The sequence below is a fragment of the Micromonospora sp. NPDC005979 genome, assembly GCF_040614415.1.
Classification (GTDB): Bacteria; Actinomycetota; Actinomycetes; order Mycobacteriales; family Micromonosporaceae; genus Micromonospora.
In genome coordinates this window covers 655,790-712,927 of the sequence record NZ_JBEXUR010000001.1, presented here as the reverse complement: position 1 = coordinate 712,927, position 57,138 = coordinate 655,790, and the positions used below count along the sequence as shown (strand labels likewise).

Sequence of the window (57,138 nt, the reverse complement as noted above, 5' to 3'; positions counted from 1 at the left end):
GCTCGACCCCCACTCCCCCATCGGCGACGACTCGGCGGGGCACATCTGGTTGAAGTCGGTGACCGTCGCCGGCTTTCGCGGCGTCGGCCCGGAGCGGACCCTCCAGGTCGACCCCGGTCCCGGGCTCACGCTGGTCGTCGGCCGCAACGGCTCCGGCAAGTCCAGCTTCGCCGAGGCCGTCGAGCTCGCCCTCACCGGGGACAGCGCGCGGTGGGCCGACAAGACGAGCGTCTGGCGTACGGGGTGGCGCAACCTGCACCACCCGGACCCGTGCTGGGTCGACGTGGAGCTGCGGGTCGACGGGGTGGCGACGCCGACCCGGGTGCACCGCGCCTGGCCGGTCGACGCGGGGCTGACCGACGCCGAGGTGACGGTGACCAGCGCGCGGGGCCGGCACCGGGGCCTCGCCGAGCTGGGTCTGGCCCGTCCGCTGGAGCTGTACCGGCCGTTCCTCACCGCGGCCGAACTGGGCAAGCTCGCGTCGGGCACGCAGAGCCAGCTCTTCGACGCGCTCTTCGCGATCCTCGGGCTCGACGCGCTCACCGACGCCGATCAGCGTCTGCTCCGCGCCGCCCGGCCGCACGACACCACCATCAAGGGGGTACGCGCACAGCGCACCGCCCTGGTCGACGCGCTCGCCGACATCACCGACGAGCGGGCCCAGCGGGTCGCCCTACTGCTGCGCGGCCGGGGAGCGGTCGACCTCGGCGCGGTCACGGCGGTCCTCGACGAGCCGGACGAGGCGACCACCGACCGGGAGGTGCTGCTCTGCCGTGAGCTCGCCGACCTCGACCCGCCGCCGGTCGACGAGGTGGCCCGGCTCGCCGGTCAGCTGCGGGAGGCGGCGGATGAGGCGGTGCGGTACGACGGTGGCCGGTCCCGGGCCGCGTTGCGCAGCGCCGAACTGCTCCGCCTCGCCCTCGAACAGCACGAGGACGACGGCGATGGGGCGTGCCCGGTCTGCGCGACCGGCACCTTGGACGACGGGTGGCGTGCCGCCGCCGAACGGTCGCTGACCGAGCTGCGGCGGCGCAGCGTCGCCGCTCAGACGGCGACGACCCGCCTGACGGCGGTGCTGCGGAAGGCGCACCACCTGATCGACGACCTGGCGGTGCCCGAGCGCCTCGGGTCGGAGGCATCGGTCGGCGTGTTGCGCGATGCCGTGGCCGCTCTTGCACGCGTACCCGGGGAGCCTGCCGCACTGGCCGACCACCTGGCCGCGCGGTACCCGGCTGTGGTGGCGGCGGCGGACGCGGCCCGCGCGTACGCCGAAGGGTTCCTGCGACAGCGCGACACCGGCTGGCGGGCCGCGGCGGCCGACGTGCGCGAGTGGGTGGCCACTGCCGGCGGCCTCGCGGCGCGGGAGGCGACCCTGGCCCGGTTGAAGGCCGCGCGCGCGTGGCTGAAGGGGGCGGCGATGGAGATCCGCAACGAGCGGATCGCGCCGTTCGCCGGGCATTCGCAGCGGATCTGGGCTCAACTCCGGCAGGAGAGCAACGTCGAGTTGGGTGCGATGACGCTGGAGGGGATCAACAACCGGCGGCGGGTGGTCTTCCCGGTCAGCGTGGACGGCGCCGACAACGGCACCGCCCTGGGCGTGATGAGTCAGGGTGAGATGCAGGCGCTCGGGTTGGCCACGTTCCTGCCGCGCAGCTGCGCCCCGGAGAGCCCGTTCCGGTTCATCGTGGTCGACGACCCGGTGCAGAGCATGGATCCGTCGAAGGTGGATGGCCTGGCGCGGGTGCTCGCGGAGTTGGCCGAGCAGCGGCAGGTGGTCGTGTTCACGCACGACAGCCGTCTGCCGGATGCGGTGAGCCGGCTCGACCTGGGCCGGGCGCGGATCGTCGAGGTGACCCGGGCGGAGAAGTCGGTGGTGACCCTGCGGGCCGGCTCCGATCCGGTGACCCGCTATCTGACCGATGCCCACGCCCTGTCGCGCAACGACGAGATCCCCGCCGAGGTGCGCGGCCCGGTGGTGGCCGAGCTGTGCCGCTCCGCGGTGGAGGCGGCCTGCCACCGGACGGTCTGGCGGTCCCGAGTCGCGCGCGGGGTCCCGCACGCCGACATCGAGGCGGCCATCGAGGATGCGTCGCGTCGACTGGCGACCGTCGTCGCCCTGGCCGCGTTCGACGACGCCGAGAAGGGCGGTGACGTGCTCGGCTGGCTCCACCGCCGACACGGGCGGCGGGTCGTCGACGCATACCGGGCGTGCCGGGAAGGGGTGCACGGCGCGTACCTGGCGGACCTGCCCGGCCTGGTCGCGGACGCCCGTCTCCTCGCCGGGGCGCTGTCGTGACCACCCCGACGCCGCAGCGCTGCCTGGCGGCGGCCGACGAACTGCTGCGTGGGTCCGGTCTGCTCGGAGCTACGGCCCTGAGCGCCGGTTGGTGGCCGCGGGCCTGCGCCTGCCTGATCCGGCTCGCCCTCGAAGGCGGCATCGACGCCTACTGGCAGCGGGTGAAGCCGACCGTGGCGGCCTGCCGCCAGGGCCGCGCGAAGCAGTTGATGCTGCGCGGCCGGCTCGGTCCAGGCGCGGAGGTCGCCCGCCGGGTGGCGTTCGCGTGGACGACCCTCTCCGCCGCCACGCACCACCACTGCTACGAGCTGGCCCCTACGGCGGCGGAGTTGCGTCGCCTACACAGCGAGGTGAGCACCCTGCTCGCCCGACTCGAACCGACCCGCTAGACCTGTTCAGTCAGATGCGTGTGGACGGTACGCCGCTCGAAGTGCCGCTCCAGTCGAGCCGACGTGACCGCGTTGACACCTACTGTGATGCTCCGATGTCGATCATGGAGGACGTGGCATGGCAGAACTTGAGGAAGTCGATAGCGAACTGGCCATTCCCGTTGACTTCGTGCCCGGTGCGCGCGGTCACGCTGTTCTCGCCGTGGGGCCCGACGGCGACGGCACCGAGGCCGTGGCCGTGTGGCGACTCAGCCCGACCGGACGTGCCGGCGGCGCCTGGGTGGTACGCCTCGATGAAGTCGAGCAGGACGACCAATTTGTTCGCATCATGTGGATGTTGCAGGGGCGATGCCTGGTGGGGTGGGACCGGGAGACTCCGGCCGCGATCCTAGACAGGATCGCTCACTTACTACCCGAGGAACTGGTCAGCACGTTGCAGGGGAACGTGCTGACCATCCCTGAGCTCCTAGCGGAGATCACAGAGCGTCGGTCCGTCTACAGCGAGGCGGTCGACAGTCAGCGTGCGGTGTCGAAGTCGAAGCTCGCTCCGCTCGCCTGGCCCACCGAGGTACCCGATCACGAGGATCTTGCGATCCGGCTCGCGGTGCAGCCTCGCGCGGCCTCGCCGGCAGCGGGGGTGGCGCTGGCCCTGACGTCGGCTGTCGCCATGACCGCTCAGCTGTGGCAGGACACCGAACAGGCGCGGTATCGCCGAAAGTATCTACGCGCTATGGGCGAGCCGCAGCCATTGCCCCCGCGGTGGCTGGCCTGCCTGCGTGCCGCCGCCGGCAACTCCGCTCAGGTCACGATCTAAGGAGTCGACGTGTACGCAGTTATCGACCTCGAGACGACGGGCCTACGCACCAGCTGGCACGACCGGGTGGTCGAGGTCGCCGTCATCCACCTCGACGGCGCCGGGCAGGTGACGCATGAATGGTGCAGCCTGGTCAACCCCGACCGGGATCTCGGTCCACAACTCATCCATGGCATCTCGGCCGCCGAGGCGCGGCGCGCACCGGAGTTCAAGCGAATGGCAGGTCACCTAGCCAGCCTTCTGCGCGGGCGGGTGCTTGTCGCTCACAATCTGCACTTCGACGCCACGTTCCTCCTCGCGGAGTACCGCAGGCTGGGGATCGAACTGCCGATCAGCCTGGCAGAGGGATTGTGCACCATGCGGCTGGCCGGACACTTCCTTCCGTCAGCCGGCCGCAGCCTGCAGGACTGCTGTCGCGCGGCGGGATTGCCGCCCCACCAGGCTCACTCCGCTCTTCACGACGCGAGGGCGGCCGCGAAGCTTCTGGCCCGCTACCTGCGGGACGCGGGAACGCCACCGCCGTGGACGTCGGTCATTGATGTCGCTGCGGCTGCACCCTGGCCACCCTTGGCGACCGAAGCAGTGGTGCCGGTGCCGCGTCGAGGCCCGGGGCACCGCGAGGAGCACTTCCTTGCCCGTCTGGTGGACCGGCTCCCGCGGCTGCGCGATCCGCAGGGTGACGCGTATCTGGACCTGCTCGACAAGGCACTGCTCGACCGGCATATCTCCGCCAGTGAGGCGGACGCGCTCGTCGCCACGGCAGAAGAACTGGGCCTCGCCCGAGTCGACGTCGACCACCTGCATCGCGCATATCTGGCCGGTCTGGCCGCTGCAGCGTTAGAGGACGGCGTCCTTACGTCGGCCGAACGCAACGACCTGGACCAGGTTGGCTCGTTGCTCGGGCTAGAGGTAACCGACGTCGACCATGCCCTCAAGGTCGCTCGTGACGTCGGCGCGGCCCGGCCTCAGACCAAGGGCTGGCGACTGCAACCCGGTGACGTGGTGGTCTTCACCGGTGCGATGGATCCACCTCGGTGGTCCTGGGAAGAGGACGCTCAGGCAGCAGGGCTCCAGGTCGCTGACAACGTCACCAAGAAGACTCGACTTCTGGTGGCTGCCGACCCCGACTCGATGTCCGGCAAGGCCAAGAAGGCCCGCGCGTACGGCGTTCCGGTAGTTCACCCCGTCGCTTATCAGCGCATGCTCGCCAGTTCGGCGTCTAGCTAAGGAGTCGAAGGCATGGCAGACGATGTCCCCGATGGACCAGGCCCGGAGACGGCCGGACGTGGGCAGCGGGTCCTCGACGTGCTGGACAAGGCGATCGCACTGCAGAGCCCACTGGTGCAGAAGAACATCGCCCGGGCACGCCAGCGGAACCCAGAGGCGACACCGGCCGAGGTGGTCCGCAACCTGGAGCGCATGTACATCAGCGCGTTGACCGGGACGGGAGCTGCCGTCGGCGGAACCGCGGCGGCACCGGGCGTCGGCACGGGCGTGGCACTGGCGCTGTCGGCGGGCGAAGCTCTGTCGTCGCTTCAGCTGAGCGCCCTCTTCGCGCTCTCGATCGCCGAAGTCCACGGAGTCCGCATCGACGAGGTCGAACGCCGCCGAACGATCGTCATGGGGATCATGCTCGGCGGATCAGGGTCGGCCACCATCACCAAGGTAGCCGAGCGCACCGGGCAACACTGGGGACGTCAGGTTGTCGCAAAGGTGCCCGTTGAGACGTTACGACAGATCAACAAGGTCCTGGGAAAGCACTTCATCACCAAGTTCGGGACCAAGCAGGGGATCATTGTGCTCGGCCGAGTGGCACCGTTCGGCATCGGCGCGGTGATTGGCGGTGGCGCCAACGCTGCTCTCGCCGCTCTGGCCGTGCGGGCAAGTCGTCGCGCATTCGGCCCACCTCCGCCGTCCTGGCCGTGACTGACGCGCAGCGAACGAGCCCTGATCGTTGAGGCAGGTCTGGGCGAGCAGGTCAGCACGACTGGTTCGGTGGCTTATGGTGATAAACCGGGCGCCCGGGTGGGTGGGCGTCTGGGCCGTGGACTGCGCGCTGTTCAGCCGGAGGATGACCGATGACCGAGCACGCCCGCGGCGTCGCCGACTGCTGAGATGGACTGGGCCGGATGGGCGTTGTTCGGGTTGGTCGCCACCGCGGTCCTCACCGCGGCGATGATCACCGCTCAGTTGGCCGGCCTCACCCGGCTCGACCTTCCTCTGGTGCTGGGGACCTTCGTCACCGCCGATCCCGACCGGGCCCGGGTCGTCGGGTTCTTCCTGCACCTGTGCGCCGGTCAGGGTTTCGCCCTCGGGTACGCGGGCACGTTCGCGCTGTTGTACCGCGCCACCTGGTGGATCGGAGCGCTGCTCGGGATCGTGCACGTCGGCATCGCCCTGACGGTGCTGCTGCCGCTGCTTCCCGGTGTCCACCCCCGCATGGCGTCGCAGCGGGCGGGACCGGCCAGCACGGCGGTGTTGGAGCCGCCCGGGCTGTTCGCCCTCAACTACGGCGTCCAGACGCCCCTGGTCACGGCTGTCGTCCACGTCGTCTACGGGGTCGCTCTCGGGATACTCCTGCAGGCCCGGTAACCCGGCGCTCGGCGAGGAGCGACCGCCGTGACCGGTGAGCGACCGATCAGCGACTACGGGCTGCTCGGCGACACGCGTACCGCCGCCCTGGTCGCCAGTGACGGCGCGATGGACTGGCTCTGCGTGCCACGCTTCGACGGCGAGCCCCTGTTCGGGAGGCTGGTCGGGGGCGCGGACGCCGGGACGTTCCGGGTCGGCCCGGCCCGGCCGGCCGCTGCCGTCGAGCGGCGGTACCGGCAGCACACCGCCACGCTGGAGACCACCTGGGCGGTGGGCGGCGGCCGGCTCCGCCTCACCGAGGCGATGGTCGCCGAGGTCACCGGTCGCCTGCTGCCCACGACGCTGATCGTGCGGCGGCTGGAGGCCGAGCGGGCACCGGTCGACGCGGTGGTGGAGTTCGATCCCCGCCTGGGCGTGCGGCACCGCCGGCCCCGGGTGCAGCACCGGCGGCACTCCCTGGTGTGTGAGTGGGGGGCGCTGGCTGTCGCGCTGGACAGCACGCCCACGTTCGGGATCGAACCGGGCCGGCCCACTCCGGTCACGGTGCGGCCGGGTCGTCCGGTCACCCTCGTCCTGGCCGTGGCCTACCGCGAACCGGTGATCCACGTCGAGCCGACGGCCGCCTGGGACCTGCTCGTCGCGGACGAGGCCCGCTGGCGTGCCTGGGCCGCGGAGATCGACGAGCGGGTGCCCTTCCGGGAGCACGTCGTACGAAGCCTGCTCACGATGCGGCTGCTCACCTACTCGCCCTCGGGAGCGCCGGTGGCCGCGCCCACCACGTCCCTGCCCGAGGATCCCGGCGGGGAACGCAACTGGGACTACCGCTACGTATGGCCCCGGGACGCCAGCATCGGCGTCAGCGCCTTCCTCAGCGTCGGCAAGGCCGACGAGGCCCAGGGCTTCCTCGCCTGGCTGTTGCACGCCAGCCGGCTGCAACGGCCACGCCTGCCCGCGCTGCTCACCCTGCATGGCCGACACGTACCGGCGGAACGGGACCTCTCCGGGTGGCCCGGCTACCTCGACAGCCGTCCGGTACGCGTGGGCAACGCCGCCGCCGGTCAGCACCAGCTCGACGGCTACGGCTGGGTGATCGACGCGGCCTGGGCGTTCGCTCAGGCCGGACACCGCCTCTATGCCGAGACGTGGCGGGCGGTACGCGGTTTCGCCGACGTGGTCAGCCAATGGTGGCCGGAGCCCGATGCCGGTATCTGGGAGGTACGCGAGCCCGCCCAACACGTCCATTCCAAGCTCATGGGCTGGCTCGCGTTGGATCGTGCCCTGGCGATCGCCGACACGCACGCCCTGTCGGACCGGCAACGTCGACGCTGGCAGCGGTCCCGGGACGCCATCGCCGCCGAGGTCCGGACGCGTGGCGTCGACCCGAGCACGAACAGCTACGTTCGCACGTACGGCTCCCGGGACCTCGACGCGGCTCTGCTCGTCCTGCCACTGCTCGGCATGGACCGGACCGGGTCACCCCGGGTACGGGGCACCATCGACGCCATCCGGGACCGGTTGTCCGCCGGCGGTCCACTGCTCTACCGCTACCCGCCCGGGCGGGACGGCCTCCCCGGCACCGAGGGCGCGTTCCTGCCCTGCTCGTTCTGGCTCGTTCAGGCCCTGGCCCGCACCGGGCGTCGCCGCGAGGCCGTCGAGCTGTTCGAGGCCATGGTCGACCACGCGAGTCCCCTCGGCCTCTACGCCGAAGAGGTGGACCCGGCGACGGGCGCCCACCTCGGCAACTACCCCCAGACGCTGACCCACGCCGCGCTCGTCCAGGCCGCGCTCGCCATCCGCGACGCCCCCGTCGGCGATTCCGGGCCGGTCTGAGGGGAGTCGCACGGCCAGCGCCCCCGCACCCCGTGATAATGGGCCGGTGGAGAGTGCCCGCCCCCGCCTGCTGCTGGTCGAGGACGACCGTGCGCTGACCGCGCTGCTCGCCGACCTGCTCACCGACGAGGGGTACGAGGTCGACCTGGCCGCTGACGGGCAGAGCGGCCTGCACCAGGCGTTGGCCCGCGACTACCAGCTCATGGTCATCGACCGGGGGTTGCCGGTGCTGGATGGCCTGGGCCTGGTCACCGCGCTGCGCGGACGCGGTGTGACCGCCCCGGTGCTGATGCTCACCGCCCGCGGCGCCCTCGACGACCGGGTGGAAGGGCTCGACGCCGGCGCGGAGGACTACCTGGTCAAACCCTTCGAGGTACCGGAGCTGCTGGCCCGGCTGCGCGCGCTGCGCCGCCGTCATCAGGACGTGGCGAGCCGACTGCCCCTGGGTCCACGGCGCTGGTTGGACGTGGGTAACCGGCGGGTGTTCGACGACGGTCAGGAGATTCCGTTGTCCGCCCGCGAGTTCGCCGTGCTGCGGGCACTCGCCGGCCGACCCCTGAAGGTCTTCACCCGGGCGGAGCTGCTGAGCACGGCCTTCACCCATGCCGACGCCCCCGGCAGCGTCGACGCCTGCGTCCATCACCTGCGCCGCAAGCTCGGTCGGGGCGCGATCCGTACGGTGCACGGGCTCGGCTACCGCATTGGTACGGGCTGACAGCGTGAACGAGGCCCGGCTGACTCGTGCGCGTCGACGCAGCGTGGCCCAGACCGCGGGGGCGATCGGCGTCGTGCTGCTGCTGGTCGGCGCGTTGATGTTCGTCCTCACCAGCCGTCAGGAGTCCCGGGTACTGAATTCCGAGCTGGGTCAGGTACTCGCCATGGCCGAGGACGTGGACGACCCACCGCCCGGCCAGGTGCTCGCCCAACGGACAGCCGGGACCGACGCCGTCGAGGTGACCCCGAGCGCGTCGCCGGAACTGGTGCGCGTTCTCGACGACGCGCTGCGGCGGCAGCCGGGGCAGTTCGACACCGACGCGGGCGACGACCACCCGGTCCGTGTACTGGTCGCTCATCGGCCCGACGGCAGCCGCTGGGCGGTCGCCGCCGACCTCGCGCCCCTGCGCGAGCGGCAGGGGCAGCTCGGCGTCGCGCTGCTCGTCGCCGAGCTGGCCGGTCTGGCGGGAGCGTTGGCGGCTGCCGCTCTGCTCGCCCGCCGAGCCGTCGCTCCCCTGGCCACCGCGCTGACTCTGCAACGCCGCTTCGTCGCCGACGCCTCACACGAGCTGCGCACCCCGCTCACGGTGCTGCACACCCGGGCGCAGATGATCGCCCGCCGGGCCCGGGCCCAACCGGTGGAGCTGCTCGCCGACCAGCTCGACCAGCTTGTCGCGGACACCCGGGCGCTCGGTGAGGTCGTCGACGATCTGCTGGTGTCGGCTGCCGCCGAGCAGAAACCGCCCCCGGACACCGTCGTCGACATGGCCGAGGTGGCCCGCGAGGTGGTGGCGAGCATGTCGGCGTACGCGCGGGAGCAGGACGTCGAGCTGCGCGTCGAGGTCGAGGCGACGGCGCAGGTGCGGGGCGCCCACGTGGCCCTGCGGCGGGCGCTGACCGCTCTGGTGGACAACGCTCTGGGACACGTGAGCGCGGGTGGGCACGTGCGGGTGCGGGTGCGTCGCCGTCGAGGTCGCCGACGACGGGGTCGGCCTCGACCCGGCCGAGGCGGATCGACTCTTCGAACGCTTCGCGCATGGCACAGCCGGGACGGGTCGCCGGTTCGGGTTGGGCCTCGCGCTGGCGCAGCAGGTGGCGCAGGCGCACCGGGGCTCGCTCGAGGTGACCGGCGCCCACGGCCGGGGCGCCACGTTCACGCTGCTGCTACCCATGGCCTGACCCGTCGGGTGGGAACTCGACGCCGCAAGGACTTCGCAAGAATTCGGCAATAACGTCGCGCGCAGTGACATCCCGAGCGCCGAGGAGATCCTGTGCCTGACACCGTCAATGGCCTGCCGCTGCACCCACTGGTGGTGCACGTCGTGGTGGTCCTGCTGCCGCTGGCCGCGATCGGCGTCGCCGCGCTGGCCGTCAAACCGTCGTGGCGCGGCCGCTACGGCGCGCTCGTCGTCGTGATCGCCGCGCTGGCCACGCTCGCTGTGCCGCTCGCCTCCTCCACCGGTGAGGACCTGGAGCACCGGGTCGGTGACCCGGGGGTGCACGCCCAGCTCGGAGACACGTTGATCTGGTTCGCGATACCGCTGCTCGTCGCCGCCGTGGCGCTGGTCTGGCTGCACCGCCGCACGTCGCGGCCGGCGGGGAACCCGAGCGGCAGCACGGGGAAGGTTACCGTGGTGGTCGCCGCGCTGGCCGTGGTCGTGGCGGCCGCGAACCTGGTGCAGGTCTACCGGGTGGGTGACTCCGGGGCGAAGGCGGTCTGGGGCAACACCCCGGCCGCGTCCGCCGGGCACGGCGACGACGACTGATATTCTGGACGACCGGCTCGGACAAGGAGCACACCGTGATGGTTGGCCTTCGCGCCGGGCTGGTGGCGACGACGCTCGTCGTCGCTCTCGCCGGATGCTCCGACAACGCCCGCAACGACGATCCGCCAGATCGGACCGCCAGCGTGAGCCCGACACCGGTCCAGACCGACAGGGAACCGATCGCGAAACGGTTCCCGCGCCTCGGCGACTTCGTCGAAGCCCACTGGAAGGCAGCAACCGCCGGGGGTGAAAGCCGCCTCACCGTGCCGGGCCCGACCGACACGCAGATCGAGGCACTCGTCGTCCTGCGGCCCGACACCATCGCCACGATCCTCAAGGGGTACGAGTGGCAGCCCGCGCCGCCCGGCTGGGAAGCGTCGTTGAGCGCCGAACTGCGTCCGTTCCTGCCCACCGGCGGTACCTGGCAGGTCAGTGCGAAGTACGCCGAGTATGTGCAGATGGCACAGTACAACGGCATCGTCTACCTCGATGCCGGCAGCGGCACGGTCTTCCTACGGGTGATCGACGGTTGACCCAGCCGAGGATGACGCGCCACTCGTGCGAGTAGGGTCCCGATCATGACGATTCCGCACCTGAGCGCCGCCGATGGCACGACCCTGCCCGCGATCGGGCTCGGCACGTACCAGCTCAACGGCTCGGCGGGCGTCGACGCGATCGGGCACGCGATCCGGGCGGGCTATCGGCTGCTCGACTCGGCGGTGAACTACGAGAACGAGGGCGCGGTCGGTCGGGCCGTGCGGGACGCGGGCGACGGCGTACGCGACGAGCTGATCGTCACCTCGAAGCTGCCGGGGCGGCACCACGACCACGACGCGGCGCTGACCACGATCGAGGAGAGCGTGTTCCGCACCGGCCTCGACCGGATCGACCTGTACCTGATCCACTGGCCGAACCCCAAGGTCGACAGGTACGTGCAGGCGTGGCGGGCGCTGATCGAGGCGCGCGAGCGGGGTCTGGTGCGACACATCGGGCTCTCCAACTTCCTGCCGGAGCACATCGACCGGCTGGTGGCCGAGACCGGCGTCGCGCCCGTGGTCAACCAGATCGAGGTGCATCCGTACTTTCCGCAGCAGGAGGCGCTGGACTACCACCGGGAGCACGGCATCCTGGTGCAGGGGTGGAGCCCGCTGGGCCATGGCAACGACCTGCGACAGCACCCGGTGATCGCCGAGATCGCGGCCGCGCACGGCGTCAGCACCGCGCAGACGATCCTGGCCTGGCACGTGGCCCGCCAGGTGATCCCGCTGCCCAAGGCCGCGTCGCCGCAGCGGCAGGTCGAGAACCTGGACGTCTTCGACGTCACGCTCACCGACGACCAGGTCGAGGCCATCACCGCGCTGGGCCGCCCGGATGGGCGGCTGTCGGATCAGGACCCCGCGGTGTACGAGGAGTTCTGACCGACCCGCCACACCGGACTGGCATGGCGCCGGGAGAGCATGGGTCGTGCTCGACGGACTTGACGACATCGACTGGGCGCGGCTGGGCCACGCCTATGGGGCGGCCGACGACGTGCCCGGCCAACTGCGCGCTCTGCTCTCCGCCGATGCGACCACCCGGGACGAGGCCCTGGGTGAGCTCTACGGCAACGTGTTCCACCAGGGAAACCGGTTCGAGGCGAGCGCCTACGCGGTGCCGTTCCTGCTGGAGATGCTCACCGATCCGGCCACCCCGGACCCGGCGTCGGTGCTCGGGCTGTTGAGCGCCCTGGCCGTCGGGTACGACGAGGGTGTCCTACCGGACGGCTTCCCGGTGGCCGAGTATCGCCGGGCCGCCGAGGGCGGGCGCGCGCTGCTCGCGGCCAAGCCGCCGCCGTGGACCGGCACCGACGAGACCCAGAAGGAGTACGTCGAGTACCTCTACGTCGAGTCACTGTCGACGACGGATCAGGGCCGACTGTGGGCGTACGTCGCGCTGGCGACCTACGACGCGGTGCGCGCCGGGGTCCCCGTGTTCCGCGCCCTGCTGGGTCACTCCGATCCGGATGTGCGCCTGGTCGCGGCGTACCTCCTCGCCTGGTTTCCCGAGGAGGCCGAGGGCAGCGTGTCCGCGCTGGCCCGCGCGCTCGACGCCGCCTCGGGGGTCGCGGCGACGCCCGGCGAGGTGGCCACCATGCTGGTGTCCTCGGGGCTGCTCGGCGCCGCGCCGGACGTCGGGTGGCTGACCGACGCGCGCCCGCTGGTCCGCTGGGCCGCCGCGATCGGTCGGGCCCGGGTCCTGGGCGCGGCGGCCGACCCGGCGACCGTCGCGGAGTTGTTGGGTTGGGCGTCGGCGGCTTCCGGCGACGCCCCCGCCGAGCCGCCCGAGGGTGAGTGGGTGCCGTTCCTCGGTGGCGATCTCGGCGGCTACGCGGCGCTCGCCCTGCGCCAGCTCGGTCCGCGGCACGCCGACCGCGCGTTCGACGCGTTGCTCGACCGGTTGCCGACCGTCAGCGGCGAACGGTCGTTGACGGCGTTGGGTGTGGCGCTGCCGCTCGCCTTCCCGGACGGCCCGGCGACGGCAGGAACGGCCGCGGATGCCCTCACGCCCCGCCAACGTCGGCTCGCGGAGACGCTGAGTCGGTCGGCCGAGCCATGGCTGATCGACGGTCAGAATTTCGGCAACGTCACCGAGCTGGTCTGCGGCTACGGCCTCCCAGGAACGCGGGAGGAGATGCGCGCCTACCTCGCCCGCACCCCGTAGCAGGGCGTCAAGGTCACCCGATTGATCGCCACCGTGGGTGACCTCGGTGAGGGCGGGCGCCCGGCCGAGCGTGATGACTGTGTGGCATCAAGATGCCGCTGAGGCATCACGCTCGCCGGGGCATCCGGCCGCACAACCGGGGCATCCGGGCCCCACCGCCCTGGCATCCGGGCCCAACGCGGGCATCCGCGCCTAACGCGGGCATCCGCGCCTCACCGCCGGGCACTAGCCGCCCACCGCGCCGACGCTGTCGGCCACCGCGCCCAGGTCGCCCACCGCCGGCTGCGGCGTGCGCGCCACCCGGGCCGAGAACGACCCGGGTGGACGCCGGCACCAGCTAGACGAGCCCGCCGAGGGCCGGGTCGCTGATGCTGTCCTTGCCGTTCTCGACGTGGCCCGCGCAGCGGTACGCGAAGTCGGGGTCGCCCGCGACGGCGACCGTCAGGTCGTACCAGCCGTGGGTGCGGGCCAGCGGCCAGGTGGCGCGCTCGGTGTGACCGGGGCGCAGTGACAGCGTGACCGGCCGGGAGTGGTAGCCGTCCCGGACGGTCACCTCGACCCGCTTCGGCCCCCGGTTGGTGAGCGTCAGCTCGATCTTGTCGCCCCGCCCGTCGAAGGCGGGCGTGATGTCGAGATCCGAGCGGCCGGCGGCGAATCGGCGGAAGAAGCCGTTCGGTCCGTGCACCGACAGGTCGTACCCGGAGGAGACCTGCCAGGTGTCGGCCAGGCGCTTGCCCGGCTCGACCGTGTAGGCGCGCGGCGCGGCCGTGCTGCCGGCCTGACGGACCTGGAAGACCGCTCCCGCGCCGCCGGTGTTGCGGAACTCGATCCGGAAGTCGCCGTCGCCCCGACGTCCGTCGGCGTGCAGGGCGTACGGGATCGCCCGCGCCGGGCGCACACCGCGCTCCTGCTTGGGCAGCCGCCCCTCGGCCGGCGGCACCGGCACCTCGTCGGGGTGCCGGACCAGGTCGTCGGGCTTGAAGTCGTCGGTGTCCGGCAGCGTCACGTCGCGCGAGCGGTTCGGGTGCCGGAAGTCGAAGGCCGTGGTCAGGTCACCGACGACGGCACGCCGCCACGGGGTGATGTTCTTCTCGACCAGGTCCGGCCGGCCGTGCCCGAACCGCGTCTCCAGGAACTTGATCAGCGAGGTGTGGTCGAAGACCTGGGAGTTGACGTAGCCACCGCGCGTCCACGGCGACACGATGATCATGGGTACGCGGATGCCGAGGCCGTACGGGCCCGCCGGGTGGTCGGCGTCGCCGGGGAAGATCTCGTTGGTGGTCGGCACGGTCGACTGTCCGTGCTCGCGCGTCTGCGGGGGCGTCGGCGGGACCACGTGGTCGAAGAAGCCGCCCTCCTCGTCGTACGTGATGAAGAGCGCCATCTTGCTCCACACCTCGGGGTGCGAGGCGAGGATGTCGATGACCTGCGAGACGTACCAGGAGCCGTAGGCCGGTTCCCAGTTCGGGTGCTCGGTGTACGCCTCGGGCGCGGTGATCCAGGAGACCTGCGGCAGGCGTCCCGCCTCGACGTCGGCCCGGAAGTCGGCCAGCAGCGCCTCGGGGTCGCGGCCCTGGGTACGGATCTCGGTGCCGGTCTTCGCGCGGTCCGCCAGCGCCGTGCCGGGCTGCGCGTTCTGGTACTGGTGGAAGTAGAGCAGCGAGTTGTCGCCGTAGTTGCCGATGTACGGGTCGTTCGTCCAACCCCAGGAGCCGGCGGCGTTGAGCCCGGTGCCGACGTCCTGGTAGATCTTCCAGGAGATGCCGTTGCGCTCCAGCCGCTCCGGGTAGGTCGACCAGTCGTAGCCGGCCTCGGCGTTGGTGATGACCGGGCCGCCGCCCTTGCCGTCGTTGCCGACCCAGCCGCTCCACATGTGGTAGCGGTTCGGGTCGGTCGGCCCCATCAGCGAGCAGTGGTAGCTGTCGCAGACGGTGAACGCGTCCGCGAGCGCGTAGTGGTAGGGCAGGTCCTGCCGGGTGTGGTACGTCATCGACGTGACACCCTTGTTCGGCACCCACCCGTCGAACCGGCCGTCGTTCCAGGCGGCGTGCCCGTCGTTCCAGCCGTGCGGCGGGTCCGGCAGGAAGGTCTGGCCGAGGTTCTTCACCTCGGGGCGGAACGGCAGCAGCTCGTCGGCGCCGTCGGGCTGGTGCCACACGTCCTTGCCCGACGGCAGGGTCACCGGATGCGGGTCGGCGAAGCCGCGTACGCCGCGCATGGTGCCGAAGTAGTGGTCGAAGGACCGGTTCTCCTGCATCAGGATGATCACGTGCTCGACGTCCTCGATCGAGCCGGTCCGGTCGTTCGCCGGGATGGCGAGCGCCTTGCTGAGATCCAGCGGGAGGGCCGCGCCGATCGCGGGAACTCCCATCGCCTTGAGGAACGTACGCCGATCCACCGTGCCCATAACTCCGCCTTTGTGTGCTCTGGTCGAGAAACTGGCGAGCGGACGCTATCGGGGGTGGGTTGACGGCAGATGACCATAATTGGGCCGGACGGGAGCCCTCGGACGTACCGTGAGATCGTGCCGACGAGAGACGTACTCACCAAGGCTGACCTCGCCGAACTGCGCCGCTCGGCGCTCGGTGCGGCCGACCCGCTCGGTGTCGCGGCCGACATCGCCGAGGCGGTCGAGCAGGGCCGGTTGGAAAATCCGGATGATGCCGGGGACGCCCTGACGCTCGCCGCCGAGATCGCCCGGATCCGGGCCCGGACCGACGCGGCCCTGCGGTACGCGGATCAGGCGCTGGCGGCGTACCCCTCGGTGGACGACCCCCGGGCGGGCGTGGCCCGCGCGCTGCGGGCCCGGGTGATGTTCCAGGCCGGCGGCCGGGACGACGAGGCGATGGCCGAGCTGACCGCGCTGCGTCCGTTGCTGCTCACGCAGCCCGACGTGCCGGCCTACCTAAGCGCGGCGCTGGACGCGGCCGGGCGGTCGTCGACCGCCGAGACGTGGCTGAGCGAGGCGGTCGGCACGCTGCTCGCCGAGCACGACACGACGGCAGACCCGCAGGTCGGTCCGCCGGACGCCCCCAGTGTGCTGTTCCTGCTGCTGCAACAGCGCCACCGGGTACGCCGCAACCTCAACCTGCCGCACGACCGGCAGGACGACCTGGCCGACCGGCTGGAGAACCAACTCGTCCGCCAGGTCTCGGAGCGTCAGGGCGGCGCGTCGGATCTGCTGCTCTGGCCCCGCGACGAGTTCGACAAGCTGCTCGCCGCACACCCCGAGCTCACCGACGTGTACGGGCCGGACTGGGACGCGCACCGGGCGCGGCTGGAGAAGGAGCTGGTACGGCTGACCGGCGCCGGCCGGACCGGGCTGGGCGTGTACCGGGCGACGGTGGCCGGCCTGGACGCGTTCGCCCGTGGACGCGACGGCGACCCGACCGACGCGGCGATCCGGGCCGGCTACGCGGCCGAGGTGTCGGCCCGGCCCGCCGCCCGGGTGCCCTGGCCGCCCGAGCGCAACGACGCGTGCTGGTGCGGATCGGGCCTGAAGTACAAGAAGGACTGCCTGCCGCGCTCACGGAGCTGAGCGGTCGCTCCGCGTACGCGACTCTGGGCACGCCCGATCGGTACCGATAACCTCCATGCCGCGGATCATCGAGATCCGCCATGGCCGGAGGAGTCGCCGAATGTTCGAAGAGTTCCAGGGCATCCCCGCCCATCCGCTCGTGCTGCACGCCGCGGTCGTGTTCGTGCCGCTGCTGGCGCTCCTGGCGATCGCCTACGCGCTCGTCGCGCCGATCCGGCCGCACACGCGCTGGGTGCTGGCGCTGCTCGCGGTGGGCGCGCCCATCTGCGCGCTGCTGGCGAAGCTCACCGGGGACGCCTTCTTCGAGCGGTTGCGCTCGGCGAACCGGGTGACGCCGGAGTTCGTCCCGAAGCTGGAGGCGCACCAGGATTTCGGCGACCTGACCCTGTACGCCTCGATCGCGCTGGGAATCGTGGCGCTGGCCCTGGTCCGCTTCGTCCCGCCGCGCGCCGCCGAGGGCGTACCCGCCAATCGGGCGGTGACCCTGGCGTTGCAGGTGTTGTCGGTGGTGGCCGCCGCCGTCGCCGTGTACTACGTGGTCCGTACCGGGGATTCCGGCGCGAAGGCGGTCTGGGAGGGTCAGTGACGGCGGTGGTGTCGGCCCGGCGGTAGCCGAGCCGACACCACGTCACCCGTCAGCCGGCGTGGTACGCCCGGATGACGGTCTGCTCGATGCCGCTACCGCCGTTGCCGGCGGCCTTCACCCGCAGCGAGACGGCCTGCCCGGAGGCGACCTTCGGCAGGTCGAACCGGTAGTTGTCACCGCTTCCGGTGACCCGGGCCGACTTCCAGGTGACGCCGTCGTCGGTCGACGTCCAGACCTGCATCGACGTCACCTTCTGCGCCTTGACGCCGTGCGCCTGCCGGACGGTCAGTTCCGCCGGACCGCCGACGGGGTGGTTGTCGTGGTCCATCGGCAGCGCGTAGTCGACCGCGAGCAGCGGCAACGGCACGCGGCCGGTCCCGTCCGGCCCGGCGGACCGGAACGTCCAGGACGTGCTGACCTTGGTGGAGATCGGCAGGATGAGGCTGGTGTCGACGTCGAAGGTCAGCCGGTAGTCGGCCATCGCCTGCGGCACCGTGAAGTCGGCGATCGGCCGGTCGCTCTGCTCGACCAGCTTGCCGTTGCGGTACAGCGACAGCGTGCGCTTCACGCCGATCGCCTCACCCTGGAGGCAGTCGGCGCGCTGGTGCTGGTCGGTCAGCGTCACCATGTCCAGGTGCAGGTTGCCGCGCGTCCGCGCCGGCGGGCTGGCACAACTCCAGCCGTCACCGGCCGGGTCGTCGTACCAGTCGGAGTGCAGCGGCTGCCGCGCCCAGACCTTGGACTGCTGGCTGCCCGGCCGGTACTGGCGCGGCGCCTCCATGGCCCCGAGTCCGCCGTAGACACCCTGATCGGCCCACACGATGTCCGGCGAGAGGTACGACGTCCGGTTCGGCGGCATGACGCCCTCGAAGGTCTGGGTCACCGGCACCCCGTCGGCAGTCTCGCCGAGGCGGACCAGCATGGTGTACATCTCCGGCGAGTCGGTCTGGTGGAACCGCTCGTCGATGCGGGCCAGCCGGGCCTGCTCCGCCCTGGTCACCCGGAACGACGGGTCGGCCGGCACGCCGGCGGTGTACTCGTGCACGATGTTGTAGCGGTACGGCTTCGCGGTACCGGCCGGCGAGTCCATGTTGACGGCCGCCCAGGTGCGCCGCGATCCGATGGTGGGCTTCGGGACCGCCGTGCTGCGGATCGCCGTCGCCACCCCGAACCCGCTGATCTGGTGCCACCACGGCAGGCCGTTCACCGCGGTCTGGAAGGTGGTGAGGTCGGTCCGGGTGGTCTTGGTGGCCGCCCCGTCGACGGTCGCCGTGACCGGCCGGGCCTGCGCCGGGTCGAGGGTGACGGTCCGTGGCCCGCGCACGTCCAGGTCACCCGCCGCGGTGAGGGTGCTCTCCTGCACGTCGCTGTCGACGTAGTAGGCGATCGACGCGCCGAGCACCGAGTACCGTCCGGCCGGCACCCGCAGGGTGAAGGTCTCCCCGGGCACGCCGCCGCCCCCGCCCCAGAACAGCAGCGGGTCGGTGAGGTTGGCGACCATGAGGTTGACCCAGGCGTCCGCGCCGTCGCGCAGGCCGGGTATCGGCTTGGTGTGGATCGTCAGGTCGTAGCTGGGCTGCTCGACGTAGAAGCTCACCGGAGTGGAGGCGACCACGGTGTGGCCGGTGCGGGCGGTGACGGTGGCGATGTAGAGGCCCGGCCGGTTGCCCAGCGCCGCGCGGTTGATCCGCAGCGTCGCCGCCGCCGTCGCGCCCCGCTTGAGGGTCACCCGGCTCGTCGACAGCGACGCCGCGCCACGCGGCACGCTCTGGCCGTCGTGGTTGACGACCGACACGTCGAGGTCGAGGACCGTCGTGGCCGGGGTGGACCCGCCGGTCCAGCTCAGCTTCGTCTCGCTGGTCCCGGACTGCGGGTACGCGAACGTGCCGAGGTTGACCACCGGCTGGTCGCTGGTCGGGCCGCCGAGGGCACGGGCCGCGTTGAGGCGGCCGGCTCCCATGGCGTACGGGTCGATGCCGGTCAACGGGTCGGCCGCGCCGACGAGGGCCGCCTTGACCTTCTCGCCGGTCCACTCGGGGTGCCGCTGGACGAGCAGCGCGGCGGCGCCCGCCACGTGCGGCGTGGCCATCGAGGTGCCGCTGAGCGACTCGTAGTACCTGTCGATCGGGTCCTGGAGGTTGGTGCCGGCGGCACGGGCGGCGACGATGTCGACGCCGGGCGCGACCAGCTCCGGCTTGGCCACGTGGTTGTTGATCAGCGGGCCCCGGCTGGAGAAGTCGGCAAGCTTGTCGTCGCGGTCGACGGCCCCGACGGTGAGCGCGGTGGCGGCTGAGCCGGGCGAGGAGATCTGCGCGCCGTTGTTGCCGGCCGCGATGACGAACAGCGTGCCGGTCTGCCGGCTGAGGGCGTCGACGGCGAGCGAGAGCGGGTCGCTGCCGTCGTCGGCCTGGCTGCCGCCGAGGCTCATGTTGATGACGTCGGCCCGGGTGGCCGCCCACTCCATGCCGAGGATGATGCCCGAGTCCTCGCCGGAGCCGTGGTCGTCGAGCACCTTGCCGATCACCAGTTTGGCGTCCGGCGCGACGCCACGACGCTGGCCGTCGGAGGCCGCGCCGGTGCCGGCGATGGTCGAGGCGACGTGCGTACCGTGGCCGTTGTGGTCGACGGCGTCACCGCCCTCGGCGGTGAAGTCGGCCCGCTCGGCGACCCGCCCGGCGAGGTCCGGGTGGCTGAAGTCGGCGCCCGTGTCGAGCACCGCGACCCGGGCGCCCTTGCCGGTGTAGCCGGCCTTCCAGGCGTCGGGCGCGTCGATCTGGGTCAGGTTACGGTCCAGGCCGGCGGGCTTCGCGGCGGTGGGCAGGGCGGTGGCACGGACCTTGCGGTCCAACCAGACCTTCTTCGCCCCGGCCAGCAGTGAGTTGGTCGCGAGCTTCGCGGTGGCCGGGCTCTTCTTGGGTACGTGGCCGGCCACCGCGCCGATGCTGGACAGCGTCTGCACGTCGGCGAGCGCGGCCACCCGGGCGGAGGCGGTGGCGGGCTGCACGATGACCGGCAGCTGGCTGGTGCTCTCGTCGTCGTACCCGTCGGCGATCAGCGCGGTGACGTCGAACAGGTCGGGGTCGAGGACCGAGCCGACCTGGGACGCGACACGGGCGGGGACGACGTGCAGGTGACCGTCGGGGCCGCAGCTCTGGTCGATCACCGCGTTCTCGTCGACCGGCCGGATCGTGACCTGCGGGCAGCCCGAGCCGGTGCTGCGGACGGTCACCACGTCGCCGGTCAGCAGGGTGACGGTGTGCGTCTTGCCGTCCGGGGAGGTGCGGGGTGTGTCGGTGCCGGCGATACCGCCGGGGCCGGCCGTGGCGGTGCCGCCGGGCACGGCGGTCAGCGCCGTGGCCGTCACGGCGACGGCCAGCAGCCAGCGTGTTCTCCTGAGCATGTCGCTCCTGTCTCATGTGGACAAATGGCGCCTCTTGGGCGACATTTGCAAGATCATAGGTCGGCGCGACGGATCTTCGGGAGGTCGCGAAGACGGTTTTTTCGTCCACCGAGACAACGTTGCCTGTCATGTGTCGACGACCTACCTGGTTCGATGTCGATTCGGTTACCGCCGCAATCCCGATCGGTAGAACGGGCGGCGGCGGCCACCCGAAGGGATCGACGCCGACGTCCACCCGCACCTAGCATGGCGACGAATGGATCTTCGCGACTGGCCCCTGCCGAGACCCGGCAACCAGCCCGACCGAAGGGAGACGCGCGTGCGTCGACCCCGTCATCTGGCACTTCTGAGCGTCGGCGTCTCCGGCGCACTGGTCCTGAGCGCGACACCGACACCCGCAGCCGCCCGCCCCACGGCGTCCGCGCCCACCGGCATCGTGGTGGCCGACGGCATGACCCAACCGGTGTTCTCGCTCGCCGACGCCATCGAGGAGCGGGTGTACGTCCAGACCCCGGTGGACACCGATCACGACGGTCGTCCCGACCGGGTGGCGATCGACATCTCCCGGCCCCGGGAAACCGCCACCGAGGGCTTCAAGGTGCCGGTCATCTTCGAGCACAGCCCGTACCGCAAGGGCACCTGGGGCGACGTGCCGTACCCGAGCGTGCTGGTCGACGACCTGCCGCAGAACGGACTGACCGACCACTCCGGCCGGCGTGCGCTCGACGCCGGCGCGCAGCGCGCCCAGGCCAAGGCCAACCTGCCCGGCTCGCTCGACGACTACTACGTGCCGCGCGGGTACGCGGTGGTGCTCGGCCAGAGCGTCGGCACCGGCGACTCGGACGGCTGCCCGACCAGCGGTGACCAGGCCGAGACGCTCGGCACCAAGGCCGTCATCGACTGGCTCAACGGGCGGGCCAAGGGGTACGACGCCAACGGCGCCCCGGTCACCGCCGGCTGGACCACCGGCGCGGTCGGCATGACCGGCGTCTCCTACAACGGGACGTTGCCCAACCAGGTGGCCACCACCGGGGTCAAGGGCCTGAAGACCATCGTGCCGGTCTCGGCGATCAGCAGCTGGTACGACTACTACCGGGCCAACGGTCTGGTGGTCGCGCCCGGCACGTTCCAGGGCGAGGACCTCGACATCCTGGCCCAGTACACGGCCGGGCAGGCACGTGCCGAGGGGCAGTGCGCCGACGAGCTCGCGCAGATCACCAAGGAGCAGGACCGGGTCACCGGCGACTACTCGCCGTTCTGGCGCGACCGCGACTACCTCGACGCCCGCAACGTCCAGGCCAGCGTCTTCGTCGTGCACGGCCTCAACGACTGGAACGTCAAGACCGAGCACTTCGCCGGCTGGTGGGACGAGTTGGCCAAGCGCCACGTGCCGCGCAAGATCTGGCTGCACCAGGGCGGGCACGGCGGGCCGGGCAGCAGCGCCTCGGTGACCCTGCCCAGCGGGCAGACCTGGACGTACAAGCAGACCGAGAACCGCTGGTTCGACTACTGGCTGTGGAACGTGCGCAACGGCATCATGGACGAGCCGACGGCGGTGCTCCAGCGCGAGGACCGCGCGTACACCACGTACAGCAACTGGCCCGACCCGGCCGCACGTGAGGTCGGGCTGCGGTTCGCCGCCACCGACGCCACCGCCCCGGGCACGCTCACCACGGGCAAGCCGCCGAAGGCCCTCATCGAGCAGAGCTTCGTCGACGAGGGACGGATGATCCACCCGGACACCCTGGTCGCCGACCCGGACACGGCCAGCGCCAACCGGCTCGCCTACCGCTCCCCCGCGCTCGCGCAGAGCGTCCGCGTCTCCGGCCGCCCCGAGATGCGGCTCCGGATGGCGATCGACAACAAGCCGGACGCCAACCTCACGGCCTACCTGGTCGACTACGGCCCGGCCGGGTCGACGGCCACGCCCGTCGTGGTGACGCGCGGCTGGATGGACCCGCAGAACCGCGTCAGCGCCGCGCGCACCGCGCCGGTGAAGCAGGGCAAGCTGTACGACTACCGGTGGACCATGGAGCCGAAGGACTACGTCTTCCCGGCGGGTCACCGGATCGGCGTGGTCGTCTTCTCCTCCGACCAGGAGTACACGCTGTTGCCGTTGGGCGGCACCGAGCTGCGCGTCGCCCCGAACGACAGCGAGCTGCGGCTGCCCGTGGTGGGCGGGCGGGGCGTACTCGGCTTTTGATCGACTCCGTCAACGGGTGGGGCGGTCCGACGACACGTCGGGCCGCCCCACCCGCGTCTGGTCGTCGGCGGTCCCGGTGTGGGCGAGTGCGGCGAGGAGCCGCAGTTTCTCGTCGCTGTCGCTGTCCTTGTCGGGGTAGTAGACGACGAGGATGACGTCTTCGATGGGGAGCTTGTCCCGGTGCAGGTGTAGGTCACCGACGACGGGGTGGTGCACCGTCGTCGTGCCTCCCTCGAGAATGCGGACGTCGTGGCGGGCCCACAGGGTGCGGAACCGCTGACTGGACAGCGCGAGTTCGCCCACCAGCTCGACGAACCGGGGGTTGTCGATGTCGTCCCCGATGGTGGTGCGGAGGGTGGCGATGAAGTTGGCGGTGGCCTTCGTCCAGTCCTGGTGGAAGGCGCGTTCCTCGGGATCGAGCAGGAGCGACCGCAGCCGGTTCTGACCGGGCCGCAGGCGCGGGGAGAACGCCACGGCCATCGGGTTGGAGGCGAGCACGTCGAAGGCGCGTCCCTCGACGAACGCGGGGATCTGAAGGTGGGCGAGCAGCTCGTACACCCGCGCTGGTACGTGCTCGGAGCGCTTGCGGCGCGGCGCCCGGGGGCGCGCCGCCGCGAGGTCGAGCAGGTACATCCGCTCGATGTCGTCGAGCTGCAGGACGCGCGCGAGCGATTCGAGGACCTGCGGTGAGGGGTTCTTGTCCCGGCCCCGTTCCAGCCGCAGGTAGTAGTCGGGGCTGATCCCGGCGAGCAGGGCAACTTCCTCGCGTCGTAGGCCGGGCACGCGGCGCCGGCCGCCGCTCGGGAGCCCTACCTGCGACGGTGAGACCAGTTCGCGGCGGGCCCGCAGGTAGCTGCCCAGCCGGTGGCCGCCGCCCGGCTCCTCTTCACTCATGGTCACCACGGTAGTGCGGCGCGCGTGCCGCAGAGGGGCCCTGATGGGACCTGGGAAAACCGGGGCCCTGCCACCCCCGCCCGGCTCGGTCGAGACTTGCGATCGCCCTGTTCGGGCGCACTCTGGATCGAAGGGAAGATCTCGTGGATCTCTCCAACCGCACAGTTCTCATCGTCGGCGGCACCTCGGGTATCGGGCGGGAGTTGGCCCGGCGGTTCGCCGCGGCGGGCAGCACCGTGGCCGTCGGCGGTCGCAACCCCGAGGCCCTCGCGCAACTCGCCGCGGAAAGTTTCGGCACGTTCGGCATCGACGTCACCGACGGCGCCTCTGTCGCATCTGCCCGGGACGCCGTGCTCGCCCGCTACCCCGAGCTGGACACGGTGGTGACGATGTCGGGTGCCATGCTCCTGGAAGACCTTCGCGACCCCGCGCACTTCGCGGCGGCGCAGACGACGATCGACACCAACCTGGTCGGCACCATCCGGGTCATCGACGCCTTCACTCCACATCTGGTCGATCGGGGTGCGGGCACCTTCATCACCGTCACCTCCGGCATCGCCTTCCTGCCGTTCCCGCCCATGCCCAGCTACGCCGCCTCGAAGGCCGGGGTGCACGCCTACTCCGAGGCGCTGCGCGCGCAACTCGACGGCACCGGTGTCGACGTCGTCGAACTCGTCCCCCCGGCCGTCGCGACTGCCGGTCAGGAGACGGTGAACCCGCGCGCGCTGCCACTCGACGACTTCGCCACCGAGGTCATGCAGCTGCTCTCGGCGAACCCCACCCCGAGCGAGATCCTCGTGAAGGGCGTACACATGCACCGTTGGGCCGAGCGCGACGGCACCTACGCGGACCTCGTCGCGCAGCGCTCGAAGGCCCTGGCGATGCTCCCCGGTCGCGAACGCTGACGCCGTTCGGGGTGGCGCTCACATCCTCCAGGGCGTCCTAGGAAGATAGCTCACCGCGGCAGCCGGCCGGGTCCCATCACGAGGCCCGGCCGGTGTGCTGTCGTCGTCATTTTTCCAGCAACTGCGGGACGTATTGACAACTTTCGACATCGGGGTGAGGCTTGGACTGCTGAGAGCGCTCTCTCGCACCGGCCCCACCGGGCCACCACCAGTCTGGCCAGGGCACACTCCGCTGTCTTCGGCGGCGGCACCGGAGTTGCCCCTGACCCGTCCCCCGACAGGAGTTACCAGATGGACAGGGCCGCACCCCACGTCCCCCGCCGGCTACGCCTCACCGTGGCGATCGGCGCCCTGCTGACCCTCCTCGGCACGTACCTGGTCTCGACCACCGACCGGGCCGACGCCGCCCCGGTCGCCAACGTCATCCGGGTCGCCGAGTTCCCCGCCGACTGCACGTACAGTCACCGGCTGCCGGACGACCCGATCGTCTTCCCGGGACTGCCCGGGGCCTCACACATGCACAGCTTCTTCGGCAGCACGGCGACGAACGCCACCACCACCCTGCCCGACCTGGTGAAGTCGACCACCACCTGCAACCCGGCGGTGGACGTCTCGTCGTACTGGGTGCCGACCCTCTACCGCGACAACGTCGCGGTGGAACCGGCCATCGCCACGTTCTACTACCTCGGTGAGGGTGTGCGCTCCGACGTCGTCGCCAACACCCAACCGATCCCGCAGGGCCTGCGGCTCGTCGCCGGCAACGCGAAGGCCACCGGCCCGAACGACAGCATCGCCCGCTGGTCCTGCTTGCACGCCGGTCAGGTGCCACCGTCCAAGGACTTCGTCAACTGCCCGGCCGGCACGATGCTGGAGTCGTACCTGGACTTCCCGCAGTGCTGGAACGGCCGCGACCTGGACTCCGCGGACCACAAGAGCCACCTCGCGTACCCGGTGAACCAGGCCTGCCCGAGCACCCACCCGGTGCACGTGCCGAAGCTGCGGCAGGTGCTGCGGTACCCGGTCAACGGCGACCCGTCGCACTTCCGGCTCGCCTCCGGGCCGGGCTACACGATGCACGGCGACTTCTTCAACGCCTGGCCGACCGCGGAGATGGCTCGCCGGGTCCAGGACTGCATCCGTCCGGTCATCAAGTGTGGACACGACGGCCGACCGATCTGAATCGTCGTACCCGGGAGGGGCGGCCCGGTCCGGCCGGGCCGCCCCCTCCCGCTCCGGAGGCCGCACCGGAAGGAGGAGGCATGCGGGTCCACGTCGCGTTGCTCATGACAGCGGTACTCACCACCGGCTGCGCCGGCGGACCGTCGAGCACCACGGACGAGTCGGCGCCGCCGCTCTCCACGCCGGCCGCCGCCACCCCGTCGGCCGGCGCGTTCAGCCCCACCGACATCGCCTGGCTGCAGCTCACGGCGGCGATGACGCAACGGCTGCTCCCGGTGCTGGACCTGGTGCCCACCCACACCACCGACCCGACCTGGCGCGGGCTGGCCGCGCGGGTCCAGGCGAGCAACCGGGCCGACCTGGCCCGCTCCCGTGACCTGCTCGGCGAGGCCGGAGCGCCGACGACCAACCCGCACGAGGGCCACGACATGCCCGGCATGATCACCGCCGACGAGCTGGCCGCGCTCCGGTCGGCCACCGGGACGGCGTTCCAGCGGCTGCTCGCCACGCATCTGCGGGCGCACCTCGCGCAGGCGGTCAAGATCGCCGCCGCCGAGCAGCGGGCCGGCGTCCACCCGGACACCACCGCGCTGGCCGCAGCCGTGATCCGAGCCGGCGACGGCGATCTCGCCCGCCTCGACCAGCTCGACCGAGCACCGACCCCGCGCGCGACCTGACGAACCCGGGACGCTCAGGCCGCATAACGGGCGGCCAGGTCGACGGTCCGACGGGCGGCGGCCACCATCGCCCGGTCGGCGAACCGGCCGTCGGGCAGCACCACGGTCCCGGAATCCCGCTGCTGCGCCTCGGCGACCGCCGCCAGCAACTCCTCGGCACGGGCCACCTCCCGGTCGACCGGCCGGAACGCCTCCACGATCACCGGGATCTGGCGCGGATGGATCGCCGCCCGGCCGAGAAAGCCCAACCGTCGTCCCACCGCGCACGACGCGGCCAGGCCGGCGACGTCGACGACATCGGCGTACACCGACATCGCCGGTGCGGCCAGACCGGCCGCCCGGGCGGCGACCACCACCCGGCCGCGCGCCCACGCCAGGCCGTCGTCGTCACCCACCCCGAGGTCCGAGCGCAGGTCGGCCTCGCCGAGCCCGATCGAGGCCACCGCGGGGTGGGCCGAGGCGATCGGGTACGCGGACTCCAGCCCGAGGGCCGACTCGATCAGCGGGTGCAGGGGCACGTCGACCCGCCGGGCCAGGGACGCGACCGTCGCGGCCGACTCGACCTTCGGCAGCCGCAGCCCGGACAGCCCGGGTCGCCCGGCCACCGCCGCGAGGTCGGCGTCGAGGTCCGGCCCGGTCAGCTCGTTCACCCGTACCTGCACCGGCACCGGATGGGCCTCGGCGAGGAACTCGGCGACCGCCTCCCGGGCGTACGCCTTGCGCCCGGCGACCACGGCGTCCTCCAGGTCGAGGATCACCGCGTCGGCCCCCGAGGTGACCGCCTTGGCGAACCGGTCCGGACGGTCACCCGGCACGTAGAGCAGGCTCAGCAGCATCAGAGCACCCCCCGTTCGCGCAGCGCGGCCAGTTCGTCGGCGTCGACGCCGAGCGCGCCGAAGACCGCGTCGGTGTCCTGCCCGTGCCGGCGTCCGGCGTGCCGGATCTCCCCCGGCGTGTCGGTGAGCCGGAACGGCACGTTCTGCATCCGTACCTCGCCCAACTCCTCGTCGGGGACGCCGCGCACGGTGCCCAGCGCCGCGTACTGCGGGTCGGCGAGGATGTCCCGCACGTCGTAGACCGGCGCGACGGCAGCCTGCGCCTCCTCGAACGCGGCCACCACCTCGTCGCGGTCCCGCCGGGCCACCCAGGCGCTCACCGCCGCGTCCAACTCGTCGGCGTGCGCGGCTCGGCCGCTGCCGGTGGCGAACCACGGTTCGTCGACCAGCTCGGCCCGGCCCACCAGCCGCATCACCCGCTCGGCGATGCTCTGCGCGCTGGTCGAGACGGCCACCCAGCGACCGTCGGCGCACCGGTACGTGTTGCGCGGGGCGTTGTTGTTCGACCGGTTGCCCAGTCGCGGCTGCACGTAGCCGAGCTGGTCGTACCAGGTGATCTGCGGCCCGAGCATCGCCATGATCGGCTCGATGATGGCGAGGTCGACCACCTGTCCGACGCCGGTGAGGTCCCGGGCGCGCAGGGCGAGCATCACCGCGTACGCGGCGGCGAGCGCGCTCACCGAGTCGGCCAGCCCGAAGGGAGGCAGCGTGGGCGGGCCGTCCGGCTCGCCGGTGGCCGCCGCGAAGCCGCTCATCGCCTCGGCGAGCGTGCCGAAGCCGGGCCTGCGGGCGTACGGGCCGACCTGCCCGAACCCGCTGATCCGGGTGATCACCAGCCGGGGGTTGACGGCGTGCAGCTCGGCCGGGCCGAGCCCCCACCGTTCCAGCGTGCCCGGTCGGAAGTTCTCCACCAGTACGTCGGCGTCGGCGAGCAGCCGGCGCAGCAGTTCCGCGCCCTCCGGGTCGGACAGGTTGACGGTGACGGTCCGCTTGTTGCGGCCGAGCACCTTCCACCAGAGCCCGACGCCATCGCGGGACGGGCCGTGCCCGCGGGACGGGTCCGGCTTGGCCGGATGCTCCACCTTGATCACGTCGGCGCCGAAGTCGCCCAGGAACGCCGCCGCGAGCGGACCGGCGAACAGGGTGGCCAGGTCGACGACCATGATGCCGTCCAGCGGCGCGGTCACCGGGTCACCTCCGGCAGATCGGCCGCGCAGCGGAAACCGACCTGGTCGGAGCGGGTCAGGCCGGCGCCGGTGAGCAGCAGCTTCACCGACACGTCCGCCGGCTGCGGCCCGCCGTCGAGGTACCAGTCGGAACCCTGCGCACGGTACGCCGCACCACCCTTGAGGATCACGAAGCGGGTCCGACCGTCGGTGTGCTCGCTCTCGGTCAGGTTCCACACCAGCGGCTCACGCCGCACCAACAGCCCGGCCTCGGCGGCCACCTGCCACTCGTCCTCGGTGGGCAGCCGCAGTCCGGCCCACGACGCGTACGCCCGCGCGTCGGCCAGCTCGACCCCGGTCACCGGGGCGTCGGTCGGCCCCTGGCCGGTCGTGAACCGCTCCGGACGCGCCGGGCGGTAGCCGGTAGCGCGCAGGAACTCGGCGTACTCGCCGTAGGTGACCTCGTGGGTGGCGATGGCGAACCGACCCAGGTGGACACTGCGCCGCAGCGTCCCGGTGTGGTGCAGGCGGGGCGGCAGCGGCTTCCACTCGTCGACGTAGGGCGTCTCGCCGTAGAGCCCCGTCTCCCGTACCCGGTGCCGGACGACCAGGTCCCGCCGTCCGCCGTCGACAGCGACCAGGCCCGGCGGGACATGCGGCTGCGGCGCCCACGGTGTGCGGACCCGTACCGCGGCGCGGGCCGGGAAGGACGGGTCGCCGGTGGGCGGCTCGTGTCGCTGCGCGGCGGCGACGCCGGGCGTCACGGCCGCGACGGCGCCGGCGGGCAGTAGCCCCCCGACGGACAGCCGACCGTCGGCGGTGTCGGTGACGGTCAACTCCGCACCGGTGACCAGGTCGACGAATCGTCGCCCGGCGCTCGGGTCGACGACCAGCCACGGACCGTCGTGATCCGCGCCCCGGTTCGCCACCGTCCACAGCGGCTCGCCGTCGTGCGTCCAGCGCGACGCGTACACCTGACCCTCGCCGGGGTGGTCGGCGAGCGGCACCCAGTCCTCGGCGCGCAACCACGCGGCGTGGCTGCCCTGCACCCGGCGCACGGCCCGCAGCACCGCGCGGTCGCGGTCGTTCCAGCCGACCCAGACGCCGAAGACGCTCTCCCAGACCAGGACGCCGACACCGTTGAGCCAGGCTGAGTGCAGCTCGTCGAGGTGGTCGCGGTGCCAGCGTCGGGTGTGGTGCAGCACGTGCCGGCGTTCGAACCACTTCGCGCGTAGCACACCGGGCACCTCGGAGTCGGCGAACCACTGCGCCCAGGACATGGCGTGGTCGGCGACGCGGGCCAGCGGGACGCGACTCTCGCCCTCCAGGACGAGCCCGGGACGGACGGCGTCCAGCGTGGCGCGCAGTTCCCCGGCGCCCTCCTTGAGGGTGTCCAGGAAGACCCCGTCGACGCCGAGCGTGCCGGCGAGCGCCGCCACCTCCTCGGCGTCCGCGCCCGGCTCGCGACGGGTGCCGGTGTCCCACGGGTTGTAGTCGACGAAGACCCGCACCCCGCGCTTCTGGAACGCCCGCACCACCTCGGGCAGCTCGGGCACGTCCCGGTACCAGTCGAACTGGTTACGGTCGTCCAGGCCGATCACCGGGTACGCGTGCCAGAGCACGACCCCGTCGAAGCCGCCGAAGTCGCGCCCGGCCGCGTCGAGGAACTGATCGACGGTGAAGACGCCGCGCCCGTGGTCGTAGAGCGTCTCGTCCCACAGCCAGATGAGACAGACGCTGAAGCAGTCGCCGGTGATCTCGTCGTAGTGCTCGCCGGTGTAGCCGATCCGGTTCCGGGCGTCGGCCCGCCACCTGGTGATCTGCTCGCGCCAGGCCGGCCAGTCCGCCGGGTCGTCGGGCGCGGCGAAGATCTTCGCCTCGTCCAGGACACTCAGGTCGGCGTGCCCGCTCAGCGGCACCTCGGTGGGCCGGTCGATCGGGCGTGGGACGTACGGGTTGAAGCTCACGGTGCACCTCGGTAGGTCGCGTCGTGCAGGGCGTCGATGGCCGGCCGGTCGGGCAGGGCGGTGGACGCTCCGGGTCGCTGGGCGCAGGCCGCGCCGGCCGCGCACGCCCAGCGCAGGCTCGCCGTGACGGCGTTCTCGCTGGCCGCGCCTCGTTCGGCCCAGCCCACCGCGAGCGCGCCGGTGAACGCGTCACCCGAGGCGGTGGTGTCGACCGCGTCGATCCGCGGGGCGGGCACCGCGAGGCGCAGGCCGCCGCGGTCGGCATACGCGGCACCGCCTGCGCCGAGGGTCAGCACCGCCCGGGGCACCAGTTCCAGCAGCGCGTCGAGCAGGACCGGCGGGTCGTCGGAGGTGATCCCGGCGACGACCGCCGCCTCGTGTTCGTTGACCACGAGCACGTCGACCAGGTCGAGCAGTTCGGTGGGCAGCGCCGCCGCCGGGGCGGCGTTCAGCACCACCGTGGTGCGGTCGGCGCGGGCCCAGTCGGCCGCCTGGGTCACCGCGCTCAGCGGCACCTCCAGTTGCAGGAGCAGCACGTCCGCCGCCGCGATCGTGGCCCGGTCGTCGGCGTCCAGCTCGGTCAGGGTGTTGTTGGCGCCGGGCGCGACCACGATGAAGTTCTCCGCGTCCCGGTCCACGCCGATCAGCGCGACGCCGGACGGGCCGGCGACGGTCCGCAGACCACGGACGTCGACCCCGGCCCCGACGAGGCTCGTCCGCATCTGCGTGCCGAAGTCGTCGTCGCCGACCGCGCCCACGAAGTCGCAGGCGGCCCCGGCGCGGGCGGCGGCGACCGCCTGGTTGGCCCCCTTGCCACCGGGTACGGTGCGAAAGTCCTCGCCGAGCACCGTCTCGCCGGGGCGGGGCAGCCGCGCCGTCGTGACCACCAGGTCCAGGTTGCTGCTGCCCACCACCGCCACGCGTGCGCTCATGCCACGTCCCCTTCCGTCTCGCCCTGCCGCGCCAGCGCGCGGGTCCGCTCGGCCAGCTCGTCGAAGCCGATGCCGTCGAAGCAGCCGATGCTGCTGGCCAGCCGGTTGCGCAACGGGTCGACCCAGTGGGCCGGCAGCCCGGACGCCCCGGCCAGCGCGCCGGTGACCGCGCCGACCGTCGCGCCCGTGGAGTCGGTGTCCCACCCACCGCTGACCACCGCCGTGATCGAGCGGACCAGGTCACCCCGGCCGTAGGCGAGCGCGGCGGCCACCAGGGCCGCGTTGTTGCGCACGTGCACCCAGTGCAGGTGACCGTGCCGGTCGTACAGCTCGTCGACGACGGCCTCCCAGTCGTCGATCGTCGCCCCGAGAACGCGTGCCTCGCGGACCGTCGCCGCGAATCGGCTGCGTGGTGGCAGGACCGCCTCGGCGGCGTCCAGCACCTCGTGGACCGTGTCCGCGACCGGTGCCGCGGCGGCCAGGGCGGCGGCCCAGATCGCGCCGTGCACGCCGCCCCGGACGTGACTGACGGCGGCGTCCCGCACCGCCATCTCGGCGGCGCGATCGGGCCGGCCGGGGTTGACCCAGCCGTACACGTCGGTGCGGATCTGCGCGCCGATCCACTCCCGGAACGGGTTGTGCCGGCGGGCGCTGTCCGGTGGCGCGTAGCCGAGCAGCAGGTTGCGGTACGCCACCCGCTCGGCGGTGAAGACCCGCCCGCCGGGCAGCCAGTCCAGCCACCCCTGCGCCACGTCGGCGCTGGTGAAGCCCCGCCCCTTGGTCTCCAGCACCCGCAGGGCCAGCAGGGCGTAGTTGAGGTCGTCGTCCTCGGGCATGCCGTCGATGTTCTCGGCGAGGCTGGTCGGCGCGCTGCGTCGGTTCCACGGCCAGCGGGCGGCCACGTCGGCGGGCAGCCCTTCGGCGGTGAACCAGTCGCGCAGCGGCCACCGGCCGGTGGCCGTCAGGATCTCCCGGATGCCCTCGCGGGGGATCTTCTCCACCGGCTTGCCGAGCAGGCAGCCGACGGCCCGGCCGAGCCAGGCGCCGTGCAGCCGGTCGTACGCCGCGTCGGTCGGCAACGACCAGGTCTGCGGCCACCCGGCGCGGAGCCCGGCCGGGTCGTCCACCTCGTCGGCGGCGTCGGGCGCGGGCAGCGCGTCGGCGGCGTCCAGCAGCTCGGTGGCGAGGGCGCGCAGCTCGGGCGACGCCGGGTCCGCCGACGCCCCGCTGACCGGCGGAGTCAGGTTCCCGCCGGCCGCCGTCCAGCGCTCGGCCAGGGCGGTGACGTCGCGTCCCTCGTCCCGGCCGGCCGCCAGCTCGTGCGGCAGCAGGTCCTCCGGCTGCACCCAGGTGATCCTCACCGGGTCTCGCCCCCAACCTCCCGGGTGACGCCGGCGGCCAGCGCGGCGAAGCGGTCGGCCCGCCGGGTGAACCGGGCGCGGTCGCGCTCGAAGACCTCGCCGGCCACCGCCGCGAGGACTCGGGCCGGCTCGACCAGGTCGGTCTTCGACGCGGTGGCGACCACCTCGGACCACTCGGCCGGCACCGCGTCCGCGCCGCCCAGCGCGCCGGCGATGGCGGCGGCCATGGTGGCGGTGGAGTCGGCGTCGCGGCCGTAGTTGACCGAGCCGAGCACCGCGGCCCGGAAGTCGCCGCCGGCCACCACCAGCATGCCGAGGGCCACCGGCAGCTCCTCGATGGCGTGCAGGCGGCTGGGCCGGCGCGCGCCCAGCCCGGGGCTGCGGTACTCCTCCCCCACCGTGTCGTAGGGGGCGACCGCCGCCCGCAGCGCCGCGATGGCCTGCTTCCAGTCGCGGTGACCCCGGGCCTCCTTGACCACCGCGTCGATGGCCGCGTGGGTGCCGTCGCGGGCCAGGTCCAGCGCCGCCGAGACGACGTCCTCGACGCCCGCGCCAGGGGTCGCCGCCGCCGCGACCGCTGCCGCGAAGACGGCGGCGGCCTCCCGTCCGTAGCTGTGCTGGTGCGCGCCGGCGATCTCCACCGCCTCGGCGTACGCCCCGGCCGGGTCGCCCGCGTTGACGATGCCCACCGGCGCCATGTACATGGCCGCGCCACAGTTGACGATGTTGCCGACCCCGGCCTCACGCGGATCCGCGTGAGCGTGGTGCAGACGGGTGACCAACCACCGCTCGGCGGCGGCGAGCCGGTGGAAGGTCACCCCGTCCCGCTCCAGGTCGGGGATGTGCACCACCCGCTCGATCAGATCGGGAACCAGCAGCTCCACCACGTCGTACGCGTCGAGGTGGTCCCGTTTGGCCGCGTACGCGCGGACCAGGGCGTGGGTCATCAACGTGTCGTCGGTGATGTGCCCGTCGCCCTTGTGGTACGGCGCGAGCGGACGCGCGGTGGCCCAGTCGGCGTGGTACGGGGGCACGATGCCCTCGACCCAGCCGCCGAAGCGGGTACGGATCTGCTCGGGCAGGGCCGTCTCGGTGGCGCCGCCCAGGGCGTCCCCGACCGCGGCGCCGACCAGGCAACCAACCGATGTGTCGAGCAAGAGTGACATGTCGTTACCTCAGAACCTGCTTGCCACCGTCGATGAGCTGCGTACCGAGCTGATCGAGGGTGATCTTGTTGGCGAAGTACTGCTGGAGGGCCGGGGTGGCGTACTTGGTCTTCCACTCCGGGTAGCCGTCGGCCTGTTGGAACGGTGCGACGGTCAGGTCGGCGGCGCTGTCGGCCGCGACGTCCCAGCCCTGCTTGCCGGCGGTGAGCTTGACCAGTTCCTCGTTCGCCTGCTTGCCGGTCGGCACCAGCCAGTCGCCCTTGGCGAGGGCGGCCATGTTGGTCGGGTTGAGGAAGTACTCCAGGAACTGCGCGGCCTGCTTCTTGTGCGGGCTGTCCGCCGAGATCGACAGCGTCTGCGGGTTGGCCGCCTGCTTGGTGGAGATTCCCTTGATCGGGGGCAGGGTGACCCAGTCGAAGCCCGCCGGGGCCTGCTCGACCATCTGCTGGCGCAGTGACACCGAGCCGGGGAGCATCGCGTACTTGCCGCCGAAGAACCCGGGCAGGGTGTCCGCGCCGCTCATGCCGAGCGCCTCCGGGGAGGCCGATTTGGCGGTGTAGAGCATGTCGTGGATCCGCTTCGGAACCTCCTTCTCCGCGTCGCCGACCTTGACCTCGGTGCGTCCGCCGTCGGAGTAGAAGAACTTCCCGTCGTAGTTGAGCGCCAGGTTGAGCACCCGGTTGGTCGGGGACTTCAGCGCCCACGCCGCGCCGTACTGGCCGGGCTTGGTGAGCTTCTGCGCGTTGGCCTGGAACTCGTCCCAGGTCCAGCCGCCGTCGGCGGGCGGCACCGCGACACCGGCGGCGTCGAGCAGCTTCTTGTTGGCGATGACGACCTGCGACTCCAGCAGGAACGGCACGCCGGTGACCTTGCCGTCGGTGGTGGCGGTGTCCCAGATGCCCTTGTCGATCTGCCCCTTGAGGTCGTCGGAGACCAGGTCGGACAGGTCGGCCAGGTAGCCCTGCTTGCTGAACTCGCCGATCGAGGAGGCCTCGTAGTGCACGATATCCGGAGCGTCGCCGCCCTCGAACGACGTGAGCAGCTGGTCGTGTACCGAGTTCCAGTCACCCTGGACGTACTCGACCTGGATGTCCGGGTGCTCGGCGTTCCACTTGGCGACCAGGTCCTTGTTGACCTGGAGCGACTCCTTCTGCCAGGCGAGGCTGAGGAAGCGCAGCTTGGCGGGGCCGGACGCGGCCTCGTCGTCACCGCCGGACCCGCACGCGCTGAGCGCGCCGAGGCCGACGACCGCGACCGCGGCGGCCGCCGCGAGTCGACGGAATTTGGTACGAAGCATGGGGGGTTACCTCCTTGGTGGTGGTTCGGGGGGACGCCTCAGCCCTTGACCGCGCCCGCGAGCGACCCGGACGAGAGCCGGCGCTGCATGAACGCGAAGAAGATCAGGCTGGGCAGCGTGGCGAGCAGTGACCCGGCGGCCAGTGGGCCCAGCCGGGCGGTGCCCTCGATGCCGACGAACCGGGCCAGCGCCACCGGCAGGGTGGCCAACTCCGGCGTCTTGATCAGCACCAGGGCGAAGAAGAACTCGTTCCAGGCCGAGATGAAGGAGAACAGGGCGGTCGCCACGATGCCCGGGGCGAGCAGCGGAAATACCACCCGGCGCAGCACCTGCACCCGGCTCGCGCCGTCGACCGAGGCGGCCTCCTCCAGTTCCCGGGGGATGTTGCGGACGAAGCCCTGCAACATCCACAGCGCGAACGGCAGCGCCCAGACCACGTAGATCAGCACCAGCCCGGCGTGCGTGTTGGCCAGCCCGACCTGCCGCAGCACCAGGAAGATCGGGATGATCAGCAGCACGAACGGGAAGAGCTGCGACAGCAGCACCCAGCCCAGCGCAACGGTGCCGAGCTTGGACCGGAACCGGGCCAGGGCGTACGACGCCGGCATCGCCACCAGCACGGTCAGCACCGCCGAGGCGAGCGAGACCTGGAGGCTGTTCAGGGCCGCGCGGCCCAGCTCCTGCTCGGTGAACGCCTGCACGAAGTTCTGCAGGGTCGGGTTGTCCGGGATCAGCGTCGGGTGCAGGCGGACCAGCTCGCGCGGCGGCTTGAACGCCGTGGAGAGCAGCCAGACCAGCGGGAACCCGAGGAAGATCAGGTAGCCGGCGAGCGCCAGGTACTGCAACGTCCGGCTGGTGCGACTCGGTTTTCCGAACATGTCAGTTCGCCTCCCTGAGCCGGCGACGGAGATAGACGGCGAGCAGGGCGACGATGATCACGACCATGACGTTGCCGAGCGCCGCCGCGTAGCCGTAGTTGCCGTAGCGGAACGCCTCCTCGTACGCGAAGAGCATCGGCAGCATGGTCTTGCCGCCCGGTCCGCCGGCGGTCAGCACGTAGACCAGGCCGAACGAGTTGAAGTTCCAGATGAAGTCCAGCGAGGTGATCGCCACGATCACCGGGGCCAGGGCGGGCAGCGTGACGTGTCGGAAGCGGTGCCACGTGCTGGCCCCGTCCACCGCTGCCGCCTCGTGCAGCTCGCGGCCCACGCCCTGCAGGCCGGCGAGCAGGACCACGGTCGTCTGCGGCATGCCCGCCCACACCCCGACGATGATCACGGCGGGCAGGGCGGTGCTGAAGTCGCCCAGCCAGTTGGCGCGCAGTCCGTCCGCGCCGACCCGGTGAAAGAGCTCGTTGATGAGGCCGGCATCGGGGTGGTAGACGAGCTTCCACAGGATGCCGACGACGACCGGCGGCATCGCCCACGGCACGACGGCCAGCACCCGGGCCACGCCCCGGAACCGCAACTGCTGGTTGAGCAGCAACGCCAGCCCGAGGGCGAGCAGGAACTGCAACACGGTCACGCCGACCGCCCACAGCAGACCGATCTTGAAGGAGTTCCAGAACAGCTCGTCGCCGAGCAGCTCGCGGTAGTTGGCCAGGCCGGTGAAGCTGACCTCGACGTTGCGCCCGGCCCGGGCGTCGGTGAAGCCGAGGTAGATGCCGCGCAGCAGCGGGAACACCGACAGCACCAGGATCGGCAGCAGCGACGGCAGGAGCAGCAGGTAGATGGTGGTGCGGTCGGAGCGGAACCGGCTCGGCCGCCGGACCGGTCCGGCCCGCTCGACGTCCGGCCGCTCGGCCAGGGCGGTCATGCGGTCACCCCTTCGGTAAACGGGTGGGTGGTGGGCGGGTCGCCCGGCCGGGGAGCGGGCAGTGTCGCGGCGCTGGACGCGCGGATGCTGAGGCTGGGCGGCACCTGTTCGCGGCGCGGCGGCAGGGCCGCGTCGGCGATGCGCTGCAGGAGCAGTTCCGCGGCCCGGCGACCGCGCTCGGCGGATCCGAGCGAGACGCTGGAGAGCTGGGGGAACATCATCCGGGCCAACTCGGTGTCGTCCATGCCGACCAGCGCGACGTCCTGCGGTACCCGCCGTCCGGCGGCGAGCAGGGCGTGCAGCGCGCCGACCGCGATGAGGTCGTTGGCGCAGACCAGGGCATCGGGTTCGGCGCGGGCGAGCAGCCTTTCGGTGGCGTCCCGTCCGGCGGCGTACTGGAAGTCGCCGACCTCGATCAGCCGTTCGTCGAGCGGGATGTCGTGCCGGGCCAGCGCGGCCCGGAAACCGGCGTCACGGGCCGCGCCCGGGACGGTGTCGAGTGGACCGTTGACGAAGCCGATCCGCTGTCGGCCGGTGGCGACGAGGTGGTCCACCGCCAACGCCATGCCGTGCCGCGAGTCGGTGCGGACGTTGTCGACCGGCGCGTCCGCGCCGAGCTGGCCGACCACGACCACCGGCACCGGGCTGTCCACCAGCGCGGCCAGGTGGTCGTCGGTGACCCGGATCGGTGAGACGATCATCCCGTCGACGTAGCGGTTGGCGAGCCGCCGCAGCAGCGCGGTCTCGTTGTCGATCCGTCCGCCGGTGGCGTGCACCAGGAGCTGCCGGCCGGAGCCGGCGACGACGGCCTCGATGGCGCGCATCATCTCCACGTACACCGGGTTGCCGATGTCCTCGACGGCGAGCGCGACGAGGCCGGTGCGCTGCGACTGGAGCGACCGGGCGATCGCGTTGGGCACGTAGCCGACCTCCGCCGCCGCCTCGCGAACCTTGCGGATCGTCTCGGGGCTGCCGCCGACGCCGTTGAGCACCCGCGAGGCGGACGCGATGGAGACGCCGGCGCGGGCGGCGACGGTGTGCACCGTGGGACGGCCGTCCACCGGCTCCTGTAAACGTTTACGACCCACGTCCGGCACCTCCACCCGATAGCTGTAAACGTTTCCGGGGAGTCTGCTACCGGTGCGTCGGAGAGGTCAACCCCTCGTTACGAAAACGTTTCCAACCGCGTCCGATCTCGGTGATCAAGAGACTGGCGTCAGCACACCCGGCGTGCCGTGACGTGAACCTCTTGATCACCGCTGGAGCCCGGCGGGGTGGAGAGGAAGGTGGCGGGCCGGCCAGTGGGTGCGGAGGTGGCGGTCGTGGCTGGCCACCACGATGGCGCCAGGGCTGGAGCCCAGGGCGTCCTCCAACTCGTCGCAGAGCGTCGGCGAGAGGTGGTTCGTGGGCTCGTCCAGGAGCAGCAGCTCCGGCGGGTCGGCGACCAGCACCGCCAGGGCGAGCCGCCGGCGCTGTCCCACCGACAGGTCGGCGACCGGACGGTCGAGGTCGGCCGCCGCGAGCAGGCCGAGCGACGACAGCGGCACCGCCTCGGCGCGTCGTACCCCGACAGTCGTGTCGAAGATGTGCCGGGCCGTGCGCCGCGCGTCCGTGAATTCGCTGTCCTGCCCCAGTCGGCCGACCCGCAGGCCCGCTCGTCGCCACAGCATGCCGGAGCAGGTCAGGTGACCGGCGAGAACGGCGAGCAGGGTCGACTTGCCCGCGCCGTTGGGGCCGGTGACCAGTAGCCGATCGCGGGCCCTGAGCTCCAGGCGCGCCACCCGCACCCGGTCGGGAACCTCCAGCCCTTCCGCCCGGACGATCACTTCGGCGCCGTCACCGGTAGCGAGAGTGGACGGGTGAAAGCGCAACGGCTCGGGCGGCGCGGGGATCTGGTCCCGCTCGATCGTCTCCAGTCGACGGGTGGCGTCGCGCACGCGCCGGGAGATCTGGTTCTGTACCCGGCCGGCGGTGTGCCCGTACCCCATCTTCTCGCTGTCGCGCGGCGCTCGGCCGTGGGCGACCTGACGGCCGGTCATGGCGGCGGCCTCCCGCAGGTCGACCAGGAGCGCCTGCTCCTCGTCGTACCGCCGACGCCACCGCTGCGCCTCGGCGCGCTTCGCGGTCAGGTACGCGGTGTAGCCGCCGCCGTAGCGGACCGGCCCCTCGATCGCCGGGTCCAGGTCGATGACGTCGGTGCACACCGCGTCCAGGAAGGCGCGGTCGTGGCTGGCCACCACCACCACGCCGGGCATAAGGCGGAGCTGGTCCTCGCAGAACGCCGCCGCCGCGTCGTCGAGATGGTTGGTGGGCTCATCGAGCAGCAGCGCGCTCGGCCGGCGGATCAGCATGGCCGCGAGGGCGAGGCGGCCACGCTGGCCCCCGGAGAGGGCGTTCACCGTCCGGTCGTGGGGTATCCCGCCGAGGCCGAGCCCGTCGAGTACCGTCCAGGCCCGCCGGTCGGCGTCCCAGGCGTCACGGTCCTGCGCCCGTTCCAGCACCGCACCGTATGCGGCGAGCAGCCGGGCGTGCTCCTCGGCGCCCTGCGACGCGTCGGCGAGGGCGATGGCCAGCCGGTCCAGCTCGGCCAGGTCCGCGCGTGCCTCACGCAGCGCGTCGTCGAGGACGCCGGCGATGGTCACGGACGGGGTGAAGGGCATCTCCTGGTGCAGGAACCCGACGTCCGGCGGACGTGTGACGGTGCCGGAGTCGGGTTCGTCGACGCCGGCCAGCACCCGTAACAGGGTGGTCTTGCCGGTGCCGTTCTCGCCGATGAGGCCGATCCGGTGACCGGGCGCGGCGGTCAGGGAGACGCCGTCGAGCACGCGGCGGGCGTCGCGGACGCGTACGACGTCCTGGGCGACAAGGGCAGGTCGAGCAGACATGGGGACTCCGGAGGACGACGGTCCGGGCGCACGCGGGCGACCCGGCGGGAGCAGGGCATGACGACGGAGGCCGCGGCGACAGCGGCGCGATCACGCGCCGGTCGGCGGCCGGTCCGGGTGCTCACCCGGAGATGTCGTCGTCACCTGCCACGTCTGCTCCGATCTCCGGCAATTCGGCGGCAAGGATATCCGCCCTCCCGACCGGACAACCCTCGCCCGGTCCGACGCGCTCAGCTCACCAGCAGCCGGGCGACCGTCGCCGGATCCGCGAGGTGCGGGAAGTGACTGCCGGGCAGCACGGTGACCTCGACCTCCGGCAGGACTCCCGTCAGCCAGGCGAGGTAACGAGCCGGCGGCTCGGACGAGGTCACCCAGCGGTAGGGGACTCCCCGCTCCGCGATCGACCGCAGGTCGGCGGACCGCGCGGCGGCGATGCCCTCGTCGGAGCCGTACAGGATCTCGCCCCAGTAGCCCAGCAGCAGATCCGGCCGGGGGTCGGTCGCGGTGGTGACGATCGCACGCGCCTCGGCCGGCAACGACTCGATGCCCATACCGGCCAGCATGCGGTCCCACACCTGCCGCCACTGCGGGCCGCGCAGCGTCGGCTCGGCCTCGCGTACGGCGGCGCCGAACGGGCCGGGCAGCAGGATCTGGTCCAGGTTGACCACGCCCCGCACCGGATGACGCGCCGCGTAGGTCGTGGCGACCACCGCGCCCACCGAGTGCCCCACCACGATCGGCGTGCCGAGACCCGCCTCGGTCACCTGGGTGTGCACGACGTCGGCGACCTCGGACATCCGGTAGGAGTCCCGCCGGGGCGCGTCGCCGTGACCGGGCAGGTCGAGGGCGAGGATCTGCCGGTCGGGGTCGATCGCCGCCAGCTCGCGCCGCACCGGGTCCCACTGCCGCTTGTCGTAGGTCAGGCCGTGGATCAGGACCAGCGGCGGTCGGTTGTCGTCGTCGTTCACTGCCGTACCTCCTCCAGTTTTCGATCATCTCGGCGGCCTGCCCGCAGGCGTTCGATGGTCACGTCGAGCGCCGCCTCCAGGTGGTCGATCTTGCCGGTGGAGAGCATCAGCAGGACGCCGCCCTGGATGCCGGCCAGCAGGGCCGCGGCGGTGCGCTCGGCGTCCACGTCGGGAGCGATGTCACCGGTCGACTGCATGTGCCGGACCCCCTCGGTGATCTTGTCCTGCCAGCGCCACATGAGCCCGGTCACGATCGCCTGGGCACCCGGCGCGCGCCGGCCCGTCTGGCCGAGCAGGCCGTTGAGCGGGCACTTCACGCCCTGCGCGAGGTAGCGCTCGATGAGCCGGTCCCGCCACGCCTGCCAGGCCGGCCAGGAGGTCAGGTTGCTGAGCATCGGCTCCTGGTCGGTGAGCACCTGGTCGGCCTCGTGCTGGGCCACCGCGAGCAGCAACTCCTCCTTGCCGTCGGGAAAGTAGTGGAAGAGCTGGCCCTTGCTGGTGCCCGTGTGGGCCATGACATCTTCGAGGCGTACCTCGTCGACGCCGCGCTCACGGATCTCGGCGGCGGCACCGGCGACGATCCGCGCACGGGTCGCCTCGCCCTTGCGGGTCAACGCGCGAGTCATGGCCTCACCCTAGCGCGGGTTTTGGACTTGCAGGTCCATTTCTGGCGAGCCAAGGTCGTTGACGCGCGGCCCGCTCCGAGGCCCGCACAGCGACCAGGAGGACGCGACGATGAACCAGTACTACCTGCTCGGACGGTCCGGCCTGCGGGTGAGCCGACTCGCGCTGGGCACGATGAACTTCGGTGTCGACGGCTTCCACGCCGCGTACGGCAAGACCGAGGAGGAGTCCGAGCTGATCTTCCGGCAGTATCTCGAAGCCGGCGGGAACTTCGTCGACACGGCGGACTTCTACACCGCCGGGGAGAGCGAGAAGATCCTCGGCCGCCTGATCGACCGGGCCGGGATCCGGGAACGGCTCGTACTCGGCAGCAAGTTCACCTACACCGTCGACCCGAGCGACCCGAACGCCAGCGGCAACGGCCGCAAGCACATCATCCGGGCCGTCGAGGCATCGCTGCGCCGACTCGGCACCGACTACATCGACCTGTACCTGCTGCACACCTGGGACCGGATCACCCCGGCCGAGGAGGTCGTGCGGACCTTCGACGACCTGGTGCGCTCCGGCAAGATCCGGTACGCCGGGCTCTCCGACGTACCCGCCTGGTACGCGGCCCGCGCGCAGAGCTACGCCGAGGCGCACGCGCTGACCCCGATGATCAACCTGCAACTGCCGTACTCGCTGGTGGGCCGGCACATCGAGGCGGAGTACCCAGCGATGGCCCAGACCCTGGGCATGGGCATCACCGCGTTCAGCCCGATCGGCGGTGGCCTGCTCAGCGGCAAGTACCGCCGCACCGGCGCGGGGCTGACCGGGACCGGCCGGCTGACCACCCCCAACGCCGCGGGCCGCGAGATCAGCCCCGCCGACTGGAAGGTCATCGAGGCGCTGGAAGAGGTCGCCACCGACCTGGGCCGGCCGATGGCACAGGTAGCGATCAACTGGGTGGCCACCCAGCCGGCGGTCAGCTCGGTGATCATCGGGGCGAGCAGCGCCGAGCAGGTCGCCAGCAACTTCGGCGCGCTGGACTTCGAGATCCCGGCCGACGCCCGACGCCGCATCGACGAGGCCAGCGCCCCGAACCTGGGGCTGCCGTACGGCATGTTCACCCCGCAGTACCAGTCCTGGCTGGTGAGCCCGGGCCTGCACGTCGGAGACAAGCCGGCCGGCTACGCCCCGCCGGTCGTCAACGCGGCCTAGGTGTAGTGACCACGCGCGTTGGTGACGGCGTGCCGGCTCTCGACAAAGAGAGGCCTCCGGCGAGGTGTGCGGCGCTGACGCTCATACCTTGACCGGAGGGCCGTCCACTCAGGTGCGGTCGAGGCCGATCCCGCCGTCCCTGGCTGCCCGAAGTCGGTTCGTGCTGGGTACGAAGGCGACCGCGCCCAGCACGAGGGTCGTAGTTGCCAGAGCCACCATCGGTGGCAGTTGTAGCAGGATCGGGGTCAGTGCGAGGAGGACGGCGACCCCGAGCAGTGAGCCCAGCGACCAGATCCCGCTGGTGGCCTTGAACGCGATCCGGCCGCAGAGGATGAGCACCGCTCCGACGACGAGCAGGCCGGCACCCCAGCGACGTTCGGCGTTCGCGGTCGACAGCTCGATGGTGATCTCGTCCCCGACCGCGATGAAGACGATGCCGGCAACGAAGGAGAGGTGTATGTACGCCGCGCTGACGGCGATCTGAGCCCGTTGCTTCTCGAGGGAGTCGCTGAGGGCGCGGTGTTCCGGCAGGAAGTAGAGCCGCCATAGCGTCACCGCGTTGGCGAAGGCCAGCACGGCCGCGGCGCTCTGCGGCAGATCGAACGGGCCGTTGGCGTAGGTGGTGCCGCTGACCAGGATGAGTTCACCCAGCGCGACGATGCTGATCTGGCTGAAGCGTTCGGCCAGGTGTTCGCCGACGACCCGGAGTTGGTCGTTGGGGACTTGCCTGACCTTCGGCACGGGCCACCCCGCGTAGGCGACGGCGAAGTCGATGCTCAGCGCGACAATCCACAGCGCCAGGCGCGGGCCGGCCGGCAGGTACGCCCCGACAAGCCAGGGGACGGCGGACACTCCGAACCAGACTGCGATGACCAGGGTGCGCTGCTGGGCGGGGTGCCCGCGGAGTGCCGGCAGCAGGATCGCTGCCCGGCCGAGGTGGACGAGGACGTACGCGCCCGCGAAGAAGATGCCGTGTGCGCCGAATGCCAGCGTCACCGAGGCGGCCATCACCAGCCCGACGAGCATCACTCCCACCACGAGTCGCTGGATCAGCGCTTCGTTGGGGTTGAACCAGTCGGTGGACCAGGCCGTCGCCACCCATACCCACCACACGGCGCCGAGCAGGACCATCGTCTGTGCGACGCTGAGCCAGCTGAGGTCATGCAGCAGCCGGCCCGACAGACGCGTCAGCGCGAAGATGAACGTCAGGTCGAAGAAGAGTTCGAGGGCGGACGCCTGGCGCGATGCCTCCCGTTTGCGCAGGAGCCGGGCAGGACTGCTCTTTGCCATCGCTCGCCGCCTCGTCTGCTCGCCCGGCAGTCGTTTCTATCACGCACGGTGATCACATCGGGCAATAACTGCAATCGCGACGAAGGTGTCCCTGATGGCCGAATTAGGCCACGCGGATCAGGTCACCCTCGCTGAATGGGACCCGAAGAGCGCCAGTCCCGACGCGGCGACAGAATGACCGAACCGGGAGCTAGACGACGGGGAGTTCACCGCCGTCGACTACCAGGCTCACTCCGGTGACCCACTGAGCCCGGTCCGATACGAGATAGGCGACGGCCTCGGCGATGTCGCGCGGATCCCCGGGACGCCCCATCGGGATGCTCGCGGTGGTGGCGGCAAGGGCGACATTCATCGCGTCGGCGAAGTTCTGGCGGATCGCGTCGGCGCCCGGGGTGAGCACGTTGCCGGGGATGATCGTGGTGACGCGGATTCCGGCAGGCGCGAGCTCGGTGGCGAGCGCTTTGCCGTAGGTGTTGAGGGCGGCCTTGGCAGCACCGTAGTGAGCCAGCGGCGGAGCCGGAGTAAGGGCCGCTCCCGACGAGATGTTGACGATCGCGCCGCCCGCACCGGCCTCGCGCAGCGCCGGCAGGAGCGCGTTGTTGACCCGGACGGCGGACAGGTAGTTGAGGTAGAGGGCGTCGAGCCATTCCTCGTCGGGGATGGACGAGACACCCCCGAGGTGGGCGCGTGCCGCAGCCGCGTTGTTGACCACGATGTCGACGCCGCCGAGTTCGTCGAGCGCTGCCGCGGTGAATGCCTGCACGCCCGCGAGCGTGCCGATGTCGCCTTGGATGAAGGTGGCCGCTTTCGGCGTCTCGTCGGAGGCGTTACGCGCGGTGGTGACGACTGTCGCGCCGCCGTCGAGCAGCCGCTGCACGATGGCCGCGCCGATGCCGCGAGAGCCTCCCGTGACGACCGCGCGCTTACCGGCGAACTCACTGGAATCCGGTAAATTGAGATTTTTGTACATAAGGTGCAGGATAGCGACTTCCGCCCCACGCCGGGTGTTCAACGGAACCGGAGAGGGCGTCCTCGTCACCGAACGCGCCGCCGGGACCTCCCTTGCGCATCTCCGCCGCGCCCGCGCCGTCCGCCGCCACCCGCGCTGGCCGCCGGAAAATGCGGCACCGGTGCGACAACTCCCAGCCAGGGCTGTCGTTCCGCTTCCGCGAAGCGCCGCGACGACCGCCGCCACCGTCGTCACCCGGCGACGGTGGCGGTGTCGGCGGCCCCGGACGTCGGCGTCGGAGCGCCCTCGTACAGGTCGACGTAGAGCCGGAGCACATCGACGGCGTCGTCGCCGAGCGCGGCGAGGTCGAGGGTGTTGTGGCGGACGCCCAGCGACTCGGGTAGGGCGTACACCCGCAGGTCGATTCCGTTCGCCCGCGCGATCCGGCGGGGCACCCGCACCGCCGCGGCCGGGTCCACCACCGTGTCGAGCGGGCTGATCGCCACGGCCGCGCTCACGAGGCCGGTCCGGCGGCAACGACGCGGCAACGACCGCACGATCGTCAGGTACCGCGTGACCGCCACGAGCGAGTAGCCGCGAGCGGTGACCCGGTCGCGCAGGACGCGCCGCCCGTACAGCGTGATGAGGGGCCGGACCGCGAACGCCGGCGCCTGCCGGGGGCCGAAGAACGGCGACAGCACCAGCAGCCGCCGTACGACGTCCCCCCGGGTCTGGGCCAGCCAGGTGGCCAGCACCGCGCCACCGGAGATGCCGACGACACCCACCTCGTCCCCCAGGCCCGCCGCGACCGTCACGGCCTGCTGGGCGTACGCCGTCAGGTCGCCGGCCTCGACCCGGTGGTGGGCCCGCCGGTCGACGGTGCCGTGCTGCGGGGCCCGCGGTATCCACACGTTGTAGCCCCGGGCGAAGAACACCTCGGCCAGCGCGTCGTACTGCTCCGGCGCCATGGTGTAGCCGTGCAGCAGCAGGACGGCCCGTGCGGTACGCGTGCCGTGGCTCAGCAGACGGCTGCGCGACTCCGGCCGTACCTCCGGATCGGTCGCCTCCGCCGCCGTGATCCTCGCGGCGGCGGAGCTGGCGGCGGCGAAGTCGAGCGGCGGCGTCGGTGCCAGGCGCAGCTTGCGGCGGCCCAGCGGCCAGAGGTAGAGCCCGGCGACCGCCGCCGCGACCAGTGCGGCGGTCGCGCCGACGACGAGGGCGATGATCTCCGGCATGGGCTCCGATCCTGGCAGGAGCCGACGTCGACGCGTCTACGGGGGTGCGCCTCGGTGACCCGGGGCGCACCCCCGCCGCGACTACGCCGTTACGGCTGACGGGGCGGTGTCGAGCGGCGGAGCGCTGTCTGCCTCGCTCGGTGGCGCGAACAGCACCCGGGCGCGGAGCTGCCGGAATCCGGTCCGTTCCAACTCCGCGAGCACCGCCACGCGGTGGGCGTCCACGTCGGCGATCACCTCCCGCGCGCCACCGGCGGCGAGCACCCGGACCGCCTCGGCCAGCAGTTCCCCCCGCGCCGCGTCGTCGAGCAGGCCGAGGTACGCCAGGAGTGGATAGCAGGCGTCGCCGGCCGTGCCGACCAGGCCCACCGGCCGCCCGTTGGCCACGCCGACCCGCCAGTCGTCCGGCGACTCCCCCAGCCAGGCCACCGGATCGGTGGCCAGGTCGACGCCGGCGACGGCACTCGCGATCTCCCTGCCGGTCAGCACGTCGGGCTCGGCGACCCGGGCGACCAGGGCGTTGATCTCCGCCACGTCGACGGGTGGCCGGAAGGTGTAGCGGCCGGAGGTCGCCGGCAGTGGCGTGCCCGTCCACGAGCAGCGCAGCCGCTCACCCACCTCGACCAGGCCGACGAGTCGGGCCGCCTCCATCGGCGCGGTGACCACGGCCAGCACCTCGGGTCGACGCCGCCAGTGCGCGGGCAGGGCCGCGTAGTAGCTGCCGGGTCCTCCCAGCGCCTCGTGTGCGGCATGCAGCAGCGCGGCCCCCACCTCCGGCTCGGCGGCCAGGTCGAACCGCTCCAGCCAGGGGGCGCCGACGGCCCCGGGCGGGAGGAGCCAGGCGGCCCGGCCGACGACCCGGCCGCCGCGCAGGGCGATCCAGGTGGTCTCGGGTCGGTAGCCGCCGCCGGCGATGCCGTCGGCGTACGGGATCTGCCGCAGTTGGGGCAGCGGATCGGTCATGGAGTCGAACAGGTTTTCCTCGCCCGCGACGAGCGGACGGATGACCAGACTGGTCATGGCGGACCTCCGGAAAGCGAACGCCCCGGGTCAGATCCGCGCGGACGCCGGTGCGCGGAGGGGGCGCAGAACATCGGACATTGTTCTGACCTCCTCTCGGCTCGACGGCGTGCCGCCACCATACGGCAGGCGTCCTCGGCGTTCAACGCCCCAAGGTCACAGCGTCGGATTGGTCTGCGCGCCGCGCCGGTGGGCGTGCCCGTCGGCGACGGCGATCCCGGCCAGGATCAGCGCCGCCAAAGCGGTCACGGCGACCGGCGGGAGTAGGACGCTGGGCAGGGCCGCCACCGCCAGCACCGCAGCGCCGAAAAACAACATCTGGCAGCGCGGCGCGGACTGGTACCGGCGCTCCAGGAAGCTGCGGCCGATCAGGAACAGCACCGGACCACCGAAGATGATGACCACCAGCGCCCAGTCGATGGGCGGGTGCGAATCCTCGATGACCTGCCCGAAACCGACGGCGGTGCAGATGATGCCACCGACGATGAGCAGCAGGCTGTAGCTCGCCAGTCGAGAGAGCTGAAGACCCTCCCCGGCTGGGCTGCCGCTGGCCTGCTGGCCCGGCCCCACGTGGTAGAAGTAGATCCGCCAGAACGAGACCGTGGCGACGAACGCGGACACGAGGACGATGGTCCGCTCGGTCGAGAAACCCGGGAAGCTGACTGCCGCGCCGGCTTCGAGCACCACCTCGGCCAGCGCGATCATGAAGAACTGGTTGTACCGCTCCGCGAGGTGCACCTGGGAGACCCCGGCCAGTCGGGCGATCGGCGCCCGGCCGATGCGCGGCACGGGCCAATTGAGGGCCGCACCGACCAGCTCGATGCCGAGCGCGAGCGTCCAGAAGACACCGCGACCGAGTCCTCCGTCGACGCCGCCGCTGATCCAGAGCACGCCGGTGACCGTGTGCCAGGTCAGCACCCGGTACGAGAACAGCTGCGCCGGATGACCCCGTAGGGCGAACACCAGGTACAGCGACCTGCCGAGCTGGATGGCGACGTACGTGCAGGCGAAGATCATGCCGCGCTGGCCGAACGCCTGCGGCAGCGAGACCGCCAGCACGAGCGTCCCGAACATGGTGGCCAGGAGGACGACCTGGAGGTCCACCCGGCGCGGGTCGTAGGTGCTGGCCAGCAGCGCGTTCAGCGACCAGATCATCCACATCGCCGTGAAGAACAGCAGCGTCTGCCCCGCCTCGGACAGCAGGGTGTGCCGGACGATGGTCAGGTCGTCCGCGACCCGCCCGGCGAGACGGGCGAGCGCGAAGACGTAGACGATGTCGAACAGCAGCTCCAGGACGGTCGCCGAACGCGGGCTCGTGCTGTCGGCCAGCCCGCGCATCCAGGTGCGCGTCAGCATGGCCGCACCCCCTCGTACCGGTTTAGAGAACTTTATCCCGGTACGCCCGCTCGTCAGGCCGGATCGCCCGCAGCGGGCCCGACGTGGGCGCGCCACGAGTGCCGAGGCTCGTAGCCGAGGACCCGCCGGGCCTTGTCGATGCTGAGCAGGGTCTCGTGCTCGCCCAGCTCCTTACGGACCTCGACGCCCGGGTAGACCTCGGCCAGCAGGCTGGCGCTGGATCGGGTCATGACGGTGTCGGCGTTGGCGATGATGAAGACGTCCGCCCCCGGCCGGTCGTACGCGAGGGCCCGTTCCACCGCCTGGGCGCCGTCGCGGGAGTCGATGTAGCCCCACAGGTTCCACCGCCGCGCCCGCGGGTCGGCGTCGAACGACGGGAACGGCGCGTAGTCCTCGACGTCCATCACGTTGGAGAAGCGCAGACCCACCATGACCAGCTCCGGGTCCCACCGGCAGAAGTGCCGCGCCATCTCCTCCTCGAGGGCCTTGTTCAGCGAGTACGTCGACTCCGGCCGAGGCGCGTACTCCTCGTCGACCGGCGCGTACGGCGGTGGGGTGTCGAACGGCAGCCCGAGCACCGTCTCGCTGGACGCCCACACCACCCGCCTGATGCCGGCCGCCCGGGCGGCGGCGAAGACGTTGTACGTCGCGGCGGAGTTGTTCGCGAACGTGACCGCGTTCGACATCAGCCCGGGCGCCGGGACGGCGGCCAGGTGCACGACCGCCTCGATGCCACCGGCATGCTCGTCCGCGCCCCCGGTGAACGCCTCGACGACCTGCCCGTAGTCGGTCAGGTCGACGAGGAGGAACTCGCCGTCGACGTCACGGGGGTCGCGCCCGCCCGCACGGTCCACCGCGAGCACGTCGACGCCGACGCCGCGCAGGTGGGCGACCACGGCGCGGCCGAGCTTGCCGGTGGCGCCGGTGACGACGACACGTGCGGGGAGTACGGGATCGCTCATGGACCCATCCTCGCCGGCCCGGTCCGGTGGCCCGCACGCGGGTGCCTGCCGACGGGACACCCGCCGCATCGATCAGGAATCGAGAAGTCACCGCTGGCGGCCCTCCCTAGCATGACCAGCATGGACATCACCATTCACACGACCGTTCTCCCGCACGTCGACCCGGACGCCTCGGTGGCCTTCTACCGCGACGCCCTCGGCTTCGAGGTTCGCAGCGACGTCGGAAAGGGCACGATGCGGTGGATCACCGTCGGCCCCGTCGGGCAGCCCGGCACGTCCATCCTGTTGGCGCCCCCGGCCGCCGATCCGGGGATCACCGAGGACGAGCGGCGCACCATCGCGGAGATGATGGCCAAGGGCACGTACGGGTGGATCCTGCTGGCGACCCGGGACCTGGACGGCACCTTCGAGAAGGTCCAGTCCGGTGACGTGGAGGTCGTCCAGGAGCCGACGGAGCAGCCGTACGGCGTGCGGGACTGCGCGTTCCGCGATCCCGCCGGCAACATGGTCCGCATCCAGGAACTGCGCTGAGCCCTCGCGTCCCCCGGCGCGCCGAACTGATCGGCATGTCGCCCGACCACCGCCGGTCGGTGCGTACGGTGCAGGGGTAACTGTTCCACGCGAGGAGGAGACAGATGTCCAAGCCACCGCTTCCCGAGGCCGCGGTCGAGATGCTCAAGAAGCCGAACCCGGCTGTCATGACCACGCTTCGCAATGGTGGTCAGCCGGTGTCCGCCGCGACCTGGTACCTGTGGGAGGACGGCCGGATCCTGGTCAACATGGACGAGAGCCGCCGCCGCCTGGAGCACGTCCGCAACGATCCCCGGGTCTCCCTCACCGTGCTGGACGAGGCCGGGTGGTACACCCACGTGAGCATCGTCGGGCACGTCGCCGAGCTGCGCGTGGACGAGGATCTGGCCGACATCGACCGGCTGTCGCGGCACTACACGGGCAATGCCTACCCGCGTCGGGAACGTGGCCGGGTCAGCGCCCTGATCGAGATCGACCGCTGGCACGGCTGGGGGTCGATGAAGGACAACAACCAGGTCGGTTGACCGACTCGAGGCGGCGGTGGCGGACGGACGGCTCTTGACCGCAGAGCGTGATCGGCTTAACTTCATCAATCAGATAAGTGTCTTTACTAATTCTGTTTGATCCCTCGTGGGAGTGCCGATGCGTCCATTGCGCCACCGCCGCCTCACCGCCGTCGCCGCCCTGGCGACCCTGTTGATCACCGCCGCCCCGCCGGCCGGCGCGAACGCCAGCGCCAAGCCCGACCGCCAGCCCGGCTACCACCGGGTCGGCTACTTCACCCAGTGGGGCATCTACGGTCGGGCGTTCCCGGTCAAGAAGCTCGACACGTCCGGGGCGGCGAGCCGCCTCACCCACGTCAACTACGCGTTCGGCAACATCAGCGAGGACGGTCGTTGCTATGTGGACGGCGGGCCGGGCGAGGGCGACGCCTGGGCCGACTACCAGCGACCGGTGCCCGCCGACGAGAGCGTCGACGGCGTCGCCGACGCCCCCGGCCAGGCGCTCAACGGCAACTTCCACCAGCTCGCCAAGCTGAAGGCCAAGCACCCCCAACTCAAGGTGCTGATCTCGCTGGGCGGGTGGAGCTGGTCGACGTACTTCTCCAACGCCGCCCGCACGGACGCCTCCCGCAAGGCATTCGTCGCCTCCTGCATCGACCTGTACCTCAAGGGCAACCTCCCGGGCGCGCCAGGCGCCGGGGCGGGTGTCTTCGACGGCGTCGACCTCGACTGGGAGTGGCCCAACTGGGACGGTGAGCCCGGCAACGTCATCCGCCCCGAGGACCGGGAGAACTTCACCAAGCTGCTCGCCGAGTTCCGCCGGCAGCTCGACGCGTACGGTCGCACCACCCGCTCGCACCACCCGCTGACGGCCTTCCTGCCGGCCAACCCGGCCGCGATGGACGCCGGCTACGAGGGCCGCAAGATCTTCACGTACCTGGACTTCGCCACCGTGCAGGGGTACGACTTCCACGGCGGCTGGGACGCGCGGGCCAACCAGCAGTCCGCGCTGCGCGTGCCGGCGGGCTCGCCCGACAACCCGGACTTCTCCGTCGAGGTGGCCGTCGACGGCTGGATCGCCCGGGGCGCGCCACGGCACAAGCTGGTTCTGGGCATCCCCTACTACGGTCGCGGCTGGACCGGCGTCACCGGCGGCGGCAACGGGCTCTTCCAGCCGGCCACCGGGCCCGCGCCGGCGACCTTCGAGGCCGGGTACGAGGACTACAAGAACCTCAAGACCCTGCCCGGCAAGGGCTACGCCGTGCACCGCGACCTGCGCGCCGGGCACGCCTGGCTGTTCGACGGTACGACCCTCTGGACGTACGACGACCCGGCCGTCGTGTTGCAGAAGACGCTCTACATCCGGCGGACCGGTCTGGGTGGGGCGATGATCTGGTCGCTCGACGGCGACGACGACAATGCCACCCTCACCAAGACGATCGGCCTCGGCCTGACCACCTGGTAGATGCCCGCCGCGCGGCTCCCTTGATCACTTGATGACCAGCAGTTGCCAGTACCGGTCCCCGAACTGCTCCTCATCAAGTGATCAGGGGAGTCGCCCCTACTCCGGGGCCACCGCGCGCACCGCGGCCTCGATGAGCGCCGTCACCTGGTCCATGTCGCGCGCCCGGCGGACGTCCAACTCGGCCGACGATCCGCCGGGTAGAACGAGTTGCACCGTCACGTCCTCGCGGCGGTGCGTGAGCCACCCGGCGACCGCCTGGACGAGCACCATGGCTACGCCCGCGTCCTCGACCGCCACCCGCAGCACGTCCGCGCCGCCCTCGGGCGCACCCTCCGGTGGTGTCGGGGCCACCCCTGCGCGCAGCCGGTCGTCGGCGCGCAGCCAGGACGCCAGCGAGCGCTGGACATCGGCAGACGGAAGATTTGGACGAACCGCGATGGTGATCGCCTCCGGCACGTTCCGCTCCCTTTAGGACGACGCTGAGTCACACCACCATCCTGCCAGCCGGTCCCCGACCCGGCATCCCACGCACTCACCGAAGTCGATCAGGCCTTGACCGTCGTGGCGGCCGATTCATAGGCTCCGGCCACTGCGAGGCTTTCCCCCAAGAAGGGAACCCGAGACATGGCCCCATCGTCGCGTCCGTTCTGGACGGTCCCTCCGAGGCGGTTGGCGGGCGCCGCCGCGATCACGCTCCTGCTCGGCACGACTCCCCTGCTCGGCGGCACCGCACCGGCGAGCGCCGCCCCACCGTCGACGTGCAGCAGCGACCCGACCGCCCGGCTTGGCACCGTCCCGACCCCGGAGGCGACGCTCGGCTTCCCCCTCGGTGTCGGTCAGGAGCGGGTCGTCACCAACGACGAGGTGCGCACGTACCTCGGGGCCGTCGACCGCGCCTCCGAGCGGGTCGTCACCGGAGTGCTGGCGTCCAGCGTCCTCGGGCAACCCCTGCCGTACGCGGTGGTGTCCAACGAGCGGCACGTGCGGCCGTCCGCGCTGCGCAGGATCGCCGACGACGTACGCGACCTGCGTGATCCCCGCCGGACGAGCGCGCGGACGGCCGCCCGTACGGCGAAGGACAGCCCGGCCATCGTCTGGATCACCGCGAACGTGCACGGCGGCGAGAAGAGCGGCACCGACGCGGCCCTCAAGACCCTGTACGAGCTGGCCGCCGGCCTGTCCTGCGAGGTCGCCCGGCGCAACGACAACCTGGTCACCGTCATCGTGCCGACGCAGAACCCGGACGGCCGCGACGCGACCCGGCGGCAGAACGAGTTCGGCTTCGACCTGAACCGGGACTGGTTCTCCCGCACCCAGCAGGAGACCGACGGCAAGCTCGAACTGCTGCGCCGCTATCCGCCGCAGGTGTACGTGGACGCGCACGAGATGGGCGGCCGGCAGTACTTCTTCCCGCCCAACGCCGACCCGATCCACCACGAGATCGCCGGTGAGTCCGTGGACTGGATCAACCGGATCGGCGAGGCCAACAAGGCCGGCTTCGGTTACAACGGCGCCTGCGACGACACCGTCACCACCGAGTGCTACTTCAACTACGACACGTACGACATGTTCTTCATGGGCTACGGCGACACCGTGCCGACCACCGGTTTCGGGGCGGCCGGCATGACGTACGAGAAGGGCAGCGCGTCGGCCGTCGCCGACCGGGTGCAGCAGCAGTTCCACACCCAGTGGTCGACGCTCGGCTGGGCCGCCGCCAACAAGCGCGAGGTGCTGGACGGCTACTTCGACATCTGGACCGACGCGCTCGCCCAGGGCCGGGCCGGCACCCTCGAACCGAACGAGGTGGTGCAGCCCACCAACGAGGTCCAGTTCCCGGTGCCGGCCGTCACGATCCGCTCGTACTTCCTGCTGCCCGACCGGCAGCTCGCCGACGTCCGCCGGCTCGTCGAGCGACTGCGCCGCATGGACGTCGAGGTGTACGAGGTGCAGAAGCCCACCCGCGTGCCCACCGCCCGCGTCTTCGGCGGCCGCAGCGCCACGAACGTCACGGTGCCCAAGGGTGCGTACTGGATCCCGATGGACCAGCCGCAGAAGCACTGGATCCAGGCGATCATGGGCGAGGACCCGTACGTGCCGTTCCCGTACTTCTACGACGTGTCGTCCTGGAGCAACCCGCTGCTGATGGGTGTCTCCACCATCTACACGGGCGACGCCGTGCGCCCGCAGGCCCGGTTGGTCAAGGGCATCACCGGCGGCCGGAGCGGGCTGGCGTGGCCGTGGGGCTCCTACACGTACCCGCTGGACTCCGCCGCCGCCGCCGAACTCACCTTCACCCTGCTCGGCCGAGGCGTGCCGCTCGTGCGTGACGTCGACACCGGCCGCGTCGCGATCCCGGCGGGCAGCCTGAGCCGTACGGTCGACGACCTGGCGAGGGCCGCCGGGGTCACCCTCGCGCCGGGCGGGCGACCCACCGGCACTCCACTCGCCCGGCCCGACGTCGGACTGTTCCAGGGCACCGGCATCTCCACCACGTCCGGCTCGCACGGCGAGGCCCGCTACGTGCTCGGCAAGCGGTGGGGACTCGATCTGAAGCCGGTCACCACCGCCGACATCAACGACAACACCGAGGCGTTCACCGGCCGTACCGTGCTGCTGGTCCCCGACGGCAGCAGCCCCACCGGTGGCCTGACCGCCGCCGGGCAGGCCAACCTGCGCGACTGGATCGCCCAGGGCCACACCTACGTCGGGCTGCGCAACGAGGGCACCCGGCTGGCCCGCGCCGCCGGCCTCACCTCCAGCACCGAGAAGACCAAACCGGCCGACTACCTGGTGATCGGCTCACACCTGCGGGTCGACGTCGACACCGACAACCCGGTCGCCCTGGGCCGCCCCGCCGAGGACTTCGAGTTCAACAACAGCGACCCGATCCTCACCCCGAGCAGCACCGGGACGAACGTGCTCAGCTACCCGAGCGGAGACACGTTCTGGGCCAACGGCTACACCGTCGGCGCGGACACCCTCCGGGGCACGGCCGCCGTCGTCGACGAACCCACCGGCGCCGGTCGGGCGGTGCTGTTCGCGTTCAACCCGCTCTTTCGGGCGTACAACGAGAACGGTCTGCACCTGGTGGCCAACGCGCTGCTCTACCCGCCGGGCGCGCCGGACGCCCGACGCACACCGGGCGTCGACGCGGCGCGCGCCAGCGCCGCCGCCGCGCCGGTCGCGACGGACCTGGGCGGCGGCTGGCGGCCCATCACCATCGAGGTCGCGGCGGCCGACCTGCCCCGCGCGCGGGCCGTCGTCGAACGCTTCACCTCCGACGCGCGCACGGCCGCGAAGGACACCTCGGCGTACGTCGTGATCCCCAACCCGCAGGGCCTCCAGGCCGACGAACACCCCTTCACGAACGATCTGGTACGCGCGCTGCGCGCCGCCGGAGTGCCGTTGCGGTCGGTGGTCGCCTGACCGCTCCCCCGCACAGCGAAAGCGCCCGTCCCCGGTTCTCGGGGGCGGGCGCTTGTCGCTTGGGTCGCGCTGGCTACGAACGGCGCGCGAGATCGGCGACGAACGCCCGCCACGACGCTGGCCCGAAGACGAGCGCCGGCCCGTCGGGGTCCTTGGAGTCCCGCACGCCGACGATGCCCGGCAGATTGTCCGCAACCTCGACGCAGTCGCCCCCGCTGGAGCCACTGCGGGTGGACTTGCGCCACTCGGCGTCGATCAGGTCCATGACGTCACCACTTCCTTCATCAGGTCGGTTGACTGCCGTCGAGGTAGGGCCTCGTTCCGTATGGTCTCCCACTTCGACAGAAGCGTAGCCACGTCATCGTCGCCACTGATGACCAGCCCGCCAAGCTGGTTCTCCAACTGGCCGACCCACTTACCGTCCGCAGCCCGCGCCAGAATGAACGGACCAGTCAGCCCTGCGTGCATGCTGACGTCATTCGGCACGATGTGGACGCTGACGTTCGGCCGCTCTGCCATAACCGTCAAGTGGGTGATCTGCCCTGCCATGATTGCCCGAAAATCCTCGCCCGCACGCCGCAGCACCTCCTCCCCGATGACCGCCACGAATTGCGGTGCCTTCGGCTGAGTGAGGATCGATTGCCGGTCCAGGCGAGCGGCAAGCCGCTTATCGACCTCCTCCTCACTTAGCGTGTCGTCGCAACGAATGACCGCTCGGGCGTACTGCTCGGTCTGAAGTAGGCCCGGCACCAGGGACGGCTGCCACGACCGGAGTTGAGTCGCGACGCGTTCGGCGTCCAGCCACGGCAGGAACCAGGACGGCGCGCCGAGCTTCGCGACCATGCGCTCGAACAGGCCGTTGTTCTTGAGGGCGCGGTCGGCGCCCTTGATGAAGTCCATCGTCAGCGCCCGCGTCTCGCTCTCCACGGCGCTGACGTGCGATGCGCTGAACCCGGCACCCCGACCGAACGATTCCTGCGTCATCCCGGCAGCCCCTCGGGCGCGACGGATCTCTCCCACGATGAACGCGGCGAGCGAGTGCGGCAGATCGGCCATTCAGTGCTCTCCAAACCGGAAGATCGACTACTCACGCCACTGCCCGGCGTGGAACGTTTCGCCAGCTCAGCCCGAACCAGCGAAGCACCTTCCGAGCGTAGTGGCCTCCACAGCAGAGTGTCACCAACGGCGCGGCCGGTGGAGGACCCGAGACCCGGCGGACGCGTTCGCATCGGGGCCGCCCTCTGGGCCAGCGCTCACGGGGCGGCCCCTCCCCACGCCTGCCAGGGAGATCATCATGCCCATCGACCAGACACCGCAGGTACGCTCCGGCGACCTGCTGCACCTGACCCGTGCCGCGAGCCCGCAGTTCGCCCGCCCCATCACCGTCCGGGTGATCCGCGCCCTCACCGACCGGCACACGTACCACGGCTGGTTGTGGATCGACGCCTACCAGCTCGGCCCGAACGGCGACGCGGTCGCCCGCCGCGAGCTGTACCTGATGCCCGCCGGTGCGCGCTGGCTCACCTCCCCACCAGCCGCACCTCCCCGCTCCGCCGCGCCACGCCGACTCACCGCACCTTCCAGCTCCGCCACCCCGCGCCGACCCACCGCACCTTCCAGCTCCGCCACCCCGCGCCGACCCACCGCACCTTCCAGCTCCGCCACCCCGCGCCGACCCACCGCACCTTCCAGCTCCGCCAC

Annotated in this window: 49 protein-coding genes and 2 pseudogenes (1 of these 51 running past the window's edge); 26 read left to right on the top strand and 25 right to left on the bottom strand. The window is 71.7% G+C overall.

Annotated elements, in window-relative coordinates:
* From ABZ272_RS02905 to ABZ272_RS02840, 14 genes and pseudogenes are all read left to right on the top strand, one after another.
* Nucleotides 1-2,296, top strand: the 3' portion of a protein-coding gene (locus ABZ272_RS02905; protein WP_355048183.1) for an AAA family ATPase. Its footprint begins 188 nt before the window's first position; the window shows 2,296 of its 2,484 coding nt (coding positions 189-2,484); its start codon lies beyond the left edge, outside the window; the stop codon is at nt 2,294-2,296.
* Nucleotides 2,293-2,685, top strand: a complete 393-nt coding sequence (locus ABZ272_RS02900; RefSeq protein ID WP_355048182.1) for a hypothetical protein — start codon at nt 2,293-2,295, stop codon at nt 2,683-2,685. The genes ABZ272_RS02905 and ABZ272_RS02900 overlap by 4 nt, the downstream gene beginning before the upstream one ends.
* A gap of 118 nt (nt 2,686-2,803) precedes the next feature.
* Nucleotides 2,804-3,499, top strand: coding sequence for a DUF6218 family protein (locus ABZ272_RS02895; RefSeq protein ID WP_355048181.1), 696 nt, complete (start codon nt 2,804-2,806; stop codon nt 3,497-3,499).
* A 9-nt stretch (nt 3,500-3,508) separates the two neighbouring features.
* Nucleotides 3,509-4,726, top strand: coding sequence for an exonuclease domain-containing protein (locus ABZ272_RS02890; RefSeq protein WP_355048180.1), 1,218 nt, complete (start codon nt 3,509-3,511; stop codon nt 4,724-4,726).
* Nucleotides 4,727-4,738: 12 nt separating this feature from the next.
* A complete protein-coding gene (locus ABZ272_RS02885) occupies nt 4,739-5,425 on the top strand; it encodes a hypothetical protein (protein ID WP_355048179.1) in 687 nt (228 codons plus the stop codon).
* Nucleotides 5,426-5,614: 189 nt separating this feature from the next.
* The gene (locus ABZ272_RS02880) at nt 5,615-6,091 is read left to right on the top strand and encodes a hypothetical protein (RefSeq protein ID WP_355048178.1); all 477 of its coding nucleotides are present in this window, start codon (nt 5,615-5,617) and stop codon (nt 6,089-6,091) included.
* A 27-nt stretch (nt 6,092-6,118) separates the two neighbouring features.
* Entirely contained in the window at nt 6,119-7,921 is a 1,803-nt protein-coding gene (locus ABZ272_RS02875) for a glycoside hydrolase family 15 protein (protein ID WP_355048177.1), read from the top strand.
* A 46-nt stretch (nt 7,922-7,967) separates the two neighbouring features.
* Nucleotides 7,968-8,636 carry a response regulator transcription factor gene (locus ABZ272_RS02870; protein ID WP_355048176.1) on the top strand — a complete coding sequence of 223 codons (669 nt, stop codon included), beginning with the start codon at nt 7,968-7,970 and terminating at the stop codon, nt 8,634-8,636.
* Nucleotides 8,524-9,348 (top strand): annotated as a pseudogene (locus ABZ272_RS02865) (histidine kinase dimerization/phospho-acceptor domain-containing protein); the annotation flags it as partial. The gene ABZ272_RS02870 and the pseudogene ABZ272_RS02865, both read left to right, overlap by 113 nt.
* A gap of 223 nt (nt 9,349-9,571) precedes the next feature.
* Nucleotides 9,572-9,814, top strand: coding sequence for an ATP-binding protein (locus ABZ272_RS02860; RefSeq protein WP_355048253.1), 243 nt, complete (start codon nt 9,572-9,574; stop codon nt 9,812-9,814).
* A 92-nt stretch (nt 9,815-9,906) separates the two neighbouring features.
* Nucleotides 9,907-10,401 carry a DUF2231 domain-containing protein gene (locus ABZ272_RS02855; RefSeq protein ID WP_355048175.1) on the top strand — a complete coding sequence of 165 codons (495 nt, stop codon included), beginning with the start codon at nt 9,907-9,909 and terminating at the stop codon, nt 10,399-10,401.
* Nucleotides 10,402-10,439: 38 nt separating this feature from the next.
* A complete protein-coding gene (locus ABZ272_RS02850; protein ID WP_355048252.1) occupies nt 10,440-10,934 on the top strand; it encodes a hypothetical protein in 495 nt (164 codons plus the stop codon).
* 45 nt (nt 10,935-10,979) lie between these two features.
* Nucleotides 10,980-11,819 (top strand): aldo/keto reductase, encoded by an 840-nt coding sequence (locus ABZ272_RS02845; protein ID WP_355048174.1) that lies wholly within the window; start codon nt 10,980-10,982, stop codon nt 11,817-11,819.
* Nucleotides 11,820-11,865: 46 nt separating this feature from the next.
* A complete protein-coding gene (locus ABZ272_RS02840; protein ID WP_355048173.1) occupies nt 11,866-13,101 on the top strand; it encodes a hypothetical protein in 1,236 nt (411 codons plus the stop codon).
* A 337-nt stretch (nt 13,102-13,438) separates the two neighbouring features.
* On the opposite strand, the gene ABZ272_RS02835 is transcribed toward ABZ272_RS02840, so the two are convergent.
* Complete coding sequence (locus ABZ272_RS02835) at nt 13,439-15,508, bottom strand: phosphocholine-specific phospholipase C (protein WP_355048172.1); 2,070 nt, start codon at nt 15,506-15,508, stop codon at nt 13,439-13,441.
* Nucleotides 15,509-15,625: 117 nt separating this feature from the next.
* Here ABZ272_RS02835 and ABZ272_RS02830 point away from each other — a divergent pair, with 117 nt between their 5' ends.
* Together ABZ272_RS02830 and ABZ272_RS02825 are read left to right on the top strand one after the other, a co-directional pair.
* Nucleotides 15,626-16,639, top strand: coding sequence for an SEC-C metal-binding domain-containing protein (locus ABZ272_RS02830; protein ID WP_355048171.1), 1,014 nt, complete (start codon nt 15,626-15,628; stop codon nt 16,637-16,639).
* A gap of 100 nt (nt 16,640-16,739) precedes the next feature.
* Entirely contained in the window at nt 16,740-17,225 is a 486-nt protein-coding gene (locus ABZ272_RS02825; RefSeq protein WP_355048170.1) for a DUF2231 domain-containing protein, read from the top strand.
* A gap of 49 nt (nt 17,226-17,274) precedes the next feature.
* Here ABZ272_RS02825 and ABZ272_RS02820 read toward each other — a convergent pair whose 3' ends face one another.
* Nucleotides 17,275-20,625 carry a S8 family peptidase gene (locus ABZ272_RS02820; RefSeq protein ID WP_355048169.1) on the bottom strand — a complete coding sequence of 1,117 codons (3,351 nt, stop codon included), beginning with the start codon at nt 20,623-20,625 and terminating at the stop codon, nt 17,275-17,277.
* A gap of 319 nt (nt 20,626-20,944) precedes the next feature.
* Here ABZ272_RS02820 and ABZ272_RS02815 point away from each other — a divergent pair, with 319 nt between their 5' ends.
* Nucleotides 20,945-22,828 carry a Xaa-Pro dipeptidyl-peptidase gene (locus ABZ272_RS02815; protein ID WP_355048168.1) on the top strand — a complete coding sequence of 628 codons (1,884 nt, stop codon included), beginning with the start codon at nt 20,945-20,947 and terminating at the stop codon, nt 22,826-22,828.
* A 9-nt stretch (nt 22,829-22,837) separates the two neighbouring features.
* Here ABZ272_RS02815 and ABZ272_RS02810 read toward each other — a convergent pair whose 3' ends face one another.
* Nucleotides 22,838-23,722: a helix-turn-helix transcriptional regulator gene (locus tag ABZ272_RS02810; protein ID WP_355048167.1), complete on the bottom strand. Its 885-nt coding sequence runs from the start codon at nt 23,720-23,722 to the stop codon at nt 22,838-22,840.
* A 143-nt stretch (nt 23,723-23,865) separates the two neighbouring features.
* Between ABZ272_RS02810 and ABZ272_RS02805 the strand changes: the two genes are divergently transcribed.
* From ABZ272_RS02805 to ABZ272_RS02795, 3 genes are all read left to right on the top strand, one after another.
* Nucleotides 23,866-24,627 (top strand): SDR family NAD(P)-dependent oxidoreductase, encoded by a 762-nt coding sequence (locus tag ABZ272_RS02805; protein ID WP_355048166.1) that lies wholly within the window; start codon nt 23,866-23,868, stop codon nt 24,625-24,627.
* Between the two features lie 291 nt (nt 24,628-24,918).
* Complete coding sequence (locus ABZ272_RS02800; protein ID WP_355048165.1) at nt 24,919-25,806, top strand: DUF1996 domain-containing protein; 888 nt, start codon at nt 24,919-24,921, stop codon at nt 25,804-25,806.
* Nucleotides 25,807-25,886: 80 nt separating this feature from the next.
* Complete coding sequence (locus ABZ272_RS02795; RefSeq protein ID WP_355048164.1) at nt 25,887-26,483, top strand: DUF305 domain-containing protein; 597 nt, start codon at nt 25,887-25,889, stop codon at nt 26,481-26,483.
* 14 nt (nt 26,484-26,497) lie between these two features.
* Here the strand turns inward: ABZ272_RS02795 and ABZ272_RS02790 are convergent, their stop codons facing one another.
* From ABZ272_RS02790 to ABZ272_RS02730, 13 genes are all read right to left on the bottom strand, one after another.
* Complete coding sequence (locus ABZ272_RS02790) at nt 26,498-27,319, bottom strand: CoA ester lyase (protein WP_355048163.1); 822 nt, start codon at nt 27,317-27,319, stop codon at nt 26,498-26,500.
* The gene (locus ABZ272_RS02785) at nt 27,319-28,482 is read right to left on the bottom strand and encodes a CoA transferase (RefSeq protein ID WP_355048251.1); all 1,164 of its coding nucleotides are present in this window, start codon (nt 28,480-28,482) and stop codon (nt 27,319-27,321) included. Before ABZ272_RS02785 ends, ABZ272_RS02790 begins: the two co-directional genes overlap by 1 nt.
* 20 nt (nt 28,483-28,502) lie before the next feature.
* Complete coding sequence (locus ABZ272_RS02780) at nt 28,503-30,452, bottom strand: SUMF1/EgtB/PvdO family nonheme iron enzyme (protein WP_355048162.1); 1,950 nt, start codon at nt 30,450-30,452, stop codon at nt 28,503-28,505.
* The gene (locus ABZ272_RS02775; RefSeq protein WP_355048161.1) at nt 30,449-31,384 is read right to left on the bottom strand and encodes a ribokinase; all 936 of its coding nucleotides are present in this window, start codon (nt 31,382-31,384) and stop codon (nt 30,449-30,451) included. The genes ABZ272_RS02780 and ABZ272_RS02775 overlap by 4 nt, the downstream gene beginning before the upstream one ends.
* Nucleotides 31,381-32,745 (bottom strand): ADP-ribosylglycohydrolase family protein, encoded by a 1,365-nt coding sequence (locus ABZ272_RS02770; RefSeq protein WP_355048160.1) that lies wholly within the window; start codon nt 32,743-32,745, stop codon nt 31,381-31,383. Before ABZ272_RS02770 ends, ABZ272_RS02775 begins: the two co-directional genes overlap by 4 nt.
* Nucleotides 32,742-33,911: an ADP-ribosylglycohydrolase family protein gene (locus tag ABZ272_RS02765; RefSeq protein ID WP_355048159.1), complete on the bottom strand. Its 1,170-nt coding sequence runs from the start codon at nt 33,909-33,911 to the stop codon at nt 32,742-32,744. The genes ABZ272_RS02770 and ABZ272_RS02765 overlap by 4 nt, the downstream gene beginning before the upstream one ends.
* A gap of 4 nt (nt 33,912-33,915) precedes the next feature.
* On the bottom strand, nt 33,916-35,208 hold the full coding sequence (locus ABZ272_RS02760; protein WP_355048158.1) for a sugar ABC transporter substrate-binding protein: 1,293 nt from the start codon (nt 35,206-35,208) through the stop codon (nt 33,916-33,918).
* 38 nt (nt 35,209-35,246) lie between these two features.
* The gene (locus tag ABZ272_RS02755) at nt 35,247-36,086 is read right to left on the bottom strand and encodes a carbohydrate ABC transporter permease (protein ID WP_355048157.1); all 840 of its coding nucleotides are present in this window, start codon (nt 36,084-36,086) and stop codon (nt 35,247-35,249) included.
* A gap of 1 nt (nt 36,087) precedes the next feature.
* Nucleotides 36,088-37,023: a sugar ABC transporter permease gene (locus ABZ272_RS02750; RefSeq protein WP_355048156.1), complete on the bottom strand. Its 936-nt coding sequence runs from the start codon at nt 37,021-37,023 to the stop codon at nt 36,088-36,090.
* Nucleotides 37,020-38,111, bottom strand: a complete 1,092-nt coding sequence (locus ABZ272_RS02745) for a LacI family DNA-binding transcriptional regulator (protein ID WP_355048155.1) — start codon at nt 38,109-38,111, stop codon at nt 37,020-37,022. Before ABZ272_RS02745 ends, ABZ272_RS02750 begins: the two co-directional genes overlap by 4 nt.
* Nucleotides 38,112-38,276: 165 nt before the next feature.
* On the bottom strand, nt 38,277-39,908 hold the full coding sequence (locus ABZ272_RS02740) for an ABC-F family ATP-binding cassette domain-containing protein (RefSeq protein ID WP_355048154.1): 1,632 nt from the start codon (nt 39,906-39,908) through the stop codon (nt 38,277-38,279).
* A 230-nt stretch (nt 39,909-40,138) separates the two neighbouring features.
* Nucleotides 40,139-40,876, bottom strand: coding sequence for an alpha/beta hydrolase (locus tag ABZ272_RS02735; protein ID WP_355048153.1), 738 nt, complete (start codon nt 40,874-40,876; stop codon nt 40,139-40,141).
* Complete coding sequence (locus tag ABZ272_RS02730) at nt 40,873-41,502, bottom strand: TetR/AcrR family transcriptional regulator (protein ID WP_355048152.1); 630 nt, start codon at nt 41,500-41,502, stop codon at nt 40,873-40,875. Before ABZ272_RS02730 ends, ABZ272_RS02735 begins: the two co-directional genes overlap by 4 nt.
* 109 nt (nt 41,503-41,611) lie before the next feature.
* Here ABZ272_RS02730 and ABZ272_RS02725 point away from each other — a divergent pair, with 109 nt between their 5' ends.
* Nucleotides 41,612-42,700, top strand: a complete 1,089-nt coding sequence (locus ABZ272_RS02725; protein WP_355048151.1) for an aldo/keto reductase — start codon at nt 41,612-41,614, stop codon at nt 42,698-42,700.
* A 108-nt stretch (nt 42,701-42,808) separates the two neighbouring features.
* On the opposite strand, the gene ABZ272_RS02720 is transcribed toward ABZ272_RS02725, so the two are convergent.
* The 6 genes from ABZ272_RS02720 to ABZ272_RS02695 form a co-directional block, all read right to left on the bottom strand.
* Nucleotides 42,809-43,990, bottom strand: coding sequence for a low temperature requirement protein A (locus ABZ272_RS02720; RefSeq protein ID WP_355048150.1), 1,182 nt, complete (start codon nt 43,988-43,990; stop codon nt 42,809-42,811).
* 190 nt (nt 43,991-44,180) lie between these two features.
* The gene (locus ABZ272_RS02715) at nt 44,181-44,960 is read right to left on the bottom strand and encodes an SDR family oxidoreductase (RefSeq protein ID WP_355048149.1); all 780 of its coding nucleotides are present in this window, start codon (nt 44,958-44,960) and stop codon (nt 44,181-44,183) included.
* 230 nt (nt 44,961-45,190) lie between these two features.
* Nucleotides 45,191-46,174: an alpha/beta fold hydrolase gene (locus ABZ272_RS02710; RefSeq protein WP_355048148.1), complete on the bottom strand. Its 984-nt coding sequence runs from the start codon at nt 46,172-46,174 to the stop codon at nt 45,191-45,193.
* Between the two features lie 81 nt (nt 46,175-46,255).
* Nucleotides 46,256-47,194, bottom strand: a complete 939-nt coding sequence (locus ABZ272_RS02705) for an acetyltransferase (protein WP_355048147.1) — start codon at nt 47,192-47,194, stop codon at nt 46,256-46,258.
* Nucleotides 47,195-47,350: 156 nt separating this feature from the next.
* Entirely contained in the window at nt 47,351-48,550 is a 1,200-nt protein-coding gene (locus ABZ272_RS02700) for a low temperature requirement protein A (RefSeq protein ID WP_355048146.1), read from the bottom strand.
* 53 nt (nt 48,551-48,603) lie between these two features.
* Entirely contained in the window at nt 48,604-49,512 is a 909-nt protein-coding gene (locus ABZ272_RS02695) for an NAD(P)-dependent oxidoreductase (protein ID WP_355048145.1), read from the bottom strand.
* 120 nt (nt 49,513-49,632) lie between these two features.
* Between ABZ272_RS02695 and ABZ272_RS02690 the strand changes: the two genes are divergently transcribed.
* The 3 genes from ABZ272_RS02690 to ABZ272_RS02680 all read left to right on the top strand — a co-directional run bounded on the left by ABZ272_RS02690 (nt 49,633) and on the right by ABZ272_RS02680 (nt 52,011).
* Nucleotides 49,633-50,043, top strand: a complete 411-nt coding sequence (locus ABZ272_RS02690; protein WP_355048144.1) for a VOC family protein — start codon at nt 49,633-49,635, stop codon at nt 50,041-50,043.
* 104 nt (nt 50,044-50,147) lie between these two features.
* Complete coding sequence (locus ABZ272_RS02685; protein ID WP_355048143.1) at nt 50,148-50,567, top strand: PPOX class F420-dependent oxidoreductase; 420 nt, start codon at nt 50,148-50,150, stop codon at nt 50,565-50,567.
* 118 nt (nt 50,568-50,685) lie between these two features.
* Nucleotides 50,686-52,011: a glycoside hydrolase family 18 protein gene (locus ABZ272_RS02680; RefSeq protein ID WP_355048142.1), complete on the top strand. Its 1,326-nt coding sequence runs from the start codon at nt 50,686-50,688 to the stop codon at nt 52,009-52,011.
* A 96-nt stretch (nt 52,012-52,107) separates the two neighbouring features.
* Here ABZ272_RS02680 and ABZ272_RS02675 read toward each other — a convergent pair whose 3' ends face one another.
* Entirely contained in the window at nt 52,108-52,467 is a 360-nt protein-coding gene (locus ABZ272_RS02675) for a hypothetical protein (RefSeq protein ID WP_355048141.1), read from the bottom strand.
* A 168-nt stretch (nt 52,468-52,635) separates the two neighbouring features.
* Between ABZ272_RS02675 and ABZ272_RS02670 the strand changes: the two genes are divergently transcribed.
* Nucleotides 52,636-55,437, top strand: a complete 2,802-nt coding sequence (locus ABZ272_RS02670; protein ID WP_355048140.1) for a M14 family zinc carboxypeptidase — start codon at nt 52,636-52,638, stop codon at nt 55,435-55,437.
* Between the two features lie 73 nt (nt 55,438-55,510).
* Here ABZ272_RS02670 and ABZ272_RS02665 read toward each other — a convergent pair whose 3' ends face one another.
* Together ABZ272_RS02665 and ABZ272_RS02660 are read right to left on the bottom strand one after the other, a co-directional pair.
* Nucleotides 55,511-55,702, bottom strand: coding sequence for a DUF397 domain-containing protein (locus ABZ272_RS02665; RefSeq protein WP_355048139.1), 192 nt, complete (start codon nt 55,700-55,702; stop codon nt 55,511-55,513).
* A complete protein-coding gene (locus ABZ272_RS02660; protein ID WP_355048138.1) occupies nt 55,693-56,493 on the bottom strand; it encodes a helix-turn-helix transcriptional regulator in 801 nt (266 codons plus the stop codon). The genes ABZ272_RS02665 and ABZ272_RS02660 overlap by 10 nt, the downstream gene beginning before the upstream one ends.
* A 238-nt stretch (nt 56,494-56,731) precedes the next feature.
* Here ABZ272_RS02660 and ABZ272_RS02655 point away from each other — a divergent pair.
* A pseudogene (locus ABZ272_RS02655) lies at nt 56,732-56,935 on the top strand (hypothetical protein); the annotation flags it as partial.
* Between the last annotated feature and the right edge of the window lie 203 nt (nt 56,936-57,138).

Bases quoted from the DNA above. Each gene is read 5' to 3' on its own strand.
- ABZ272_RS02690 (WP_355048144.1), top strand. From the start codon at position 49,633: ATGGACATCACCATTCACACGACCGTTCTCCCGCACGTCGACCCGGAC.
- ABZ272_RS02775 (WP_355048161.1), bottom strand. From the start codon at position 31,384: ATGAGCGCACGCGTGGCGGTGGTGGGCAGCAGCAACCTGGACCTGGTG.
- ABZ272_RS02720 (WP_355048150.1), bottom strand. From the start codon at position 43,990: ATGGCAAAGAGCAGTCCTGCCCGGCTCCTGCGCAAACGGGAGGCATCG.
- ABZ272_RS02755 (WP_355048157.1), bottom strand. From the start codon at position 36,086: ATGTTCGGAAAACCGAGTCGCACCAGCCGGACGTTGCAGTACCTGGCG.
- ABZ272_RS02885 (WP_355048179.1), top strand. From the start codon at position 4,739: ATGGCAGACGATGTCCCCGATGGACCAGGCCCGGAGACGGCCGGACGT.
- ABZ272_RS02705 (WP_355048147.1), bottom strand. From the start codon at position 47,194: ATGACCAGTCTGGTCATCCGTCCGCTCGTCGCGGGCGAGGAAAACCTG.
- ABZ272_RS02660 (WP_355048138.1), bottom strand. From the start codon at position 56,493: ATGGCCGATCTGCCGCACTCGCTCGCCGCGTTCATCGTGGGAGAGATC.
- ABZ272_RS02795 (WP_355048164.1), top strand. From the start codon at position 25,887: ATGCGGGTCCACGTCGCGTTGCTCATGACAGCGGTACTCACCACCGGC.
- ABZ272_RS02740 (WP_355048154.1), bottom strand. From the start codon at position 39,908: ATGTCTGCTCGACCTGCCCTTGTCGCCCAGGACGTCGTACGCGTCCGC.
- ABZ272_RS02665 (WP_355048139.1), bottom strand. From the start codon at position 55,702: ATGGACCTGATCGACGCCGAGTGGCGCAAGTCCACCCGCAGTGGCTCC.
- ABZ272_RS02810 (WP_355048167.1), bottom strand. From the start codon at position 23,722: ATGAGTGAAGAGGAGCCGGGCGGCGGCCACCGGCTGGGCAGCTACCTG.
- ABZ272_RS02730 (WP_355048152.1), bottom strand. From the start codon at position 41,502: ATGACTCGCGCGTTGACCCGCAAGGGCGAGGCGACCCGTGCGCGGATC.
- ABZ272_RS02695 (WP_355048145.1), bottom strand. From the start codon at position 49,512: ATGAGCGATCCCGTACTCCCCGCACGTGTCGTCGTCACCGGCGCCACC.
- ABZ272_RS02715 (WP_355048149.1), bottom strand. From the start codon at position 44,960: ATGTACAAAAATCTCAATTTACCGGATTCCAGTGAGTTCGCCGGTAAG.
- ABZ272_RS02685 (WP_355048143.1), top strand. From the start codon at position 50,148: ATGTCCAAGCCACCGCTTCCCGAGGCCGCGGTCGAGATGCTCAAGAAG.
- ABZ272_RS02880 (WP_355048178.1), top strand. From the start codon at position 5,615: ATGGACTGGGCCGGATGGGCGTTGTTCGGGTTGGTCGCCACCGCGGTC.
- ABZ272_RS02820 (WP_355048169.1), bottom strand. From the start codon at position 20,625: ATGCTCAGGAGAACACGCTGGCTGCTGGCCGTCGCCGTGACGGCCACG.
- ABZ272_RS02670 (WP_355048140.1), top strand. From the start codon at position 52,636: ATGGCCCCATCGTCGCGTCCGTTCTGGACGGTCCCTCCGAGGCGGTTG.
- ABZ272_RS02835 (WP_355048172.1), bottom strand. From the start codon at position 15,508: ATGGGCACGGTGGATCGGCGTACGTTCCTCAAGGCGATGGGAGTTCCC.
- ABZ272_RS02750 (WP_355048156.1), bottom strand. From the start codon at position 37,023: ATGACCGCCCTGGCCGAGCGGCCGGACGTCGAGCGGGCCGGACCGGTC.
- ABZ272_RS02895 (WP_355048181.1), top strand. From the start codon at position 2,804: ATGGCAGAACTTGAGGAAGTCGATAGCGAACTGGCCATTCCCGTTGAC.
- ABZ272_RS02800 (WP_355048165.1), top strand. From the start codon at position 24,919: ATGGACAGGGCCGCACCCCACGTCCCCCGCCGGCTACGCCTCACCGTG.
- ABZ272_RS02700 (WP_355048146.1), bottom strand. From the start codon at position 48,550: ATGCTGACGCGCACCTGGATGCGCGGGCTGGCCGACAGCACGAGCCCG.
- ABZ272_RS02765 (WP_355048159.1), bottom strand. From the start codon at position 33,911: ATGTCACTCTTGCTCGACACATCGGTTGGTTGCCTGGTCGGCGCCGCG.
- ABZ272_RS02785 (WP_355048251.1), bottom strand. From the start codon at position 28,482: ATGGTCGTCGACCTGGCCACCCTGTTCGCCGGTCCGCTCGCGGCGGCG.
- ABZ272_RS02680 (WP_355048142.1), top strand. From the start codon at position 50,686: ATGCGTCCATTGCGCCACCGCCGCCTCACCGCCGTCGCCGCCCTGGCG.
- ABZ272_RS02725 (WP_355048151.1), top strand. From the start codon at position 41,612: ATGAACCAGTACTACCTGCTCGGACGGTCCGGCCTGCGGGTGAGCCGA.
- ABZ272_RS02825 (WP_355048170.1), top strand. From the start codon at position 16,740: ATGTTCGAAGAGTTCCAGGGCATCCCCGCCCATCCGCTCGTGCTGCAC.
- ABZ272_RS02845 (WP_355048174.1), top strand. From the start codon at position 10,980: ATGACGATTCCGCACCTGAGCGCCGCCGATGGCACGACCCTGCCCGCG.
- ABZ272_RS02760 (WP_355048158.1), bottom strand. From the start codon at position 35,208: ATGCTTCGTACCAAATTCCGTCGACTCGCGGCGGCCGCCGCGGTCGCG.
- ABZ272_RS02850 (WP_355048252.1), top strand. From the start codon at position 10,440: ATGGTTGGCCTTCGCGCCGGGCTGGTGGCGACGACGCTCGTCGTCGCT.
- ABZ272_RS02710 (WP_355048148.1), bottom strand. From the start codon at position 46,174: ATGCCGGAGATCATCGCCCTCGTCGTCGGCGCGACCGCCGCACTGGTC.
- ABZ272_RS02790 (WP_355048163.1), bottom strand. From the start codon at position 27,319: ATGCTGCTGAGCCTGCTCTACGTGCCGGGTGACCGTCCGGACCGGTTC.